Here is a 54,666-nt window from a genome sequence, read left to right on the forward strand (position 1 = left end):
CAGCAGCGACGCGACCGCCATGAGAGCGGGGAGAGCTTTGCGGTACATGCGCGCCACTCCACCGCAGCCGGATGACGCGCACCCGCCCTGGACGGGACGCCCCCGGAGCCGCCACCCGAAGATCACATGAACGCCCCGGGCCTGCTGACAAGGGCCTGTCAAACAGCGGCCACCCACCTTGTCGGGCAGGTCGGGCGGGCGCACAGTCAAGGCACATCACCGCCCAGGAGGATGGATGAACGGAAGACCTGCCCCCCACCGTCACGCCACGACCGCGGTAAGACGTCTCTTATCCGCTGGTCTGGCCGTGTTCGCCGCCGCCTTCCTCGTCGCGACCCCCGCCGGGGCCCTGGCGGGGCCGACGGCCAAGGAGCTCGTGTCGAGCCTCGACCTCGACTGCTTCAAGACCACGACGTACCAGCCGCCGGCCGTCGCGCTGACGCTGAAGCACATCAACCCGGTGCTCGCCAACCAGCCGCCCGTGCAGGTCACGCTCGGCCCGCGCGAGCAGCTCTGCGTGCCGGTGGCCAAGAACAACGTCATCCCGCCGTCTCCCGCGCTCGACTTCGTCAGGTTCGTCGACCTGTCCTGCTACCGGGTGACCGGCCCGCAGATCAACCTGCCCCTGTCGCTGCGCCACCTCAACCCCGTCCTGCAGGGCCTGCCGGGCCTCAGCGTCACGCTGAGCTCGCCCCAGCAGCTGTGTGTGCCGGTCAGCAAGAACGGCGTCGTCCCGCCGCCGGACGTCCTGAACGTCGTCTCGCACATCGACCTGCTGTGCTACGCGCACACGCCGAACCCGTCGATGAACAAGGCGCTGAACCTCACCCAGCTCAACCCCGTCCTGGTCAACCAGATCCCGCCCAGGACCGTGCAGGTGGGCGCCGCCCGTCAGCTCTGCGTCCCGGTGCAGAAGGGCGGTGACCAGATCCCGGCGGACGTGTTCGCCCTCGTCCGCTGGGTCGACCTGGAGAAGTTCGACGTCTCCAGCCCGGCGACCCCCATCGTGTCGCTGACGCTGAAGCACCTGAACCCGGTGCTGGCGAACCTGCCCGCCGAGGAGCTGCGGCTCACCGGCCCCTCGCAGCTCGCCGTGCCCGTCTCCAAGAACGGCGCGGTGCCGCCGGCCTGACGCACCCGGCCGGGCCGCGACCACCGGCCCGGCCGCCTTCCGCCCCGATCCCGGACAAAGGATTCCCCAGCATCGGATCGTCCGGGAGTGGCGTCCGCCTGGCAGCGGTATGACCTGTTTCCGACAGGTCGTGGAGCATTCGGGGGAACCGGTGGGGATGTCCTGGCGGGCGGTGGTGACGGTGCTCGCCGCCGTGGCGCTGACCGGCGGTTGCGGCGGCGGCAGCGGTCCGGACGGTTCGGGGGCGGGCGAGGCCGGGCCCAGCGCGCCCAAGCAGGCCCGGCCCGTCATCACGCCGGACACCCCGATCGTCCCCGACGACGCCGACGAAGCCGGCGACCTCCCCGACCCCACCATGCAGGTGGGTATGGACTGCCAGAAGGTCTTCCAGAAACAGGACTTCGCCGGGCCGGCGGCGCAGAAGATCAACCAGGTGGCCGCCGACCCCCGCAGCTCCGACAGCGAGAAGGCGGTGGCCAACGCCTGCGGCTCGGTGATCAACGCGAACACCGGGAACTGGGACAAGTCGGTCGAGCAGGCCGATGTCGCGAACAACCTCCGGGCGAAGATGCCGGCACAGATGCGCCGCCCGATGTTCGCCATGCTCGACCAGGCGGAACTGGAGAGCGCCGCCGCGCTGGGCGAACGCGACAGGGTCCGGCGAGTCATCGCCCGCATCCAGCGGGAGGGCGGCCAGGTCCCGGACGGCTACCTCAGGAACGCGTGCGCGGTGGTGTCCGGCACCGAAACGCTCCCGGAGTGCGCGACGATCACTGCCTCGCCCGGCCCCTCGCAGCCCTCGCCCGGCACCTCGTCCGGGTCTTCGTCCGGGCCCTCGCAACCGTCGGAGCCCGCCGGGCCTGCGCCGGGCGAGCCGTCCTCCGAAGCGCCCGGCACCGAGCCGCCCGGCGAGCCCCCGGACACCGGCGGCGGCACCGGGCCGCCCGGCGACCAGCCCGCGCCACCGCCGGAGGAGACCGGCCCGGCGCCGGCCCCGTCGTGAACGCCCCACCGCCCGCCGCCGAACCCCCGGACGACGGCGGCGGCGGCGCCGGTCAGGACGTGTCCCGCCTGTGGCAGGTTCTCGCCCACGTCGTGACGCCGACCACCTTCATCGCCGCCATCATGGTGTACTTCGGGGCGGTCCGTACCAACACCATGTACGCCCGCCTCGGCGTGGACCAGAGCATGCTGGGCCTGTCCCTGCAGGACTACGCGCTGCGCAGCGTCACGCTGGCGGCAGAGCCGCTGATCCTCGTGCTGGTGGTGGCCCTGGTCGCGCCGCCCGCGCACGCGTGGCTGACCCGCTCCGCCGAACGGCATCCTCCCTTCGCCAAGTGGGCGGTCAGGGTCATGGCCGTCCTCGGAGTGGCCGGCGCCGCGGTGGGCATCGGGAGCCTGGCCGGATGGAGACTGCTGCCGCCCTACGCGAGCCTGGGCGAATGGAGATCGCTGCCGCCCTACGCGGGAGTGGCCGGATGGAGGCCGCTGCCGGCCTACGCCATGCCCCTCTGCCTGGGCCTGGGCGTGTTCCTGCTGGTCTACGGCTCCTCCCTGCGGCAACGGCTCGACCCGCGCCACAGGCCCTCCGCCACCGACCAACTCGTCCGGCGCACGCTGTGCATGGCGCTGTTGCTGTTCCTGCTGCTGTGGGGGATCACCCTCTTCGCGCAGTCACGCGGAGAGCGGGAGGCCGACCGGATGCTGGCCGGCATGCGGAGTCTGCCGAGCACGGTGGTCTACGCGGCCCGCCGCCTGAACCTGGAGGGGCCGGGCATCACGGAGACCGCGCTGCCCGACCCCGGCGCGATGTATCGCTTCCGCTACACCGGCCTGCGCCTGCTGATCAACTCCAACCAGCGGTACTTCCTCCTGCCCGCCTGCTGGATGTCCGATCCGTCGGCGCGGGCGATCGCCCTGCCCGCCGACGACTCGCTGCGCCTGGAGTTCGGCGTGTTCCGGCTGCCCCCCGACTGCCCGCCCTGACCCGCCGTTGCGCCCCGCCCCCGGCGGGCGCGGTTGCGGTTCGCCGGGCCGCGGGTTTCACTGATCTCGTGCCTCGATTACGGCCACGTTGGCAGTACCTCCTGTTCGCCCTGGCCTGGCTGGCCGGCGGCCTCCTCTGCGCCTTCATCGGCGGTACGGCCGCGGAGAACGGCCTCTCCTGGCTGGACCACGCGATGCCGTACCCCGGTGGTGTGTGCCTGGGGTTGGGGCTTGTCATGCTCGGACGGGCGGGGCTCGTCGGCCGGCTCCGCAAGAGCATGTGGCGGGTCGCGCCGCCGGAGCTCGACCAGCCGAAGGGGCGGACCGCGGGAGCAGGGAAGGCGCGGAACCGGTCCCGGCGCTGAAGCCGTCCGGCTGACGGCCGCCACGCCCGCACGGCGTTCGGGCTACGACAGGGAGGCGACGAGCTCGGCGAACTCCTCCGGCGTCACGATCCGCACGCCCAGGCTCTCGGCCTTGGCCCGCTTGGAACCGGCCTTCTCCCCGGCCACCAGCAGCGACGTCTTGGCCGAGACGCTGGAGGACGCCTTGCCACCGGCCCGCTCGATCAGCTCGTTCATCTGGGTGCGGCTCAACGCCTCCAGCGTGCCGCTCATCGCGCCGGTCACCACGACCGACATCCCGGCCAGCGGCAGCCCGGACCCGCCGCCGGTCTGCGGGGCGCCGGGCTCGGCGGGGGGCGTCCAGCCCGGCTCGGCCATGTTCACGCCCGCCTGGACCAGCTTGTCGATCAGCGGCCCGAGCTCGATCAGCTCGGCCACCACGACCGGCGCCTTCTCCGGGCCGATGCCCTCGACCGCCTGGATCGCCTCGGCGTCGGCGGCCCGGATGGCCTCCATCGAACCGAAGTGGCGGGCGATGCGGCGGCTCATCGACCGGCCGGTGCCGCGGACGCCGAGCGCCGCGAACACCCGGCTCAGCGGCCGGCTCTTGACCTGCTGGAAGGCGGCCAACAGGTTGTCGGTGCTGGTCTCGCCCATGCGCTCCAGGCTGAGCAGCTGCTCGCGGGTCAGGAAGAACAGGTCGGCGAAGTCGGCGATCAGACCGGCGTCCAGCAGCTGCTTGATGCGGTTCTCGGCCAGGCCCTCGATGTCGAGCTGGTCGCGTCCGGCGGCGTAGATGATGGACGCGATCGCCTGGCAGGCCCGCCCCCGTACACACCGCCACCGTTCCTGCGACCTGTCGAGGGCGTCGCCGCAGGACGGGCAGACCTGCGGGATCGGGATCGGCCGCTCCTCGCCGGTGCGCAGGTGCACCACCGGCGACTCCACGCGCGGGATCACGTCGCCCGCCTTGTAGACGACCACGCTGTCGCCCAGCATCAGGCCGCGCCGGGTGATGTCGGCGACGTTGTGCAGGGTGGCGTAGGTGACGATGCTGCCGTCGAGCTCGACCGGCTCCAGCACGGCGCGCGGGGCGATGACGCCGGTGCGGCCGGTGTTCCACTCCACGCCGACCAGCTTGGTGATCTTCTCGGTCGCGGGCAGCTTGTAGGCGATGGCCCAGCGCGGCGCGCGCGAGCTGAACCCGGCCTCGGCCTGGTCGGCGGCCAGGTCACACTTGATCACGATGCCGTCGATGCCGAACGGCAGCCCGGCTCGGGCGGCGGCGATCTCGCCGACGCGCTCCTGCACCCGCTCCAGCGTGTCGGTGACGATCCCGGCGACCGGGGTGGCGGCCGTGGTCTGCACGCCCTGCCCGGCCACCCATTCCATGACCTGGCTGTGCGGCAGCTCGCGCAGCCGCGTCGCCAGCTCGGAGTCGTCGCCGGGCGCGGGCAGCGCGCCGTAGCCGAAGAACGTCAGCTCGCACACGTACGGCCGGTCCTGGGCGCGCAGCGTGCCGGCGGCGGCGCTGCGCGGGTTGGCGAACGTGGTGCCGTCGTGCGCCGAGCGCTTGGCGCACGCCTCCTCGAACTGCGACGTCGTCATCATGACCTCGCCGCGCAGCTCCACCGTGACCGGCTCGGCCAGCCGCTCGGGCAGGCCGACGATGGTGCCGACGGCGTGCGAGACGTCCTCGCCCGCGGTGCCGTCGCCCCGGGTGACGAGCTGGGCCAGCCGGCCGCCGCGGTAGCGGGCCGAGATGGCCAGGCCGTCGAGCTTGGGCTCGACGCTCCACGCGGTGACCGGACGGCCGAGCCTGCGCTCGACCGAGGCGGCCCAGTCGGCGAGCTGCTCGGCGCCGAACACGTTGTCCAGGCTGAGCATCGGCACGGTGTGCGGCACGTCCCCCACGACCGCGCCGCCCGCGACCTTGCCCGTCGGCGAGGTCGGCAGCACCTGCTCGGGATGGGCCTCCTCGTACGCCTGGATGCCGCGCACCAGCCGGTCGTAGGCGTCGTCGTCGAGGGTGGAGGTGCCGTCGGCGTAGTAGGCGGCGGCGGAGTCCACGGCGAGCTGCACGGCCTCGGCGTAGGCCGTGTCATCAGCGAGGACGGTGAAAGGGGGCGTCTCGGTCATGCCATAACAATGCCGGTAGCCACCGACAATCCGAGCCCCTGGCGGTCGACGGGCGCGTGACGGTTCCTCCTCCCCGTCGGGGGCTTCTCCCGCACATGACCTCAGCCGTCAAGTGGCTTTGCGGTAGTTCACGGTAGCGGTCCATGATTGGTCCGAGTCGGGCGCGTGCACGAAGGAGGCCCGCCGGCTCGTCGGAGGGCCGAGCAGGGGCTCGGAGTTCGACGACGGTGCCTGGGGTGACCCCTGACCCCGGACACATCAAGCGGCATGAACGGGAAGCCATGGCAGCGGAGTTCGCGATCGGCGAGTACATCCTGGTGCAAGACGGGAGGACCTTCGACATCTTCCATTGCCTGACTGAGGCCAGGCGATACCACGTGGCGTTCCTCGGCGTGGACGCGAAACCACACGGTGACGGCTTCAAGGTCACGATCGGTACCCGGTACAAGGACCGGATCGTCAACGGGGTGCCGCTGAAGATGGATCAGCAACAGTTCGCGCGTTTCCAGGATTTCATGGCCGCGGCCATCGCAGCGCGCGACGGCACGACCGCCCCATAGCCGGTTGCCGGGGCCCCGGATCGTCGGCCACGGGTACGAGCCCCCTATACCCGCGGGCGGGAGCGGAGGAGTTACAGGGTTCTCCTGCCCGTACTCGTGATCAGTGCGTCGAGGGCGGCTCGGCCCTCTTCGGCGCGATGCGGGATCAGCAGAAGAGTATGGGCTCGTTCCAGCCGAGCGTCGATGCCCTCCCACTGGGCGACCGAGGCCGCCAGCGCGTCCGGGTCCGCGTGGAGCCTGCCGCCGGCGCGAGCCAGGCATGCCGAGGCCCAGTGGTTCTCACCGGCTGTCAGGAGCGCGGCCGCGAGCCGGTCCGGAGCGTCGGGCAGCCCGGCGACGACCGCGAGCTCGGCTCCCGCCGCCTGCGCGTACGCCGCGTAACGTCCCATCGAGAACGTGCCGAAAGCCCGCTCCACCAGGGCGGTGGCGTCGCTGAGGTCACCGGATTGCAGCGCGGCCCGGGCATCGACGAACGCGCCGAAGGAAGTCAGCCCGGCATGCGCGTGGTCGACCACCACGCCGGCCCTGTGACGCCAGAGCCGGAAACGGACCGGGTCGTCGAGAAGTCCATGGGCGAGCGCGACGGCCGACACGGAAGGCAGCAGCCATCCGGCCGGCGGCCGGCCGGCTCGTTCCCAGCTCGCCCACATCCGTTCGCCGTAGCGCAGGGCCGCGCCGAGCTCTCCGGTGAGGACGAGCGCGGGGATCAGTCTGCTGGCCGAGATGTAGGGGTGGTCTCCGACGAGGTCGTCGGCCATCATGATCCGACCGGCGGTGATCGCCGCGGGCAGATCTCCCGCGACGATCGCGTCGGTGCAGGCCACGTGCAGGGTGTCCACGATCTCGATGGCCGAACGCGGGTCGTCGCGGTCCATCTCCGACAGCAGTGCCAGCCGCTCCTCGGTGTACCGCCGGGCTTCGCGATGCCGGCCGGCCCGTACGGCGGCGGTCGTCACCGCGTCGAGCCCCGCGCTGACGAGCACGGCGTCGCCCGTCGTCCGTGCGACGGCGAGCGCGCGGGCGGCCAGGGCCGGGTCCGGGTCGAAGGCGCCCGGCCGCCCGGTCCAGGCTGCCGCCGCGGCGAGGGCCGCGGCCACGGTCGGGTCGCCCGGGTCTCCGGCCTCGGCAGCCTCGGCGAGATGACGGCGAAGCCGCTCGCCGGGAATGCCCTCGGGGAAGGAGGCGAGAAACCTCGCCGCTGTCTCCACCGCACGGGCGAGGGCGACCGCGCGGCCGTTCTCGTCGCCCGCGGCGTGGGCCTGCGCCGCCGAGGCGAGCAGCAGGTCGAACACGCATTGCCCGGAGATGTTGTCCAGGGAGCAGTCGGCCGCGTTCCGCAGGTCTTCGGCCGCTTCGGCGGGACCGGGCGCTCGTTCGGCTGCCTGCCGGTAGTGGCTCTGGGCCTCGGCCAGGAATCGGCGGGCGAAGGTGAGGTGACCCAGCGAGCGGGCCAGCCGGTGCGCCGCCCCGCCCCGTCCGGGCGGGGCGGCGGCCAGCGCAGCACGCAGATCGTCCGAGACCTCGTCGAACTCCCGTCGCCAGACCTCGGCGCCGTCCTTCTGGCTGTCTTCGCACGGCGCCGCCGTCCCGGCGCCGTGCTGTCCGGCGGCGATCAGCCGCTCCCGCATCGCCGTCGCGGTACCGGCGGCCCACAGCAGATGGAGTTCCCGAGCGGCGTCGTGCTCACCGGAGTCGCGTAACAACTCCTCGGCGAAGGCTCTGACGGTCTGCAGGAGCCGCCATCGGCTCGCCGTCCCCGGGGCGCGTACGACGAGACTCTTGTCGACGAGCCGCCCCAGCACATGGCTCACGGCGCCGGGTGGGCGGCCGGGGGTGAGCGCCGTCGCGGCGGCCAGGTCGAAGCCGCCGCAGAACATCGACAGTCGCCGGAACAGTGCCTGCTCCTCCTCGTCGAGCAGGTCGTGACTCCATTCGAGCACCGCGCGCAGGGACCGATGCCGCCGGTCGGCGGCCCGTCCTCCGGTGAGCAGCCTCAGCGTGTCGTCGAGCGCGACGAGCAGCCCGGCAAGCCCCAGAGAGGCGCTGCGGGCCGCGGCGAGCTCGATGGCCAGGGGAATGCCGTCGAGCCGGGCGCAGATCTGCGTCAGCTGGGCCGGGTCGGCGTCGAACTCGGGATCGGCCGCGGTGGCACGGTCGAGGAAGAGCGCCTCAGCGTCGGAGGCCAGAGGCAGCGGGCCGATCGGCACGGTTCGTTCGCCGGGCACGCCGAGGCGCTCGCGGCTCGTCACGAGGATCCGGGTGCCCGGACAGGCTGCCAGCATTCGCTCCGCGAAGCCGGCAGCAGTGTCCAACACGTGCTCGCAGTTGTCGAGGACGAGCAGCGCCCGATCGCGGCGAAGCCGTTCGATGACGGCATCCTCCAACGGCTGCTGGGCCCGCTCACCGACCCCGAGCACCTTGGCCGCCGCCTGCGTGACGAAACCGTCCCGGACGGGAACCAGATCCACGAACGCCCCGCCGGCCGGGTAGGAGGAGCAGACCTCTGCCGCGAGGCGGCTCTTGCCCGCGCCGCCGGTACCCAACAGGGTGACCAGTCGGGAGGCGCCGAACGCCGCCAGGACCGCCTCGTGTTCCCGTTCGCGCCCGACGAACGAGGTCATCGGGGTGGGAACCCCGGGCTGCGGGCCATCCGGGACGTCGCGGTCCACACCGGCCTGCACCGCCTGCTGCGCCAGCTCCTGCCGGTCGGCCACGCCGTACTTGCGCAGCAGCGAGGCGACGTGGCTCTCGACCGTGCGGACGGAGATGCGCAACCTGTTCGCGATCTGCGCGTTCGACAGCCGCGCCGCCACCGCCGCCAGCACCTCGGCCTCGCGCTGGGACACCTTTGCGATCATTCGGACATCATCACGTACGTGTGGACGTCACGGAGGTCTCAGTGGCGAATCAGTGGAGACCACGGATGCCGGACAGCCGCCACGTGCAGCATTCTGATCATGCAACCGACGAACACGAACACGAGGGGAACGACATGGACAAGGTCATCTCGCAGGACGGCACCGCGATCGCCTACGACCGGATCGGGCAGGGCCCGGCGGTGATCCTGATCGGCGCCGGCCCCAACGACCGATCCGCGACCGCGCCCCTGGCCGAGCTGCTGGCCAAGGACCTGACCGTCTACAACTACGACCGGCGCGGCCGTGGCGACAGCGGTGACACCGCCCCCTACGCGGTGGACCGCGAGTTCGAGGACATCGAGGCCGTCATCGCCGCGGCGGGCGGGTCGGCGCACCTGTACGGCACCTCCGGCGGTGGCATCATCGCCCTGGAGGCCGCCGCCCGCGGGCTCGCCGTCGACAGGCTGGCGGTGTGGGAGGTTCCCTACATCCTGCCCGGCACCCGTACGCCGGTGCCGGCCGACTACCGCGAGCAGCTCGTGGCGCTGCTGGCCGAGGACCGCAGGGGCGACATGTGCGAGCTGTTCCTCACCGCCGCGGTCGGCATCCCGGCCGAGTTCGTCGCCCCGATGCGCGACTTCCCGGGCTGGCCGGCGATGGAGGCCGTGGCCCACACGCTCGTCTACGACGCCACCATCACCGGCGACTTCTCCCTGCCCGCCGATCGGCTGACCGGCGTTACGGCCCCCACCCTGGTGATCGACGGTGAGACGATCCCGTGGATCAGCAGCACGGCGCAGGCCGTGGCCGACCTGCTGCCGGACGTCCGGCGGGCCACCCTCACCGGTCAGCCGCACAACGTGGCCCCCGAGGCCATCGCCCCCACGCTCGCCGCGTTCTTCACCGAGGCCACAGCGTGAGCACCATCGTCTCGCAGCTGTTCGTGTCGCTGGACGGTGTCGTGGAAGCCCCCGAGCAGTGGCACTTTCCCTACTACGACGAGGAGATGGCCGCGGCCGTCTCCGGCCAGCTCGACGAAGCCGACATCCTCCTGCTCGGACGCAGGACCTACGAGGTGTTCGCCGCCTCCTGGCCCGGCAGAGGCAGCGAGGCGCCGTTCGCCGACCGGATCAACTCGATGCCCAAGCTGGTGGCCTCGACCACGCTGACCTCCCCGGCCTGGCAGAACACCACCGTCATCCCCGGCCCGGTCTCCGGCGAACTCGCCGCCCTCAAGCAGGGGCCGGACCGGCACGTCACCATCAGCGGCAGCTTGACCCTGGTGCGATCGCTGCTCCGCGACAACCTGCTCGACGAACTGCATCTCCTCATCCACCCGGTCGTCCTCGGCCGCGGGGAGCGGCTCTTCGCCGACGGCGGTCCGACCCCGATGCGACTGGTCCACTCGGCCACCTTCGCCACCGGCGTCCTGCACCTGATCTATCACCCTGGCCCCTGACGGGCGGCGGCAGAAGATCGGCGGATTGATACGGTTTCGAGGCGTCCGTGACGGCCTGGACCGCGAGGAGCGATCACAGGCCGTCAAGAACGAGGACCAGGAGGAGTGGGGCCAGGGCGGCGATGGCGCCCGAGACCGCCGCGGGGGCGTGCGGCTCCGCGGCGAAGCAGGCGGTGTCCACCAGTACGGCCGCCGGCCGGCTGGTCGCCCGGACCGGCGCGGGCCAGGTGAAAGCGGACCATGGCGACGTAGCCGGCGCCACACGTGACGCGGGTGGTTGCCCAGACGCCTCAGGAGCCGTCCCGGGCGAGGCGTTGCGATACGACCGCGCGATCCACGCCCAGCCGGGCAAGCAGTTCTGCTGCCGGGTCGGGACGATCCAGTTCGAGTAGTGCGCGCATTAGGTGACTGGTGTCGATGTCGCGGGTCTTGGCCTTCGTGGCCTTGACGGCCTTCGTCAGGACCGCCTGGGCGGTGGACGTCATCGGCGGGTACTTGCGGGAGGGCGCGCCTGGTGCTGTGACCGGAAAGGTTCACCGGGTTCGTGGGTGGCTGTCCTCTCCGGGCGGGCACGGCAGGCTTGTGCCAACGACATGTCCCTGATTACTCGAAATCGACGCTGAAGACGATGACCACGCACAGGAGTACCGCCAGCCCAAGGACAGCGAGAATCGCCAGCATGATGGCGGTGATCACCAATCTGCCCTTCCATGGCTTCAATGTCACCGCCACATGATCCCATGAGACGAGTTCGCCTTGATGATCACATCATGCGCGGCGCCCTCGTCGGCCTGCACTCACGAACCCGGTGAACCTTCCGGTCACAGCACTAGATCGGCGGCGAGGCCTCCGAGGTCGATGCCGATGGCCTGTAGGGCTTCACGGTCCAGCGCCTCCAGGGCCGCGTAGGCAGTGTCCAGATCGACCTGAAGGGCACGTGCGGAGGCTGAGCCGGTCTCGTGGAGCAGACCGAGCAGCAGGTGCTCGGTCCCCATGCCTGGCATGCGCGGACTGCCGGGACATGCCCAGCGCGTCACCGATCTGCTCCCACGCCCATCCCCGTCACCGGGCGTGGGCGATGGCTGTGGTCTCCACTTGTTCGGCCGGTTGATACAGCACTCCCACCGCTCGCAGGCCGAGGGCCGGGTCGTGAGCTTGGATGCGCTACGCCAGGTCATCGAACGACATGTCTGTCAGTTTGCCTTGACACGCTGATCCTGTCAAGCCAAACTGACAGCGCCCAGCCTGTCAGGTGAGCCTGACAGGCTGGGCGGCATCTGCGTATTCCTGGAGGCACGTCATGTTCAAAAAGATCGGCTTGCTGTGCGGTGTGGTCGCCGGACCGCTGTTCATCTTCGTTCTCCTTGTCCAAGGAGCCGTCCGCGACGGCTACGACCCGATCCACCATGCGGGCAGCTCCCTGGAACTGGGCAGCAGCCTCGGCTGGATCCAGCAGGTCAATTTCATCCTGGCCGGAGGGCTCGCGATCGTCTTCGCGTTAGCCGTGCCCGGCGCGCTACGAGAGCACGGCCGAAAGTCTGCCTGGGGGCCGCTGCTCATCGCCCTGTGGGGTGTGGGACTCATCGGGGCGGGCGTCTTTCTGGACGATCCGGTCAGCGGCTACCCGGTAGGGACCCCAGCACTCACCGTGCCTCCCACCACCCACGGCGACCTGCACGGCAAGCTGTCCCTCGTCGGGTTCCTGGCGCTGACCGTCGCCCACTTCGTGTTCGCCCGGCGCTTTGCCGGCTGGGGCCAACGCCGACGGGCACTGTATTCGGTACTCAGCGGAATCCTGTTTCCCATCGGGTTCGTCCTGTTCGTATCGGCCTTTCTCCAGGTGAACGGGCTGGCTGAGATCGGCGGCCTGCTGCAGCGCCTGACAGTGGGCATCGGCTGGCTCTGGCTGACGCTGCTGGCGGTCCACCTCATCCGGATGCCCAACGGTCTCCAGCGCGCCAGAGGAGAGCGGGCCGCACGTCAGTGACGGCACGGCGCTGCCGCAACAGCGGCTCGACAAGGTTCTGTCGTACTCGGGTTTTGGGACTGTCCGGCCGGATTTGAACGTTGAGCCTGCCGTCGTAGGTCAGGCGGGGTTGCGAAGGGTGCGTGGGTGGGGGTGTCCCACGGTGCGACATGTCGAGCGCGGGCCCGCCGCGCCCACGCCGCGCTGCGCCCGATCCCGTCGCGGCCCTACATGGCCCGTCGGTAGGAATCGCGCCACACGGCCCAAACGAGCAGTGTCGCCGCAGGTCACCGTGCGCGACGGCGTCACCTGCGGAGGAGGATGCCAAGCCGCCTGGGAGCTCCAGGTTAGGCATCGTCCCCTTTGGGGTGTGCGGCGCAATTCCTACCAGCACCCCAGCCGCCGCCGGAGTTCACCGTGGGGAGCGGGGTGGACTACAGGCCATCGCTGAGGCCGGCGGCCAGGCCGACCCGCTGCTCCTGGGCTTTGGCCAGGTTGGAGGAGCAGACGCCGATCTCGGGCAGCCCCGGCGTCACAGGCCGATGGCCGCCCCGGCGGACAGAGAGCCGATGCTCAATCGAGCGTGCAGATTCAGCCGGACCTCCCCGTGGGGACGCACTTGTTGCCAGAGATGATCGCGCTCATGTCCTCCATGCGACACGGTCTGGCCTCATCGCGAATTGTGGCTACATGCGGCGGATCATAGCGTCGTCGGGTGCCGATGATTGTGTTGTGTCTTGTTCAGTTCATGCTCGTGCTCGATGACACCGTCGTGAACGTGGCCCTGCCGAGTATCCGTGATGAGCTGGGCTTCAGCGCGTCCGCCTTGCCCTGGGTCGTCAACGCCTACTTCCTGGCCTTCGGCGGGCTGCTGCTGCTGTGCGGCCGGCTGGCTGATCTGCTGGGCCGTCGCCGCGTCTTCCTCATCGGGGTGGCGCTGTTCGGGGTGGCCAGCCTGGCCTGCGGGCTCGCGCAGGAGCCGTGGCAGCTCGTGATCGGGCGGTTCGTGCAGGGCGTGGGTTCTGCGATGGCCGGCCCTGCAGCGATGTCGATGATCACGTTGCTGTATCCGGGGCCGGAGGAGCGGGCCAGGGCGCTGGGCATCTGGGGCGGTATCGCGGCCCTGGGCGGGACCTCGGGCCTGGTGCTGTCCGGGGCGCTGACCGATCTGGTGTCCTGGCGTGGGATCTTCCTGATCAACCTGCCCATCGTCGCCGTGGCCCTGGCGCTGCTTCCCCGGCTGGTCCCCGAGTCCCGCGCGCCCGGCCGGCGCCGCCTCGACGTTCCCGGCGCGGTCCTGGTCACCGGCGCCGCGGTGTCGCTGGTGTACGGGTTGCTGCGGGCCGGAGAGACGGGCTGGGGCGATCCGATCGTCATCGGTGCCGTCGTGCTGTCCGCGGCCTCGGCGGCGGCGTTCCTGGTGGCCGAGTCGCGGGCGGCGGCACCGCTGGTGCCCGCATCGTTCCTGGCCTCGCGGACGCGGGCGGTGGCCAACGGCGCGACCCTGCTGTTCTCGATGGCGATGTACGCGATGTCGTTCCTGCTGATGATCCAAGTACAGACCGTTCTGGGCTACAGCCCGCTCCTGGCCGGCATCGCCTACCTGCCCTACGGCGCCGGCATCCTGGCGGGCATGTGGCTGTCCTCCCGCATCTCGTTCAGGATCGGGGCACGCTGGGCGCTCCTGCTGGCGTTCCTGGTCAACATCGCCGGCCTGCTGCTGCTGGCCGGCGTGGCGGTGGGCGACTCCTACGTCGCCCACGTCCTGCCCGGGATGCTCATACTGAGCGTGGGCAACGGGCTGAGCCTGCCCGTCATGGCGGTGGCCGCGGTCGACGGCACCACCGAGGAGGACGCCGGTCTCGGCTCGGCCCTGTTCACCTCTGTCCAGCAGATCGGCGGCGCCATCGGGGTGGCCGCGCTGGCCGTCATGGGCTACTCAGGCGGGCTTACGGCGGGCGCGGTCTGCATGGCGCTCGGCGCTGTGATCATCGTCGTGCTGCTGCCGTCGCGGGCCAGCGGCCCGCAGGACCAGCAGCGCGTGGTGACTTCGACGGTTTGAAGCGGGACCAACAGAAGGCCGGGTTTGGGACCACATGATGATGAATGAGTGAAGCCAGGTTTAGTACCACTTCAAACGGTGGTGTCACCACGGTGTTGAGAACGCTGTGGCGGCTCTCCCGTTACGTGTCGGCCGCGCTGGCCACAATCCGCGATTATGCCAGACCATATCGCCTTGAGGACATAATCTGGACCACATGATCGAAGCCGTCGAATCCATGATCGAGGCCGTCGAATCCGCCGTCCCGACCACGGTAGGCGTGATCGTGGTCGGGCACTTCCCGCTGTCATCGGGACAGTGGATCTCCCCGCACAGCCACACGCACCACCAGCTGGCCTGGACGCGGAGCGGCGTCCTCAGCATCGCCGTGGACGACGCGTACTGGGTCCTGCCGCCCACCCGGGCCCTGTGGTTGCCGGCGGGAGTCGTTCACCGGACCGGCGCGACCCGCGACGCGCTGCTGTGCAGCCTCTACCTCGATCCAGTGCGGTGCACTCTGGATTGGACGGAGCCCACTGCGGTCGGCGTCGACGGGCTGCTGGCCCATCTGATCGCCTATCTCGCCCGTGAGGACCTCGCCGATGACGCGCGATTGCGGGCCGAGGCGGTAGTGCTGGACCTGTTGCACCCTTTGCCGGCCCTGCCCATCGATGTTCCGCTTCCCGTGGACGAACGCGTGCGCGCCGTGGCCGACACCCTGCTCGCCGACCCCTCCGACTCCCGGAGCCTTGAAGGCCATGCACGCTCCATCGGAGTGAGCCGACGCACCCTGACGCGGCTGTTCGTCCGTGACACGGGGTTGAGCTTCGACCGCTGGCGCACTCACATGCGACTGCGGGCCGCCCTGCCTCTCCTCGCCGAAGGCCGGCCGGTGTCGCAGGTAGCGCACACGGTGGGGTATGCGACTCCAAGCGCTTTCCTCGCGGCGTTCCGCCGGACCGTCGGTACCTCGCCCGGGCGCTACCTCAACGGAGAGGCCGTTCTCGATGTTTGATCCAGAACCGAGATGATCTCACGCCCTTCTCTCGCGTGAAGATCCGCACCAGCGCCATGGCTTTCTGCCGCGACGACATCGCGCGGATTCGCCGCGATCGCCCCCGCAGTGCGGCAGTCGTCTCGTACGAGATATCCTCGGGCGCGCAAATGGCGCAGAGCGGCGTCAATATAGACCGTGTTCCAGAGAACGACACAAATTAAAACGACACCCAGCGCGCCCAGGTGGTCCTCCACGCCTTCCCGGTACCGCTGGAACACCTCGCGGCGGCGGCCGTGAAATATCTTCTCGGCCAGTGCGTGGCGCCCTTCCTGGAGGTTGCGCATGCCTTTGATGCCACGCCGATAAGGTTCGCTGTCGATGATCGACAGGATGTGGAGGGTTTTGAAGAGGCGGCCGTAGGTCGCGATCGCCTCACTTGGAGCGGTGGCGTGCCCGTCCCGCTGCAGTGCTCTGACCACATCAGGCGAGCTGACTTTGCTGGGTGTAGACGTAGCGATCAACCGCAGGATCTCCTCCTGGTGCCGCCGCACCTTGCCCAGGTCCAACTTCCCCGTGGCGAAGGTGTTCAACGGGCCGTAGTCGGCCCCGTTGTCGGTACGCCAGAGGCGGTTACCTGTCCGCGAAAGCCTTGCCGGCACTGATGGAAGCCGGCAGATCGGACCACCATGATCGGGCCATTGGTTAAGGAAGTACTTGACTATCGGTGTGCGCCGACCAATAGTTAAGGATATGCCTAACTATGGCGGATCACTGGACCGGGTGTTCCAGGCGCTGGCGGATGGAACGCGCCGGGCGATGGTGGAGCGCCTGATCCGCGGGCCGGTGCCGGTCAGCGAACTGGCCAGGCCACTGGAGATGTCGCTACCGGGGGTCATGCAGCACATCCAGGTGCTGGAAGCCTGCGGGCTGGTCAGATCCGAGAAGATCGGCCGCGTCCGCACCTGCCGCATCGAGCCGGACGTACTGCGGATGGCCGAGGAATGGCTTGCCGAGCAGCGCACGTCCTGGGAACGGCGCCTGGACCGGCTCGGCGACTACCTGCTCGATGATCCTGGCACACCGGAGCAAGGGAGCTTGTGATGATCGACCGTTCTGTCACGCACGCCACGTTCACCCTGGAACGCCTCTACCCGGTCACGGCGGCCCGGGCGTTCGCGGCATGGGCCAACCCGAAGGCGAAGGCCCGCTGGTTCTCCACCCCCGATGCGGACCATGAAATGGACTTCCGGGTCGGGGGCCGGGAGGTCAACCGCAGCCACCCGGACAGCGGCCTGTCGATGACGTTCGAGTCGTTGTACTGCGACATCGTCCGAGACGAGCGCATCATCTACACCTCCACGCTGCACGTGGGAGACGACCTGGCGACGGCGTCGCTGACGACCGTGGCGTTCTGCCCGGCCGACGGAGGCACGCGGCTGGTCCTCACCGAGCAGGGCGCCTTCCTCGATGGTCGGGATGAGCCTTCCTGGCGGGAGCAGGGCACCGGCGACTGGCTTGACGCGCTGGGCGTCGAGCTGGGTGCGGGTGGGCATGGGTGAGCCTGCGGGCGACCGCCTTGAGGTGGCGGGCGCTGCTGTTGCTGGGTACGGCGCTCTTCATGACCATCCTGGACCTGACCGGCCTGTTTGTCGTGATCGAACGGCGGTCCAAGGCGACGCTGGTGCCGTTCGGGGTCCTGCGGTCACGTTCCCTGACTGTCGTCGGTGCTCTGGTCTGCCAGCGGGTTGTGACCAGGATCGGCGTGCGTCCGGTCGCGACCGTCGGGCGGGCGTGGGCACCGCCACCGTCTGTGCGCAGATCGCGGCGTTCACCGGTGTCGCCGAACGGCACTCCGGTCTGCCCCTCGGACTCGCCGATACCTGCTTCGCGGTCGGCGCCGCCCTCGGCGTAGCCATCGCCGGCAGCGTTGTCGCCGCGCATGCACCCACGCCTGGGATCGCCGCGCCGCAGACGCTGGTTCCCGGGCATCAGGCCGCGTTCGGCATGGTCGCCTCGTCGCGGCACTGGACGTGGTCATCGCTCTGGCCATGCTCGGCAAGCGATCGGCACCGGTCGCCAAGGAGACCGCGGCGCCTCCCCGCTGACCGAATCGTGACCGACCGCATTCCCGCCTGACCCATTGAGGAGCTTCCATGTCCGACTGTGACCCGGTCGCCGAGATCGGCCCCTTCAGCGACTCCGGCGCCGATGTGATCCCCTGGCCGGTCGCACGGCGTGAGCTGGAGCAGGCGCGACTGTTCTGGCTGTCCACCGTCCGCCCCGACGGCCGACCTCACGTGACACCGCTACTGGCCGTCTGGACCGGCGGCGCCCTGTACTTCGCTACCGGCGACCAAGAGCGCAAGACGCGTAACCTCCGCACCAACGACCACTGCGTCATGACGACCGGCACGAACGTCCTGGACGGGATCGACATCACCATAGAGGGGCGTGCCGAGCTGGTGTGCGACCCGGCTGAACGCAGCACCACCGCCGACGCCTACGAAAGCAAGTACGGTGACCTCCTGACCAGCTCGGACGGCACCTGGCATGGCCTCGGTGACACCATCCGCTCCGGCAAGGTTCTGCTGTACCGCATCGATCCGGAGGTCGGATTCGCTTTCGGCAAGGGCGAGACGTACAGCCAGATCCGCTACCGCTTCCAGTGCTGACCGTTGATTTCGCGGCCGCGTGTCAGGCGGCCGTGCACCGGCCACCGTCGCAGGAGGAGGATGTCGGGCTCGCTCTCGCGACTCCAGCACGACGTGCACAGACCGCTCCGGCGGACCTGGCGGTTGGTCCAGAAGGCGAGTTCGACCCCGGACCGATGGGCCCCTCGGCCATCGTCCGGCAGGTGCCACCACGCGGGCGCGGCCAGCACGGTGGCCCAGGTGCGGCCCCGGTGCCCGGTGCGGAGGTCGCGGCGAGGTTGAGGCGGACTCCCATGTCGAGGTTCACCTCACCGTAGGGCCGGACGTGGGGCCAGAACAGCGGGGTAAGGCCGCGCCGGTCGGCGGGCGTGAGGAGGTCCACCCACTCCGGTTCGCCGAGGATGTCCTGACGCATCAGGGTGTTCACGTGATCCGCAGGCACAGCAGGAACATCTCCTGCTCGTCGCGCCGTTGGAGGCCGCCATCACGTTCAGGCCCTGCTCGATCTCCCGCTGAAGGTCCCGCAGCCGCAGGTAGCGGGCCATTATGTGGAATCTGATTTGTCAAGCGTGGCACTCGAAGTTCGATGAGCTGTCGATCGGCTGGAACACCATCGACCCAACGGCTGCGATGACCGGCTGGGAGTGGTTCGAGCTGACTCCGGCGTGGTCCAGCGCCGACGAACGGCTTGAGCCGTGCGTCGGCCAGGAACTGGGCGAGGTTGCTCTCCTTGAGTGGCAGCCATCAGGTCGTGACACGGCGGCCGGCACCCTCGCGGTGGAGTTCGTCTTCGATGCGGGTCGCTTCCACATCGCCAACGCTCTTGATGAGAACAGCGTCGAGGTCGGCGACGCCCATCCAGAAGGGGTGCGGCACCCATTGGGCTCTGGCACGTAGCCCGATCAGGTCGGCCTTCGGTTGATCTCGATGACTGGCGGCAGGGGCGCCTGGGCCGGGGCGCTGATCTGCCGGGGAGTGGCCCCAGCGGGGGTGGAAACGTCGGCGAGCTGGCCGAGCAGCCGGTTCAGGGCAGCTTGGCCGTCGTCGACTGCGGCCCGTCCGTCGTCGGTGAGCGGGACAGCGGCGAGCATGCGCTGCAAGTTGTCCTCGGCCTCCAGCAGCAGCGCTCTGGAGGAGTCCTTCGGGGTGTCAGCCACAACGCCGGCGCCGGCTTGGACGGACCGGAGGGGGCGCGCCACGAGGTTCAGGTCTCTTCGACGCTCAGAGAAGGATGGCGGCCTGCTGGCCGCCATGCCAGCCGCCGATCCAGTGGTGTGACGGCGGCTGATCAGGGCGAGGCCAGCGCCTCTGTCGGGGCCAGGTGGCTGGCACGGATGGCGGGGTAGAGCCCAGCCAGGCCGCCGATCAGCAGGGTTGCGGCAAGACCGCCTACCAGTGCCCAGATGGGGATCACCATCGGCAGGGCCTGGATGGCCGCGTACACACCGGTCACCGCGATGCCCAGGGACAGGCCGCCGATACCGCCGAGACCGGACAGCAGCAGCGCCTCGGCCAGGAACTGGACGCGGATCTGCCCCTGCGTGGCGCCCAGTGACCGGCGCAGCCCGATCTCGGCCTTGCGTTCCAGGACCGCGATGACCATGGTGTTGGCCACGCCCACACCCCCGACGACCAGGGCGACCGCGCCGAGGCCGAGCAGCAGGCCGGTCAGGGCCCGGTCCGTCGCCTGGCGGGCGGCGAGCGCGTCGGATGGCCTGGACACGTTCACCTCGCCGGGCACCTGAGGCTTGGCGGTGGCGGCCAGCACGGCGCGCACCGCTTCCACGGCCGAGTCCTCGGTGCGGGTGTAGATCGTGGTCGGATGCCCATCGAACGACAGGTACCGTGCGGCAGCGGGCCAGCCGATCATCGCGGAGGAGTCCAACTCCGGCGCGAGCGGTGCCGCGTCCAGCATCCCGATGACGGTGAACCAGTGTCCACTCAGGTACACCTGCCGTCCCAGCTCTGTGACGCCCAGTCGTTCAGCCGCTGTCGAGCCCAGCACGACGGCTGGGTACCGGGCCGTCGCGCCGTTGAGCCAGGTGCCTCGCGCCACAGCCGCCCCGACGAGATCGGGGACGGTCAGCTCTGTGGCGACGACGGCGATGCCGCCGCTCTCGGCCGCAGGGATCCGATCGTTGCGGTAAACGTGCGCGTCGGGCAGCAGCGCGGTAGCGGCGGCACCTGTCACCGGGCGGATCCTGCGGATCATGGCCGCCGCCTCCTGCGGCAGCTGCGCCTGCTTGCCGAACACGGTCTGGCCCGGCGCGACCGTGAGCAGGTTGGTGCCGAGCCTGGCCAGGGTCCTGTCCAGCTCGGCTCGGCTGGAAGCGGAGATCCCGACGACCGACACCATCGCGGCGATCCCAATGGCGACGCCGAGGGCCGACAGGAGGGCGCGCAGCGGCCGGGTGCGCAGCCCGGCCCCGCCCACCCTGATCACGTCCCTGGCCGACAGCGCCGTCATGGCAGCATCCGCCCGTCCCGCATGCGCACCTGCCTGGGCAGGGCGTGCGCGATCTCCAAGTCGTGTGTGATCACCACGATCGTGGTCCCTGACGCGTTCAGCTCTCGTAGCAGCGCGAGCACGCCCGCGCCCGCCGCCGAGTCGAGGTTGCCCGTCGGCTCGTCGGCCAGCAGCAAGACAGGCCTGCGCACAGCCGCCCGTGCGATGGCCACGCGCTGCCGCTCACCGCCGGACAGCTCGTGCGGCCGGTGCCGTACGCGACGGCCGAGCCCCACCTGGTCGAGCGCCTCCAGCGCCCGGGCGCGCCGCCGCCCGAGCGGCACCCCTGCATACAGCAGTCCGTCGGCCACGTTGTCCAGCGCCGACGCGCCTGTGGTCAGGTGGAACTGCTGGAACACGAACCCGATCCTGGTGGCCCGCAACTCCGACAGGGCGCGGTCCGGCAGCGTGTCCACGTCCTGGCCGTCGAGGCGCACCCGGCCGCTGGTGGGCCGGTCCAAGGTGCCGAGGATGTGCAACATGGTGGACTTTCCCGACCCGGACGGGCCGACGATGGCCAGCAGCTCGCCCTTCTCGACCTCCAGCGAGACGTCATCCAGCGCGATGACGCCACCGGGGTAGGCCTTGGTGACGCCCTCGAGCCGCGCGATCATGTCGGCATCCCCACCTTCAGGCCGACGGTGAGCCCCTGGCCCGACACCTCGACACGCCCACCGGCGAAGAGCCCGGTCCGGACCGGAACGACCCGGCCGTCCGCGAGTTCGACGCCGTACCCGCCCTCGGACAGCGCCAGGAGCGCCGCGACCGGCACCGTGAGAACGTCCTTGCGCACCTCGGAGACGAGCCTCACATCGACCGCCGCCCGGTCGTAGCCGACGGCCCCGATCGCCACGGTCAGCTCCACCTTCGTGGTCGTGCCTCGCTGATCGGAATTGACCACGAACTGTGCCGTGGCGACCTTCCCCTGCACCTGCTCGCCGGCCGGTGTCCTGACCGCCGCCGCAGCGCCGATCTTGGCCAGCCGGTACTCCGTCTCGTCCAGCCGTACGGTGACCAAGTGCGCGGTCCCGGTGACAGTGAGAAGTGGAGAGCCTGGACGGACGAGCGTCCCGGGCGCTGCCGTCTGGTCGTTGACGCGTACGGCGTCCGGCTGGAAGACGACCCGACCGAGCTCGACCACGCCGGTCTGTTTGACGCCGAGGTCCTTCTGCCACTTGCGTACGGCCCGCGCGCTCTCCCCGCTGAATACGTCGTCGATGGTGAAACCGCGATAGCCGAGTTCGCGCAGGTTCTCTTCCAACTGCCGGACATCGGCCCCTCGCACGCCGGACCGCAGTGTCCGGTAGGCGGGCACCTTGCCGTACAAGAGCACGGTGGGGACCTGGTCGACCTTGAACAGCACGCCACCGCGCCGGACCGTCGAGCCGATGGCGGGGAGCGCGGTGACCGTGCCGGGAGCGGCCGCGGCTAGCGGGCGCTCCCGGCCGTAGCCCACGATCCCCGTGGCCGTCGTGGTGTCGGCCAGGTCCTGCTTGGTGACCTCGGCGAGAGCGGCGGGCACGGCGTCGCGGGCGACCGGTTCGTCTCCACGCCCGCCGAACACGATTACCGCGGTGGTGGCGCAGACCGCCGCGAGGATCAGCGACCCGGCCGCGAGCCGGCCGGTCATGCCGCGCGGCACTTTTCCATGGCGGCCTTGAACTTCGGGTCGTCAGGGTCGGCTCCGAGGGCGCCGACGTCCAGCTTGAGCCTTCCGCTGGAGTCGGGGTCGGGGAACGTGGGGTACCCGTTCTCGCGCATGCACCTGGCCTGCTTGCGCGCGCTGTCGAGATCTTGCGGATTCGGCTTGCCTCCCTGACCGCCGGGCAGGAGGTGACCGCACTTGGCCATCGCGGCGTCCATCTTCTTCTTCTCGGCGATGTCGCTGCTGACCTCGAAGCGGCCGTTGGTCGGGTCCTTGATGTCGACGCCCTCACCTCGCATGCACCGCGCGAAGGCCAGCTCGCCGTCGCCGGCGGCCGAAGGGCTCGCGGCCGCGCTCGCCGTGGCGCCGCTCGCGGTGGCGACCCTGGTCTCAGGTTGGGCGCCGCAGGCGGTAAGGACGAGGCCCATGGCGAGGAACCTGATCAGCGTCTTCGTCTTCATGGCCCGGAGTTCATCGCAGAGCCGATTACCGTGGCGTTAGCGCGAACGTTAACGGTGGCGATACACCCAACCGGATAGAACTCCTGAGCGTGCGTGTTCTGATCGTCGAGGACGAACCGGTGCTGGCCGACGGCATCGCCGAGTGGCTGCGTCGCGACGCGCTGGCCGTTGACGTGGTCAACGACGGCGGCTCGGCGCTCGAGCGGCTCGGAGTGAACGACTACGACGTGGTCATCCTTGACCGTGATCTGCCCGCCGTCCATGGCGACGACGTGTGCCGATCGATCGTGGAATCGGCCACACGAACCCGCGTTCTCATGCTGACCGCTGCTGCGGCCGTACGGGATCGGGTGGCCGGCCTCCAACTCGGCGCCGACGACTACCTGCCCAAGCCGTTTGCGCTGGCCGAGTTGTCGGCCAGAGTGCAGGCGCTGCTGCGGCGCACCGGGCCCGCCACGCCTCCGGTCCTCAGCCGCCGTGGCATCCGGATGGATCTGGCCAGGCGAGAGGTTTACCGCGATGGGCGTTACGTCGCGCTGTCGCGCAAGGAGTTCGCCGTTCTCGCCGAGTTGCTGCGCGCCGACGGGGCGGTGGTGTCGGCCGAGGACCTGCTGGAGCGGGCCTGGGATGAACACATCGACCCGTTCACCGGCGTCGTGCGGGTGACCATTCTGAAGCTGCGCCGCAAGCTGGAGGTTCCCGTGATCGACACCGTTCCCGGAGCCGGGTACCGGATCGCATGAACAAGCTCACGATCAGGGCCAGGCTGACCCTGGTGTACGCGGCGTTCTTCCTGGTGGGCGGAGTGGTGCTGCTCGGCGTGACGACCCTGCTGGTGTCCCAGCAGGTGCCGTCGGCCGTCAGTGGCAAGCACATCCTGTCGTCCACGCCGTCTGGACCGCCGATGGACGAGGGACGGCAGATGCTGAGCGAACGGATCCGTACGGCGACCACCACCTCGCTGATATCGCAGGGCGCGATCGGGTTGCTGCTGGTCGGCGCAGCCTCGGTGGGGTTCGGCTGGCTGGTGGCGGGCCGCGCGCTGCAGCCCCTGCACCGCGTCACCGAGACCGCGCGGCGGCTGGCCGTGGGCGCGGGGCGGGGACTGCACGAACGGATCGTCATGAACGGCCCGCAAGACGAGGTACGCGATCTGGCCGACGCCTTCAACCTGATGGTGGAGCAACTGGACGCGGCCTTCGACGGACAGCGCAGGCTGGTGGCCAACGCCTCTCACGAGTTGCGCACCCCGCTGGCCATGAACAGGACGCTGGTGGAGCTCGCGGTCAGCAGGCCGGGTGCCTCGGAGGACTGCATCCAGCTCGGCACGTCGTTGCAGACCGTCAACGAACGGCACGAACGGCTGATCGACGGCCTGCTCACGCTGGCCGACTCCGAGCACGGCATCACCGAGCGCACCCCCGTCGATCTGGCCGACATCGCCGGCCACGTGTGCGACCAGCGCGGCGTGCCCTGCGACGGCGCGGCCGCTGCGGTCACCAGAGGCGATCCGATCCTGCTTGAACGGCTGGTACAGAACCTGGTCGAGAACGCCGTCGAGCACAACGTGCCCTCCGGGCTCGTCTCCGTGACCACGAGGACCATCGGCGAGGACGCGGTGCTGACTGTGGCCAACTCGGGGCCTGTTGTGCCGCACTACGAGATCGAGTCGCTGTTCCAGCCGTTCCGGCGGCTCAACCGCGAGCGTACCGGCGGTGGGAGAGGGTTCGGCCTCGGCCTGTCCATCGTGCGCTCCATCGCCCGCGGTCACGGCGGCTCGGTAACGGCCGTCCCTCGACACGGCGGCGGCCTGGTGGTGACCGTACGGTTGCCCGGCCCAGGCACCGCCTCGCCGCGAGAGGCCGTGTGACGCACACGGCCGGCTATCTGCTGGCGGAGCTACCCAATTGCCTGACCTGCGGGAACATCGCAGATGGCGGCCGGTGAGGTCAACCTTAACGGCACCCCGGCGCCGGCGCCGGCCCCGCCCTCCTCCCAACCGGCGGAGCACCGTCAGGGCGAGCAGGACCGGGCGGGCGGCTCCATCCCGCCGAGGCGCCTGCTGCCGCACCCTGTTCAACTGGGGTCAGGTGACCGATCGCGCCACCAGAGCCATGGCCTGCCGCATGGCGTTCCGTACCTCGCCGGGTCCGTCGCCGCGCTGCAGCGCGGTCAGTGCGGATGCGCTGACCGCGCCCACCATTGCGCCGACCAGGGCGGAGGCGGTGATCGTGTCGAGTCTGTCGGGGAATGCCCGCTGCAGAGCCTGGGCCAGTTCGGCCTGCGCCGTGAGGTATCGCTGAAGCAGCCGGGCCTGTAGCGCCGGCACCGAGGCCGCCAGCCGTGCCCGCAGTGCGGCGAGCCCGCTGGGGAGGTCGCTGTCCCAGGTATCGGCGATCATCTGGTCCATCGCCCGCACCAGCACCTCAGGCAGCCCTTCCCCGGCGCGGCGCTCGGCGATCGCCTGCAGCGCCAGATCGACGCGCACGTCGGCATTGGCCAGAAGCACATCCTCCTTGGTCTGGAAGTGGAGGAAGAAGGTGCGGGGGGAGACCTCCGCGGTGTCGGCGATCTCGGCCACCGTCACCTGGTCGTAGCCCTTGTCCTCGAACAGGCGCACCGCCGCCTCGATCAGTGCCTGCCGGGTGCGCTGCTTCTTGCGCTCTCGCAGTCCGTGCTTCTCCACCACGCAGGGCAGTCTATGACATCTTCTGAATTAATGCATACTGTGAATTAGTGCATAGACTGTAGTCAGTGGAGGGAGATCATTCATGGGAAGTCTGGACGGACGCGTCGTCCTCATCACCGGAGCGGGGCGCGGCATCGGGCGGGAAGAGGCGCTGTTCTTCGCCGCCGAAGGCGCCAAGGTCGTGGTCAACGACCCCGGCGTCGCCATCGACGGCACGGGCGGCGACGCAGGCGTAGCCGCGAAGGTCGTCGCAGAGATCATCGCGCGCGGCGGACAGGCCGTGGCCAACACCGACAGCGTCACCGACTGGGACGGCGCCCGCCGCATGGTGGAGACGGCTCTGGAGTCCTTCGGCGACCTGCACGTCGTGGTCAACAACGCGACCATCGAACGGAACATGGGCCTGACCGACCTGTCGGAGGAGGACTTCGACGACGTCGCGGCCGTCAAGCTGAAGGGCACCTTCGCGGTGACGCACTGGGCGGCCCGTCACTGGCGCGACCGGTATCAGGCAGGGGTCCACGCCGACCGCGCCGTGGTCAACACCTCCTCCGGTTCCGGGCTGCTCAACCCCCTGCCCGCGCAGGTCTCTTATGCGGCAGGCAACGCCGGGGTCGCGGCGCTGACCACCGTGGCCGCCCTCGAACTCGGCCGGTACGGCGTGCGGGTCAACTGCATCTCGCCCTCGATGGCCCGGACCCGCCTCACTCTCGCCGTTCCCGGCATGAGCGAGGAACCGCCGGCGGGCCGGTTCGATCCACTGCACCCGGCCGCCTGCGCACCTGTCGCCGCCTACCTGGCCGGCGCGGCCTGCCCGCTCACCGGCCAGCTGCTGTCGGTACGGGGCGGAACGGTCACGGTCAATCATGGCTGGTCCCTCGGCGCCCACATCCACAAAGACGGGCTGTGGAGCGTGGCGGAACTGGCCGAGAAGGTGAAGGAACTGCCGATGGACGACCCGTTCGACAAGCTCGCCCAGGCCCTGACCGGCGCACTCGGCACCATCGGACGCGATCAACTCCAGGAGATGATCAACGCCCTGCTTGACCAGGGAGTCCACTCCGACGCGGCCTCCGCATGACGCGATGAACCACGTCCCGGACCGCGCGGTCCGTGGACGGGTGCCTGCATGGCCCAGCCGAGCTTCGTGGCCGGACGCCGTTTCGACGCCAGCGCAGGCCGGTCGGCTGACTGTGGGCGCGCGGGACGTTCAGCGGGCGAGGGTGATCTCGGCCAGTTCGCGGAAGTCGCGGCGGCGGCCGTCGAGGTCCGCCGCGGCGAACGCGGTCTCGCCGAGGCGCTCGCGCGCCTGTCCGGCGATGCGGGCGGCGTCCGGCAGCGAGCGGTCCGGCGTGCCGCGCACCGCCTCGCTGGCCGCGATCAGCCGGACGGCCTGCTCGTCCTGGCCCTCGCGCAGCGCGACGTCGGCGATCCCGACCAGCGCCTCGGCGATGGTCGGCGGGAACATGTTCTCCACGGCCGCGTCGAACGCCCTGCGCCGGTACGCGCGGGCCTGCTCGACGTCGTCGGCGAGGTAACCGTACAGGTCCATGATCGTGGAGCGGACCGAGCCGACCATCTCGTCGTTGGACAGCACCGCCTGGACGGTGGCCAGGTGCTCGCGCACCCGGTCCGCCTCGCCGCGCCAGCGCGCCAGCTTCGCCTGCCCGAGCGCCAGCTCGGCGAGGGAGTCGGGCCAGACGATCCCGTCGGCGTGCCGCTGGGCCTCGGCCATGGCGGCGGCGCTGGCCCGCTCGTCGCCGAGCAGCCAGTGCAGCTGGGCCAGCCGGGCCCACACGCCCACGACGTCCTCGGTCGCGCCCACCTCGGTCTGCGCCACGGCGCCCTCTTCGTAGTACTCGCAGGCACGGGCGAACTCGCCGCGCATGGCGAGCCGATCGGCCAGGAAGGTCAGCGCCAGGGAGATGCCCATGCGGTCGCCCAGCGCGCGGAACTCGGCGAGCGCGGTCTCGGCGTCGAGATCGACGTCGGTCTCGTCGCCGCCGAGCGTGAGCCGGAACCGGCCGCCGGCCAGCCTGCCCTGCGCCCGCACCCAGGGGTCGGCGTCGGCGATCAGCGGCTCGAACGCGGGCAGGAACGCCGCCGGGCCCTGCAGCGTGCGCTCCAGCAGCGCGGCGAACCCGAGCAGCGGCTTGCGGGACCCGCTGCGCAGGGCCAGCCGGTGGGCCTCCTGGATCCACTCCCGCGCCTGGAACTGGTCGCCGCCCACACCGGACGTCACGAACATGGTCACCATGAGGTACGCCATCGCCCGCACCTCGTCGGGCACCTCGCCCTCCAGCCCGGACGCGGCGATGCTCAGCTCGGCGCCCTCGGCCCGGTGGCCGCTGAGGAACCAGTAGTAGCCGGCCGCCCCGACCAGCCGCATCGCCTCGTACGCCCACCCCTCGGCGATCGCCCCGCGCAGGGCCGTGATGATGTTGTCGTGCTCGGCGTCGAGCACGGCCAGCCACTCCAGCTGCTCGGCCCGGCGCAGGTGCGGGTCGGCGGTCTCGGCCAGCTCGGTGAAGTGGGCCAGGTGCGCCCGCCGCGCCGCCTCGGACTCCCCGGACTCGGCCAGCCGCTGGGCCGCGTACTCCCTGATGGTGTTGAGCATCCGGTAGCGCGGGGCGCCCTCGTCGTCGGCCAGCAGCAGCGACTTCTCGGTCAGCGCGGTGAGCACGTCGAAGACCAGCTCACCGGCGGACGCCTCGTCGCCGCACACGCGTTCGGCCGCCTCCAGGCTCGCCCCGCCGGAGAACACCGACAACCGGCGCAGCACGCCGCGCTCGGCCTCGCTCAGCAGGTCCCAGCTCCAGTCGACGACCGCGCGCAGCGTCCGGTGCCGGGCAAGCGCCGTACGGCTGCCGCTGGTCAGCAGGCGGAACCGGTCGTCGAGACGGCGGGCGAGCTGGTCGACCGACATCGTGCGCAGCCGGGCCGCGGCCAGCTCGATCGCCAGCGGGTTGCCGTCGAGCGCCCGGCAGATCCGCGCCATGGCCGCGAGGGTGGGGGCGTCTGAGCCGATGTCCTTGCGCACCAGGTCCGCGCGGTCGCGCAGCAGCCGCACCGCGGGCGAGGACCCGCTCTCGGCCGGCGAGGAGCCCTCGGCGGGCAGCGTGAGCGGCTCGACCTGCCACAACACCTCGCCGGTGATGCCGAGCGGCTCGCGGCTCGTCGCCAGGACGCGCAGGCCGCGGCACTCGCCCAGCAGCCGGTCCGCGAACGACGCGGCGGCCTCGATGACGTGCTCGCAGTTGTCCAGGATGAGCAGGATCGAGCGGTCGCGGATGGCGGTGATGAGCCGGTCCATCGGATCGCCGCCGCGCCCGCCGCCGAGCATGCCCTGGTCGCGCAGGCCGATCGTGGTCAGGGCGGCCTGCGCCAGCTCGCCGCCGGCCCGGACCGGGGCCAGCTCGACCAGCCAGGCGCCGTCGGGCAGCTCGGGGAGCATCGTACGGGCGGTCTCGGTGGCCAGCCGCGTCTTGCCGCAGCCGCCCGCCCCCGTCAGGGTGACCAGGCGGTACCTGGTGGCCAGGTCGGCGACCGCGGAGACGTCGTCGTGCCGGCCGACGAAGCTCGTCAGCTCGGCACGCAGGTTGGTCCTGCGGTTGTCCGTCCGCTCCCCCACCTCGCCGCGCAGCAGCGCGGTGTGCAGCTCCGACAGCTCGGCCGACGGGTCGGCGCCCAGCTCGTCGGCCAGCCGCTCGCGGGTGCGCTGGTAGAGGGTCAGCGCCTCGTTCCCGCGGCCCGCCTCGGCCAGCGCCCGCATCAGCGCCGCCACGAACCCCTCGCGCAGCGGGTACGCGGCCACCAGCCCGGTCAGCTCGGTGACCAGCTCCGCGCCCCGGCCGAGCCGCAGGTCGGCGTCGATGCGGTCGCCGAGCGCGGCGACGTGGAGGTCGTCGAGCCGGGTGACCACGGCGTCGAAGGCGTCGCTGTCCTGCATCGCGATGTCCGCCATGGGGGCGCCGCGCCACAGTTCCAGGGCACTGCGCAGCAGGTCGGCGCGGGCGGCGGGCGCGGCGGCGCGGGCCTGGACGATCAGCTGCTCGAAGCGGCACACGTCCACCGCCTCGCGCGGCACGGCCAGCCGGTAGCCGCCGGAGTCGGCCTCGATCACGCCGTCGGGCAGCACCCTGCGCAGCCTGGACACCAGCGCCTGCAGGGCGTTGACCTCGTCGGCGGGCGGCCGCTCCCCCCAGATCCAGTCGATCAGCCGCGCGCGCGTGACGATCCGGCCGGGCTCCAGGGCGAGGGCGGCGAGCAGCGCGCGCAGCCGGACACCGGGAACCTCGACCACGGCCCCTTGGGCGTTCCGGACCTCGAAGGGCCCCAGCAATCCGACTCGCACACCGCAATTGTGCCGGAACCAGGACAACGCCCGGCCCATCCCCGCCCGTCCACCCCCTGGAACCGGTCCCCCGGGGTCAGCCGTCGGCCTTGCGGCTGAGGTGTTCCCAGGCGCGGTACTCCGCGGTGCGGGCCTCGTCCATCTGCTGGACGAGGTCGTACGAGCGGCTGCCGACGATCAGCCGGCGCGGTGGCTCGGGCAGGTCCACGAGCTCCATGACGACGGGCGCGGCGTTGCTCGGCGGCGGGCCGGCGTCCTCGCCCCACATGGCGGCCAGCTCGGCCCGCAGCTCGTCGTAGACCGGATCGGGCTCGGTGACCGTGGTGCCCAGCGTGAACAGGCCGGTGTCGTAGCCGCCCATCTGCAGGTTGGTGACCTTGACGCCGAACGGCGCGAGCTCCATGGCCAGCGCCTGGGTGACCGAGTCGAGCGCCGACTTGCCCGCCGCGTACAGGCCGACCGAGGCCATGCCGCCGCCCGCGCCCATCGAGGTGACCTGGAGGATGTGCCCCGACCCCTGGGCCCGCAGGTACGGCGTCACCGCCTGGGTGACCCAGATCGCGCCGAACAGGTTCACGTCGAAGTGCGCCCTGATCTGCTCCTCCGTGGCCTCCTCCAGCATGCCGAAGAGCATGCCGCCGGCGTTGTTGACCACGACGTCGAGCCTGCCGAACGCGGCCGCCGCCTTGTCCACGCCCTCCCGCACCGCGGCGCGGTCGGAGACGTCGAGCGGCAGCCGGACGAGCGAGCCCGGGTGCCGGGCCTCCAGCTCGGCCAGTGGGCCGACGTCGCGGGCGGCGGCCACGACGCGGTCGCCCCGGTCCAGAGCCGCTTCGGTGAACGCCCGGCCCAGCCCTCGGGACGCACCAGTGACGAACCAAACGCGCATGCGCTCTCGCCTCCTTCTCCGTTCAAGACGAGACGGTCCGTCTCGTCACATGTCCGTCAGTGTGCCAGTAAGGACCCGTGACTTGTCAAGACGGACCGTCTCGTCTCGTTGATGGGCTATGATGGGCGGCGTGAAACAGCCCGATCCCGCGCGCCGCAGCGAGCGCTCCCGGCAGGCGATCCTCCAGGCCGCCAGGGAACTGGTGTCCGAGGTGGGTTACGCCAAGGTCTCCGTCGAGGCGATCGCCGCGCGGGCCGGCGTCGGCAAGCAGACGATCTACCGGTGGTGGCGGTCCAAGGGCGCCGTGGTCTTCGACTCCTTCCTCGCGCTGAGCGAAGGCGGCCACGGCGACGAGGGCGTGACGCTGCCCGACACGGGCGACATCGAGGCCGACCTGAAAACCGTCATGCGGGCGACCGTGGCGGAGTTCGCCGACCCCGGCTTCGAGGCGCCGATCCGGGCGCTCAATCTGGAGATCGTCGCCGACCCCGAACTGGCCGCCCAGTACCGCGAGAAGCTGGCCGGCCCGGTCGACGAGGCCAAGAAGGCCCGCCTGCGCAGCGCCCAGCTGGCCGGCCAGCTCGCCCCCGACGCCGACCTCGACCTCGCGCTCGAACTGCTCTACGCCCCCCTCTACCAGCGCTGGCTCCTGCGCTCCGGCCCGCTCACCCCGCAGTACGCCGACGCGCTGGTCGACCTGGCGCTCAAGGCGCTGCGCCCCTGAGCCGCGGCCGGGTCCCCGGGTCTCACAGGACCCGCAGCAGGTCGGCCAGCGCCTGGAGCACGGCGTCGCGCCGTTCCTCGTGCAGCCAGCCGTGCCCGGCGTCGTCCAGCACCCGGTGCTCGCCGCGCGGGAAGGAGGCGGCCAGCTCGGCGTGCAGGGCGAGCTTGCCGGCGTTGATCTCCCGCAGCACGTCCTCCGGCCAGAGCTGGGACTGGGTGGCGTCCGCCCCCATGGCCGACAGCACGATCACCGGCACGTCGGGCGCCGGCGGCGCGGCCCTGAACTCCGCGGAGACCTCGTCGTAGAGGTTGCGGCCCTCCAGCCAGCCGGCGCGCCAGGCGGTCAGGTGGTGGTCGACCAGGGCCTCGCGCACGCCGTCCGGCCAGGCGGCCAGCAGCCGCTCGACGGCCGGACGGGCGGCGTCGAGCTGCTCCGGCGTCGGCTCGGGAAGCGCCTGCTCGCGCATCTGATCGAGCATCTCGCGCGCCTGCCGGGGCGCGCGGGCGGCCATGTCCTCGTGGAAGGGGTCGAGCAGCAGCAGCGCCGCGACGTCGCCGGGGAAACGGCGGGCGTAGTGGCGCGCGTACGCGCCGCCCAGGGAGTGACCGGCCAGCACGTACGGGCCGCGCACCCCCGCCGCCTCCAGCGCCGCGCGCAGCTCGTCGGTCACCTCGGCCGCGGTGCGGGGCAGCTCGACCGGCTCGCTCCAGCCGGTGCCCGCCCGGTCGTAGATGACGCTGGTCGTCAGCTCGGCTGCGCGGTCGTGCACGTTGAGGTAGTCCAGGCCGACGGCTCCGGCGCCGGGCAGGAACACCACGGGCGGGCCGCCGGCGCCCGAACGGTGCAGCATGATCCGGCGACCGCCGACGTCGTGCAGGCGGCCCAGCGGAGGGGCGTCCAGGGCGTGGTGGGTCATGATTCATCCTTTCTCAGGTTTGAGAAAGGTAGCAGGTGTGAGATCGTACGTCCATGGACACGGTGGACCTGCTTCTGCACCCCGTACGGCTGCGCATCGTGCACGCCATGGCGGGCGGCCGCACGCTCACCACCTCCGACCTGTGCGACCTGCTGCCCGACGTCTCCAAGGCCACCGTCTACCGGCACGTCGGCCTGCTGGCCGAGGGCGGCCTGCTCGACGTGGAGGGCGAGCAGCGCGTACGCGGGGCCGTCGAGCGGCGCTACCGGCTGCGCCCGGCGCGGGCGGCCATCGACGCCGGCACCGCCGCCGCGGCCTCGCGGGACGACCACCGCCGCGCGTTCGCCGTGGCCATGGCGGCCCTGCTGGCCGAGTTCGGCGCCTACCTCGACCGCGACCAGGCCGATCCGGCCGCCGACCTGGTCGGCTACCGGCAGCACGCCATCTGGCTCAGCCCGGACGAACGCGCCGCGCTGATCGCCGACCTGCGCGCCGCGCTGCTGCCCAGGATCGCCAACCCGCCCACGCCCGAGCGCACCCGCCACCTGATCAGCCCGATCCTGTTCCCGGCCGAGGAGCCGTCCGCCTGAGCCCCGTTCCCCCGGACGAGTTCAGCGGTAGCCGGTCAGGCCGTCCGCCAGTTCTTCCTCGTCGCCGTCCCGATGCGCGGACAGGGCCTGCTGCAGGGCGAAGGACGCGCGGATGACGGCGATGCGGGCGGCCATCGCGCCGTCCGACCAGCCTCCCAGCGTCAGCACCCGATCCAGGAAAGGCGTGCCGTAACCGGCCCCGACGGCCGCGAGGTCCTCGGCGGGATCGCCGATCGTCACCTCATCCCAGTCGATCACCCCGCTGAGCACCGGCAGCCCGCCGTCGTGCTCCCACAGGACGTTCTCCGCGCCGAGGTCACCGTGCACCACGGCGTCGGCGATGTCGGGAAGGCCGTCGAGCGCCGCGAGCTCCCGCTCGGCCCGCTGACGTCCGCGCCCGGACATGAGCCCGAACAGCTCGGCGCGGACGCCCGCCGTGAACTCCCGCCATCGATCCCGCGGCGCCGGCAGCGCCGCCCGCACGTCGTCCGCCGCGCCGATCCTGGCCAGTTCGCGCAGCAGCGCGACGTACTGCGCCGCCGCGGCCGCGGCCACCCGGGGATCTTCGAGGTCTCCCGCCTCCAGCGGGGCTCCGGGAACGCGGCTGAGGACCAGGAACGGCGGCTCGTCCGTGCCGGGAGCGCCGGCCTCCGGCAACGGCCGAGGCGTGCGGAAGCCGAGATCGAACCCGGCGAGCAGGCGCAGGACGGCGGCCCGCTGCGGCAGCCGGGCGGCCGCGGCCCCCGTGCGCGGCAGGCACACGACCCGATCCGCGCCGATCACCACCTGGTGGAACTGCCCTTGGCGAACGGTGAGGTGCTCCGGTTCGACGCCCGGCAGCAGCCGGCTCAGCAGAGCACGATTCATCTGCGGGACCTGCATGAGGTGCGAACCGTCCTTTCCGCGGCACGGGCGCGGTGCCCGCCGACCCCGGTCACAGTACTAGCGGGGCGGCGGCAGGGCTGTGAAGCGTTCGTGGGCGGCCTGGTCGCCCAGCCGGTCGAGGGCGGCCAGCCAGCACGCCCCGGCCGTGGCGTCGCGGGCGGTCGTCACCCGCCGCCCGGCCAGCCGGGCCAGGACGGCTGCGCGCACCGGGCCGTCCGCGGTCAGCACGCCGCCCGCCAGCACCAGCGGCCCGTCGCCGGACAGCCGGGCGGCCGTCGCGGTCAGCCGCCGGGCGGCCTCGGCGACGATGCCCGCCGCGCACTCGTCCCCGGCGGCGGCCGCCCGCGACACCAGCGGCGCGGCGGCGGCCACGAGCATCCGGTCGGCCTGGGCCAGCCGGACGATCCGGTCCGCCCGCCGCCGCGGCTCGCCCGTCACCCCGAAGTGCGCGCCCACCAGCTCCACCAGCGGCCCGTACGGCAGTCCGGGGCCCGGAGCGCGGCCCTGGGGACGGCCGTGGTCCGAGGGATCGCCGGGCCGGTCCAGGGCGCGGACGGTCGCGCGCACCCCCGCCCGGCCGATCCAGAACCCGCCGCCTTCGTCGCCCAGCAGCCACCCGAGCCCGTCGGCCACCGCGGTCACCGTCCGGCCGGAGAAGCGGGCCGCCGCGGCGCCCGTCCCGGCCAGCAGCAGCGTGCCGGACGGCGCGGCGGTCCCGGCCGCGTAGGCGATCTCCACGTCGCCGACCATGCGCGGCGGCGTGGCGATGCCGCACTCGGCCCAGGTCCGGCCCAGCGTCGCGGCGAAGGCGTCGTCGCCGCCCGCCACGCCGGCCACCGAGGCGGCCACCAGCGAGGGGTCCAGGCCGTGGAGCGCGCGGCGCAGGGCCTGCCCGATCGCCAGGCGGGCCGCCGCGGGCCCGTGCGCGGCCGGGTTGCCGGGACCGGCGGTGCCGTGCCCGAGCCTGGTGCCGTCCGCCGCGTGCACGGCGGCGCGGGTGGTGGTGCCGCCGGCGTCCACCCCGGCGAAGAGCGTCACCGGACCAGCCGCGCCGCGCCGGGCGCCAGCGTGAGGGTGCCGCCGCACGCCTGGTAGGAGCCGGTCGCCGGGTCGAACGCCTGCGTGATCCCGTCGAGCGTGACCTTCACCGGCCGGTCGAAGCGGGCGTTGCAGACCAGCCGCCGCTCGCCGTAGTGGCCGACCAGGACGTCGCCGGCGTGCTCGGCCGACGTCCACCCGGTCAGCTCGGCCGCCACCGGGCGCAGCCAGCGGGTGTTGAGGTCGCGCACGACGCCGTAGCGGTCAGTCGGCACGCCGTCGCCGCCGATGAGCGCCGGTTGGAAGCCCTCGCCGCGCGCCGGGTCGGGCGTCCAGTAGGTGAAGTACTGGATGCCGGTGTACCCGTAGGCCAGGGCGGTGTTGACCTGCCAGGCCAGCTCCGCGGCCGACGGCTCGCGGTGGCCGTCGTAGGCCAGCGTCTGGACGTACATCCAGGCCGGCAGCCCGGCCCGGCGGGCGTGCTCGCGCACGGTGGCCAGGTCGGCGAGGTAGCCCTCGTCGAACCCGCCGGTCAGGAACGGGTACCGGTCGAACGACAGCACGTCCGGCCGGACGACCCGGGCGAACTCCCCCACGTACGCGTCGTAGGGGCCGGTGGCGTGGCTGGGCAGCAGGTTGGCGTAGGCGAACGCGCCGGCCGCCCGCGCGGCGGCGACCCCGGCCCCCAGCCGCGGGAACTGCCCGGCCACCGGCTCGTCCATGAGGCTGAGGCCGCGGAAGGAGCGGAACGGGCGGTAGTCCTCGACGACCTGGGCGATCAGCGGCGCCGGGTCCACGTCCAGGTCGCGCATGAGCACGTCCACCCGCGGGTCGGAGGCGACCAGCATGCCGAGCCCGGCCTCCTCGGCGCGGGCCAGGGCGTGCCGCAGGATGACCCGGTCGTTCAGGTAGTTGCCGGTGATGACCAGGTCGATCCCGGCCTCGGCGATCTCCCGGTAGCGGGCGGCCGTCGTCTCGTGGGGCGGGGGCGGCCAGAAGGCGGCGATCGTCAGGCTCACAGCGCGCCCGTCCTGATCCGGCCGGCGTAGCGGGCCACCAGGGCGTCGTTGTGCGCGTCGGAGCCGGGGATGTTGGCCGACAGGTAGACCGGCGGGACCGTGCCGTCCGCCTGGAGCTCGCCGATCGCCTCGGCCACCATGAGCTGCACGATCAGCGCCGAGGTGATCGAGGAGATGCCGCAGACCGGGCCGTGCTCGGTCGGCAGGACGGCGTCGCCGTACGGGGCCAGGTTGTCGATCACGATGTCGGCCAGCTCGAACAGCCGCTCCCCCGACGGATGCCGCGAGGTGATGGCGGTCGAGTGGGCCAGCGAGGTGATCGCGACGAGCGGCAGGCCGCGCTCCTTGACCAGCCGGGCCATCTCCACGGTCGAGCCGTTGCCGCCGGAGTTGGAGGCGATCACGAACGCGTCGGAGTCCTCCACCGTGTGCAGGGCCAGCACCTGGTGGGCGGTGCGGGGGTCGCGCTCGGCCAGCGGGTCGAACGCGCCGGGATCGGCCGAGCCCAGCACCACCGGGTCGCGCAGGGTGAGCCGGTTGGTCGGGATGAGCCCGCCCGCGCGCCCCGCCACCTCCAGCGCCGCCGCCTCCGAGTGTCCCGTGCCGTAGGCGTGCAGGACGCCTCCGGCGCGCACGGTCGCCGCGACCAGCGAGCCCGCGCGCCTGATGGCGGGCAGCTGCTCGTCCATCAGCCGGTCCAGCCGCGAGCGCGTCTCGTCGGCGAAGGCCATCACAAGATCCATCAAACTGTCCTCAACGGTTCATGCCGGCGGTGAGCCCGGCGACGATCTGGCGCGTGGCCAGGACGAAGAGCACGACCAGGGGGATCGTCGTCATCACCAGGCCGGCGAAGAGCGTGCCCCAGTCGTTCTGGAACTGGCCGAAGAAGTGGGTGAGGCCGACCGGCAGGGTCAGCTTGCTCTCGTCCCGCATCAGGACCAGGGGGTAGAAGAAGTCATTCCAGATCGGCACGAACTGGAAGACCACCACGGTCGCCAGCGCGGGCCGTACCAGTGGCAGCATCACGTGCCAGAAGGTGGCGAACGGGCCCGCGCCGTCCAGGGCGGCGGCCTCGTCGAGCTCGTGCGGGAGCTGGCGGAAGAACGCGGTCAGCACGAACACGTTGAACGGCACCGACCCGGCCGCGTAGACCAGCACCAGCCCGGCCAGCGAGTCCACCAGGCCCATGCTCTCCAGCAGGTAGAACAGCGGCAGCACACCCAGGTGGGCGGGCAGCGTCATACCCGAGACGAAGTAGGCGGCGAACAGCCCGCGCCCCCGGAACTCCCGGCGCCCCAGCGGGTACGCCGCCAGCAACGACACCACCGCGCCCAGCAGCACCGAGCAGACCACGACGATCGCCGAGTTCACCACGTACGTGGAGAAGGAGGCGTCGGTCCAGGCTTTGGCGTAGTTGCCGAGCCCGCTGGGCCAGCCGAGCGGCTGGTCGAAGATCTCGCTGGTCGGCCGGAGCGAGCTGAGCAGCATGACCAGCAGCGGCGACATGGACAGGACGGCGTAGCCCCACAGCAGGCCCCGGATCGCCACGGCCTTCACGACTTCCTCCTCAGGACCCGTTCGAGCAGCAGCGTCGAGCCGAAGATGAAGGTGAACATGAAGACCGCCAGCGCCGAGGACGTGCCCAGCGCGTTGACGTCGCCCGAGGCGAAGGCGGTCCGGTAGAACAGCAGGCCGAGCACGTCGGTCGCGCCCGCGGGGGCGCCGTTGGAGCCGCCCAGGGCGTAGACCAGGGCGAAGGTGCCCATGCTGCCGATGAAGCTGAGGATGGTCACGGTGGCCATGGCCGGCTTGAGCAGCGGCAGCGTGACGCGCCAGAACACCTGCCAGGAGCCGGCGCCGTCGGTCCTGGCGGCCTCGGCGTACTCCTGCGGGATGCCGCCGAGCGCGGCGCTGAACAGCAGCATCGGGAAGCCCACCCACTGCCAGCTGGTGATCAGGATGACGGTCGGCAGCGCGGTGGCCGGGTCGCCCAGCCACGGCATCGCCAGGCCCATCGGCTTGAGCAGCGCGTTGACCGGGCCGAAGGCCGGGCTGAGCAGCAGGGTCCACAGGTAGCCGATGACCAGCGGGTTGACCAGGTACGGCAGCGCGAACATGGTCTGCAGGGCCCGCTTGCCGCGCCGTACGCGGAACAGCGCCAGCGCGAAGGCCAGGCCCAGCGTGTTCTGCACCAGCATGGTGCCGGCGAAGAGCAGGAAGTTGTGCCCGAGCGCCGGCAGCAGCTGGTCCAGGAAGGCGCCGGACAGCAGGTTCGCATAGTTGTCCAGCCCGGCGGGCTGGTCGCGCAGGGTGCCCTTCCAGGAGAAGAAGCTGTAGGTCAGCCCGGTGAACAGCGGATAGACCACGAACGCCGAGTACAGGAGGAAGGCGGGGATCAGGAACAGGTACGACGATCCCCGCCGTGCGGCTAGAGCCATGTGGCCACGCTCTTGTCGAGCTGCTCGGCGGCCTCCTCGGCGCTGATGCGGCCCAGCAGCATCTCCTGCAACGCCTTGGAGAACACGGTGGCCGAGGTCGGGTTGCCGTAGGCGAACTCGTTCATGAAGTAGGTGCCGCCGCGCTGGGCGAAGGTGGCGGAGACCTCGTTGAGCAGCGGGTCCTTGGGGGTGACGCCGGGCACGGCGGAGAAGATGCGCAAGGTGTCGGTGTAGAGCTGGCCGTAGTCCTTGGAGGCGAGCCACGCGGCGAACTTCAGCGCCTCGGCCTTGTGCCTGGTCTTGACGTTGACGCCGTACGAGCCGTCGGTGAAGCCGGGCATGACGCCCTCCCCCTCGGGCGTGGGCGGGGTGAAGACGCCCAGGTCGACGCCCTTGGCGTGCTCGCCGAAGAAGTTCAGCTCCCACAGACCGCCGGGGAACATGGCCGCCTTGCCGGAGGAGAACAGGATCTGCGCGTCGGTGTAGGAGACGCCGGCCACGTCGTCGGGGAAGTACGGCTTGAGCTTGTTGAGCTGGTCGATGCCCTCGACGAAGCGCGGGTCGGCGAACTTCTTGCGCTTGGCCTTGACGTCGGCGATGAACGCGTCGCCGCCCCAGTGGGCGGTGCCGAAGATGCCGGCCACGATCGGCAGCATCCAGTCGTCCTTGCCGCCGAAGGCGAACGGCACGATGCCCTTGGCCTTGAGCTTGTCGGCCGCGGAGATCATGTCGGCGTACGTCTTCGGCGGGGTGAGGCCGTTGTCGGCGAAGATCTTCTTGTTGTAGATCACCTGGAGGGTCTGGACGGCGAACGGCACGCCGTAGACCTTGCCGTCCTTGTCGCCCTTGGCGTAGCGCAGGACCTTCTCGTCGTAGGCGGCCAGGCCGGGCACGTCCTTGGTGTCGAGCGGGAGCAGCCGTCCGGCCTCGACCAGCGGCTGGAGGTTGGCGCCGGCGCGCAGCCAGGCCAGATCGGGGCCGCTGTCGCCGGCCAGGCCGGTGGACAGGATGGTGTCGTACTCGGTGGCCGTGGTGAACGAGCGGGCGTCGACGTCGATGCCGGGGTGGAGCTTCTCGTACTCGGCGAACATCTTGTCGTAGTTCGCCTCGGGGCCCCAGCCCCAGACCGAGAGGGTGATCTTGCCGGAATCGGCACTCGTCGTGGCGGAAGGGGCACAGGCGGTGACCGCCATCGCCAAGGCGATAGCGGCGGCGGCGAGACGCATGGGGACTCCTAGCGTGGGGGCAGGCGGTGCTTGCCGACCGCGTCGGTGGCCGCGGTGAGCAGTTGGTTGCTGGTCTCGTGGGTGCGCTGGACGACGCCGATGTAGAGGCAGTCCAGGACGAGCATCTGGGTGTGGCGGGCGGCCACGCCGCCGGCGCGGAAGGGGGTGTCCTGTGCGGCGGTGGTCAGCACGATGTCGGCCACCTCGGCCAGCGGGCTGCGCGGGAAGTTGGTGACCGCGACGGTGGTGGCGCCGCGTCGCTTGGCGATGGTCAGGGGCTCGACCACTTCGGCCGTGGTGCCCGAGTGGGAGATCCCGAGCGCGACGTCGTCGCGGTCGCGGGCGTTGGCGCTGCAGACGGCGCTGTGCACGTCGGTCCACAACGCCCCGGGGCGGCCGATGGCGTGCAGGCGCAGGTGCAGGTCCATGGCCACGCCCGCGCTGCCGGCGACGGCGAAGAAGTCGATGAACCGGGCCCGTACCAGGGCATCGACCGCCCGGTCCACGGCCTGAAGGTCGAGCTGGGCCGCCGTCTCCTCCATGGCGCGCAGGTCGCTGGCCAGCAGGCTGCGCAGCACCAGGCTTGCGGGGTCGTCCGGGGAGAAGGCGATCAGGCCCTGCTCGCGCGGGGCGGCGTCGTTGCGGCCCAGTTCGGCGGCGAGCGCCAGCCTGAGCTCGGGGTAGCCGGCCAGGCCGAGCTGCCGGCAGAAGCGGGTGACGGTGGTGAGCGAGGTGCCGCACCGCTCCGCCAGCTCGCCGATGGTCGAGGCGGCCACGGTGGCGGGCTCGGCGAGGATCGTCTCGGCGATGCGCCGGTGGGTGGCCGTGAGGGTGGGCTCGATCCCCCGGATTCTGGCCAGGATCGGTGACATGGGAGGAACCCTCCCGCTTCCCGCAAGCTATGTCAATAGTTCACATTCGACATCCAATGTTAGAAAATTTCCCTCTTGTGTGACTCGATGGAACTATGTCACTTTCGTGGCCATGCGCAACCTCCTCATGGCGCTGGTGCTCGGCAGCACCAGCCTGCTGCCCGCCCGCGCCGACGCCGTGGACATCCAGTTACTGGCCTTCAACGACTTCCACTCCGGCTTCCCAACCAGCTTCGCCATGACGCCGTCCGGGCCGGTCGAGGCGGGCGGGGCCGAGTACCTGGCCGCCCACATGGACCGGCTCCAGCGCGACAACCCCGACGGCACGCTGCGGCTCTCGGCCGGCGACAACTACTCCTCCAGCACCATGAACGCCACCGCCCTGCACGACGAGCCGGGCGTCCAGGCGCTCAACCTGATGCGCCTGGACGCCTCCAGCGTCGGCAACCACGAGTTCGACGAGGGCATCGCCGAGTTCCGCCGGATGGAGAACGGCGGCTGCCACCCGATCGACGGGTGCGCGCTGCCCGGCTTCAAGGGCGCCGCGTTCCCCTACCTGGGCGCCAACATCGTCGACACCACCACCGGCAAGCCCGCGCTGACGCCCTACATCGTCAAGGAGGTCAAAGGCGTCAAGGTCGGCATCATCGGCGTCGACTACAAGAACGCCCTCAACGAGGCCCCCGGCCCCACCAAGCCGCTGGAAGGCCGCGACGAGGCCGAGGCGGTCAACGCCTACACGGCCGAGCTCAAGGCCAAGGGCGTGCGGACGATCGTCGTCCTGATCCACCAGGGCGGCGGGCAGACCGGCGGCGGCCTGCCCAACGAGTGCAACAACCTGGCCGGGCCGATCAAGGACATCGTGCAGCGGTTCGACCCCGAGGTCGACGCCGTGATCTCCGGGCACACGCACAACCCGTACAACTGCGTGGTCAACGGCATCCCGGTCACGCAGACCTCCGCCCACACGCGCGAGCTCACCAAGGTCGTCCTGACCGTCGACCGGGCGACCGGCAACCCGACCTCCGCCAAGGCCGAGAACATCACCGTCACCCACGACATCAAGCCCGACGCCCGGATCGCCGCCCTGCGCCGCCGCACCGACGAGCAGGCGCAGAAGCTGCTCGACCGGCCGGTCGGCCTGCTCGCCCGCGACCTGACCGCCCAGCGCAACGCCGCCGGCGAGTCCACCGTCGGCCACGCCCTGGCCGACGCCCGCCTGTTCGCCACCTCCGCCGCCGAGAACGGCGGCGCCCAGATCGCCGTCCAGCCGCCCTACGGCGGCGGCATCGGCGGCGACCTGATCGTCAACCCCACCGGCAACGAGATGTCGAACCTGGTGACGCACGGCAAGGCGCTGCGCGTGCAGCCGTTCGGCAACATGCTCGTCACCATGACGCTCACCGGCGCCCAGCTCGAACGGCTGCTGGAACAGCAGTGGTGCGGCCAGAGCACCGCGCGCGTGCTCGGCGTCTCGCAGGGACTCACCTACACCTACGACAACGCCAAACCCGCCTGCGACCGCGTCGACCCGGCCGGCATCAAGCTCAACGGCGCCGTCGTCGACCCCGCCGCGAAGTACCGCCTGACCGCCAACTCCTTCGTCGCGACCGGCGGCGACGGCTTCTCGGTGCTGACCGAGGGCACCGAGCGGGTGGAGAAGGTCCGCGACATCGAGGCGTTCGAGTCCTACATCCGGGCCAGGAGCCCGCTGCCCGCCCCGGCCCTGAACCGGGTCACCCGGGTGAACTAACCGCCTCCGTCCCGCCCGCCGCGAATCTCACGGGCCGACCGATGACATCTGCATCTGTTCGCCGCCGTCCTGCGGGTGCAGGCTGAGTCCCCCGACATCTCCGAGGAAGGCGGCGACGACCCCTCATGACCCTGCCGCTCACCCTGGTCCGGACCCGGCGGCCGGGCCGCGCCGCCGTCCGGCCGGGCGGCCTACCCTGGTCAGCCGGGGAACGTCGACGGGTGGTGGGCAGGGTGGCGGGCAGGGCGGAGTTCTGGCGGTCCGGCCGGGTCGTCCGGGTGGCGCCGGTCGTCGCCGTCGTGTGCAGCGCCCTGCTGCCGCTGCTGCAGGTGACGCTGTCGTTCGGCTACGCGGGCAACGACAGCCGCACCGGGCTGTGGAGTCTGGCCGCGACCGCGGTCTACCTCCCCCTGCACCTGCGCCACGTCTGGTACGCCGCCCACGCCCGCCGTCCGCCGGCCGGTCGCTGGACGTTCGCGGTCATGGCCGTCGTCGTGCTCGGCGTGACGCCCCTGGCCGGGAACATGTGGCCGCGGGCGTACGCGGGGCTCGTGGTGTCGGCCGTGCTGGTGCTGCCGGCGCCGTGGTCGTACCTGGCCTGCGTGACCCTGGTGGCGGCGGCCGCGCCGGTGGCGCTGCTGCTGGGCCTGCCGTGGCAGGTGGCGTCGTGGCCGGCGTTCTCGGTGTTGTGCGGCGGCGGGGCGTTGCTGCTGCTCGTCTGGCTCGCCGCGGCGCTGACCCGGCTGCAGGCGGCCAGGGAGGCGCTGGCCCAGCAGGCGGTCGCGCAGGAGCGGCGGCGCATCGACGACGACCTGCGCCGCACGCTCGGCGGCGCGCTGGAGTCGATCGCCGCCCGCGGCGATCGCGCGGCGGCGGCCCTGACCACTGGAAACACCCCCGGCCCCGCCCCCGGGCTGGCGGCGGAGCTCGCCCAGCTCGCCGACGACTCGCGCCGCACGCTGGCCGAGGCCCGACGGCGGGTGCGCGGCTACCGGCAGCCGTCGCTGCGGGCCGAGCTGGAGACGGCCGCCACGCTGCTGTCGGCGGCGGGCGTGCCGACCCGCCTGGAACTGCCCAGGCAGGGCGTCCCCGAGACGATCCCGCCCGGGCCGCGCGCGGCCCTGCGCGCCACCGTCACCCGCCTGCTGCGCGCCGAGGGCGTGCGCGCCTGCACGATCGCCGCCACCGTCGCGGGCGGCCGGGTGCTGCTGGAGGTCCGCGCCGACGACGCCACCGAGACGATCGAGGTGCCGGCATGAGCGCGCAGATCCCGCCGGCCTGGGTGCTGCGGCATCCGCACCGCCCGTTCGTCGCGCTGCACGTCCCGCTGGCCGCGCAGGTGCCGGTCTACATCGGCATGGGCATGGAGGGGCCGCCCGGGGACCCCGTCCTGGCGGGCCTGGGCGTCCTGGTGGCCCTCGCGCTCCAGCTCCGCCACAGCCTGGCCGCCTCCCGCGGCGTGCGTCCGGCGGGCTGGCCCTGGACCCTGGCGGCGCTCCTGCTGCTGGCGAACCTGCCCCTGTGGTGGCTCGCCACGCAGTGGGAGGGCGTGACCGTCTTCGCCCTGGCCTCGATCGTCATGCTGCTGCGCGGCCCCGTGCGGGCGGTGGCCGCCGTCGCGCAGGTCCTGCACCCCGCCGCGCTGGAGGTGGCGCAGATGTTGCACGACGGCGACACGGTCCCGCACGCCCTCCTGCTGGCCGTCTACCCCGTGCTCGGCGTGGCCGTGTTCGGCGGGGCGCTGGTCGCCGGGGCCCGCCTGGTGCTGCTGCTGGAGGAGCTGGAGGCCACCCGGGCCGAGCTGGCCGCGGCCGCGGTCGGCGAGGAACGCGTCCGGGTCTCGCGCGACCTGCACGACCTGCTCGGCCAGAGCCTGTCGGCCATCTCCCTCAAGGGCGACCTGGCCCTGCGGCTGCTCGTCAAGGACGCCGGCGCGGCCCGTGCCGAGATCGAGAGCCTGACCGGAGTCGCCCGCGACGCCCTCAGGGACGTCCGCGCGATCACCCGCGACGAGCTGGCCGTGTCGCTGCGCACCGAGATCGACGGCGCGGCGGCCCTGCTCGGCGCGGCCGGGATCGGCACCCGGCTCGACGTGGCCGCGCTGCCGCCGCTGTCCGGCCCGGCCCACGACGCGCTGGCGTGGGCCATCCGCGAGGGCGCCACCAACCTGCTGCGGCACAGCGAGGCCACGACCTGCACGATCACCGTGGCCCGCGGCAACGGCAGGGTACGGTTGGAGATCGTCAACGACGGCGTGCGCGGCGTCGGGGGCCCGGGGTCGGGGCTCGCCGGGGTGACCGAACGCGCCCGCGCGGCGTCCGGCTCGTCGTCCACCGCCGTCCACGACGGCCGTTTCCGGTTGTCGGTCGAGGTTCCCGAGGAAGGCCCGTGATCCGCGTACTGATCGCCGAGGACATGCACATGATCCGCTCGGCCCTGGTCGCCCTGCTCTCGCTGGAGGACGACATGGAGGTCGTGGCCGAGATCGAGCGCGGCGACGAGGTGCTGTCCGCCGCCCTCCGGGTACGCCCGGACGTCGCGGTGCTCGACATCGACATGCCCGGTCTGGACGGCCTGTCGGCCGCCGAGCAGCTGTCGCAGCGGCTGCCGGACTGCCGCACGCTCGTGCTCACCGGGCTCAGCCAGCCGGGGAACCTGCTGCGCGCGCTGAAGGTGCACGCGCGGGGGTTCATCGTCAAGGACGCCCCCGCCCAGACCCTGACCGACGGCATCCGGCGCATCGCCCGCGGCGAACGGGTGATCGATCCCGAGCTGGTCGCCGCCGCCCTGGAGACCGGCAGCAGCCCGCTCACCGCCCGGGAGACCGAGGTGCTGCGCGCCGCCGCGTCCGGCATCCGCACCGCGCAGATCGCCACCCAGCTCTCGTTGTCGCAGGCCACCGTGCGCAACTACCTGTCGAACGCGATCAGCAAGGTCGGCGGGCGCAACCGCATCGACGCCATCCGCATCTCCCGCGACGCGGGCTGGCTCTGAGCCGCCGGGGTCTTCGGCCACGGCCTCAGAGCGCGTACTCCTTGAGCGGGACCGTGTCGTCGACGTCGTCCGGCATGGGCTCGTCCGGCGCGCCGAAGAACCAGCGGGCCGCGGCCCGGCCGTGCCGCTGGTTGCGCTCGACGTAGTCGCGCATCCGGTGCTCGTAGGCGGCCAGGCCCGTGGCGTGGCCGGGCGCCTCGGCCAGCTCCCCGGCCAGCACGTACGCGCCGATCAGGGCCTGTGAGGTGCCGCGGCCGGAGGTCGGCGCCGCGCAGTAGGCCGCGTCGCCCAGCAGCGTGACCCGGCCGTTCGTCCAGGTGTCCATCACGACCTGGCCGGAGGAGTCGAAGAAGAACTCCTCGGCCTCCCGCATGGCCGCCAGCAGCCTGGGCACCTGCCAGCCCGCTCCCGCGTAGTGCTCGGCCACCAGGCGTTCCTGCTGGGCGCGGTCGCGCCGGTCGTAGACCAGGTCGTCGGCGGCGAACGACAGGCCGACCCGCAGCTCGGTGTTGCCGTGGGCGGTGAAGGCCAGGGCGCTGCGGCCGGGGGTGTTGTGCATCAGGCCCGCGTCCCGCAGGTCCAGGATGTTGCCGGTGGTGAACAGCGCGCCGTAGATGCCGAGATTGCGCACGTAGCGCGACTCGGGGCCGAAGGCGAGCGCGCGCACCTTGGAGTGCATCCCGTCGGCGCCGACCACCAGGTCGAACGTGCGCGGCGCGGCCTTCTCGAACCGCACCCGCACCTCCGCCGCGTCCTGGTCGAGCGCGGTGACGGTGTCGTCGAACAGGTACTCGACGGTGTCGCGGGTGGCCTCGTAGAGGACCTTCGTGACGTCGGACTTGAGCACCTCCAGCTCGCCGGAGATCGCGTCGGCGGGCAGCACGGCCAGCGCGTCGCCGGCCTCGTCGACCAGGGTCATGGAGGTCATCGTGGTCGCGTGCCGGCGCATCTCGGCCAGCAGGCCCATGCGGTCCAGCACGTCCAGGGCCGAGCCGCGGAAGTCGATGGCCGCGCCGCCGCCGCGCGGGGCCGGGGCGCGCTCGACGACGGTGACCTGGTGGCCGTGACGGTGCAGCCAGTAGGCGAGGGCGGGGCCGGCGACGCTGCCGCCGGAGATCAGGATGCGCATTGCCATGTCCTCTTTCGTCGGTGAACGCTCCACACCGTACGCAGATTTGGGCAAACGCGCAAGATGCTCGTCTAAGGCGTGCGTGCTAGGCTTCGGTCATGGGAAATCGCGAAGACCTGCTGGCCGGGGCGCGGCGCTGCCTGGAGGAGAAGGGCTGGGGGCGCACCACCGTCCGCGACATCGCCACGGCCTCGGGCGTGAGCATGGCGGCCATCGGCTACCACTTCGGCTCGCGGGAGGCGCTGCTCAACGCGGCCCTGGTCGAGGCCATGGGCGAATGGGGGGAGAAGGTCGGCGCGGCGCTGGCCGCCCTCGACGACCCCGGCAGGTCACCCGCCGAGAGCTTCGAGGCGCTGTGGGAGCAGCTGATCGGCTCGATCAACGAGCACCGCACGTTGTGGCTGGCCAACCTGGAGGCGCTGGTCCAGGCGGAGCACTCGCCGGAGCTGCGCGAGCAGCTCGTGGCCGGTCAGCGCGAGGGGCGGCGGGGCATGGCCGCGCAGCTCACCGGGGTGCCGGAGGAGGAGATCGGCGACGGCGAGGTGCGCGCCGTCGGCTCGGTGCAGCTCGCGCTGCTGCTCGGGGTGATGACCCAGTGGCTCAACGACCCGCACGCCGCGCCCTCGGCCGCCGACGTGATCGAGGGGCTGCGGGCCGTCACCACCCGGTTCGGGCTGGTCAGATGAGCGAGGCGACGATCACCCGGGTGGCCTCGGCGATCAGCGCCTCCCCGGGCGGCGTGCCGTAACCGGGGCGATCGGTCATGACGGCCACCACCAGCGGCGCCGCGCCCGGCGGCCACACCACGGCGATGTCGTTGGCCCGGCCGTGGTCGCCGGTCCCGGTCTTGTGCGCCAGCTTCCACCCCTTGGGCAGGCCGGCCCTGACGCGCGCCGCGCCGGTGGCCGTCCGCGGCAGCCAGCCTTCGAGCAGCACGCGCTTGGCCGGGGGCAGCACGCCGCCGAGCAGGATCTCCCGGTAGTCGGCGGCGATCGCGCGCGACGGCTCGTAGGACAGTCGGCGCTCCCTGCTTCCCCCCGGCCGGTCGATCTCCCCGCCACCACCCTGGGCGTCCCGCCCAGGTCAAGCCGCCTTTGCCAACCTTTGAATGACCGTTTAATATCCTGAACGTGCCATCAGGAGAGCGGACGTTCGTCGAGGAGAACCGGCGGGCCCAGATCATCGACTGCGCCGTCGAGGCTCTGGCGACGCTCGGATACCAGCAGGCGTCGATGGCGAAGATCGCCAAGCTCGCCGGCATCACGCCGGGCCTCATCGCCTACTACTTCGGCAGCAAGGACGAGCTGATCGAGGCGGTCGTCGGGCACGCGGTCAAGCTCGCCACCGACCTGATGGTGCCGCGCATCCTGGCGCAGACCACCGCCACCGACGGGCTGCGCGTCTACTTCGAGACCAACCTCGAATTCATGCGGGTGCACCGCAAACCCCTGCTGGCGCTGGTCGAGATCATCACCCACGACCACGACGGGCCCTACGCGGGACAGCAGGGCACCGCCATCGACGACATCGAGAAGCTGCTGGCGTGGGGCCAGCAGACCGGCGAGTTCCGGGAGTTCCAGCTGCGGCCGATGGCGATCGCGATCCGCGGCGCCATCGACGCCGTGCCGAGCTACGTGCTGAAGGACCCCGACTACGACCTCAGCGCCCTCGCCGCCGAACTGGCCACCATCTTCACCCTCGCCACCAGGAGGACCCCATGACGCCGGCGCTCGAGATCAGCGGGCTGACCAAGAGATTCGGTGACAAGGTCGCCGTCGACGCGATCCACCTCACCGTCCCCCAGGGGTCGTTCTTCGGGCTCGTCGGCCAGAACGGCGCCGGCAAGACCACCACCCTGTCCATGGCCGTCGGCCTGCTGCGCCCCGACGCCGGCGGCGCCACGATCTTCGGCCAGGACGTCTGGTCGGCTCCGGAGCAGGCCAAGGCCCTGGTCGGGGTGCTGCCCGACGGCATGGCCATGCCCGAGCGGCTGACCGGCCGCGAAGTGCTCACCTACCTCGGCCTGCTGCGCGGCCTGCCCAAGGACGAGGTGGCCCGGCGCGCCGACGAGCTGCTGGCCGTGCTGGAACTGGACGGCGCCGGCACCACGCTGGTCATCGAGTACTCCACCGGCATGCGCAAGAAGATCGGGCTGGCCACCGCGCTGCTGCACGCGCCCCGGCTGCTCGTGCTGGACGAGCCGTTCGAGGCGGTCGACCCGGTCTCGGCCGCCACGATCAAGCGGATCCTGCGCGGGTTCGTCGCGAACGGCGGCTCGATCGTGCTCTCCAGCCACGTCATGGCCCTGGTGGAGCAGCTCTGCGACCGGGTCGCGGTGATCGACAAGGGCACGGTGGCCGCGGCCGGCACCCTCGACGAGGTACGCGGCGGCCGCTCGCTGGAGGACACCTTCGTCGCCCTCGTCGGCAACGACGACACCGGCGTGAAGGAGCTGTCGTGGCTGTCACACTGACCCCGCCCAACACCCTGGCCACCATGGCCCGGATGAAGGTCGCGCTCCTGCGCCACGCCTTCCGGGGCACCCGGGCCCAGACCGCGGGCACCGGCGCCGCGCTGGGCGCGCTGCTCGCCGCCGGGACGATCTACCTGGCCTTCGCCGGCCCCGAGCTGCTGGCCGCCGCCTACGCGGTGTGGCTGCTGGGCTGGATGCTCGGCCCCGTCTTCATGGGCGGCGGCGACGAGACGCTGCGGCCGGAGTACTTCACGATGCTCGGCCTGCCGCCGCGCCGCCTGGCGTCCGGGCTGCTGGTGGCGGCCTTCGTCGGCGTCGCGCCGCTGGTCAGCCTGACCGCGCTGCTCGGCCTGCCGATCGCGGGCGCGCGGCTCGGGCCGGTCAACGCCCTGGTGGCCGTGCCCGCGATGGTGTTGCAGCTGGCCGTGTTCGTGCTGCTGTCGAAGCTCGCGGTGGCGCTGGTCGGGCAGGCGCTGCGCTCCCGGGCGGGCGCGATCGCCTCCGGCGTGCTCAACGGCGCGATCCTGGCGGCGCTCGGCCAGATCTGGATCTTCTTCGTGGCCTTCGGCCAGACCGGCATGCCGTCGTTCGTCCGGTATCTGCCCTCCGGGTGGGGGCTGCTGGCCGTCCAGGGCGAGTGGTGGGCGCTGGCGGCCCTGGCGCTCCTGGCCGTGCTGCTGCTCGGCGCGTGGGCGGTGCTGCTGGGGCGGCGCGCGGGGGCGACGCAGCGGTCCGGGCGCTCCCGGCGGCCGATGACGGCCGCCACCGCCAACCGCGCGATCGTCGCCAAGGAGCTGCGCACCTGGTCACGTGACCTGGTGCGCAACCACCAGCTCACGTTCGCGCTGTCGTACGCCGTCTGCTTCGCGGCCGTCCCGCTGGTCGTCGGCTGGAACGGCATGCTGCCCTACGCGGGCCCGATCTTCGTCGTGATGGCCGCGGCCATGGCCGCCAACCAGTACGGCGCCGACGGCACCGCGCTCTGGCTGACCCTGATGACCCCCGGCGCGAGCGACGTGCGCGGCCGGCAGCTGGCGTGGCTGACGGCGCAGACGCCGGTGGCGGCCGTGCTGACCGTGGCGTTCACCGCGATCACCGGCGGTCCGTGGCCGCTGGTCCTGGCCCTGCTGGCGGCCCTGCTGGGCGGCGCGGCCGGGCTGGTGCCGCTGATCTCGGTGTACGGGCTGGTGCCCGGCACCGATCCGCACCGCCGCGCCGGCAACCCGCTGCGCACCAGCGACGACGACAGCGGCCTGACCGGGCTGGCCTACCTGACCCTCGCCCTGGTGGCCCTCACCGGGCTGCCCGCGGCGCTGGTCGCCCTCCGGTACGGCTGGTTCGGGGTCGCCGTCGGCGTCCTGACGGGGGCGTTGTGCGTCTGGGGCCTCGGCCTGCTCGCCGAACGCCGCCTGCGCGCGCAGGGCCCCGAGCTGCTGGACCTGATGCGCACCGGCCGCAGGCAGCGGCCCGCCGTGGCCTCCCGCTTCGACCGGCTGTCCACGACGCAGCGCATGGTCACCTGGTGGTGCTTCGGCCTCGGCGCGATCCCGCTGGTGCCGCAGGGCATCCTCGCGGCCGTCTTCGTCTCCAACGACATGCTGCGCCACTCCTGGTTCCTGGCCACGTACATGCCGGCCGGGCTGCGCTATCCGGTCGCCGCCGGGTTCGTCCTGCTCGGCCTGGCGATGTACGGCCTGGGCCTGTGGATGATCAGGCCGCGCCCGTCCCAGTAGGTTTTGACACCCCCTACGGCTAACCGCTATCTATTGGCTAACCGTTAGGGGGTGAGGCCGTGCAGGACGCGGTGCTGGCGATGCTCGCCAAGGAGCCGTCGCACGGCTACGACCTGCGCGCCCGCCTGCGGCACAGCCTCGGCCCGCTCGGCGAGTCGATGAACCCCGGCCAGATCTACGTGACCCTGGCCAGGCTGGAGAAGGCCGGGCTCGTCGCCTGCGAACGGGCCGACGGCCTCCCCGAACGGCCCGACCGCAAGGTCTACGCGCTGACCCCCGACGGCCAGCGCCGGGTGGCCGCCTGGCTCGCCGAGGTCGGCTGGCCGAAACCGGACCTGGCCGAGTTCCATCTCAAACTCGCCGCCGCGGCCGCGGCCCGGCTGGCCGACCCGGTCGAGCTGGTCGCGGCGCAGCGCCGCGAGCTGCTGCGCCGCCTGCGCGAGGTCCAGCGGGCGGCGCTGGACGAACCGTCCGGATCACCCGCCGGCCTGCTGCTGGAAGGGGTCGTGCTGCGGTTGCGGGCCGACCTGCGCTGGCTGGACGCCTGCGAGCGCACCTGGTCCGGAACCGAAGACGAAGACGAGGGCGCATGAACGTGTTACGGGCCCGCGGCCTGGTGAAGACGCACGGCCAGGGGCAGAGCCGGGTCCGCGCGGTGGACGAGGTCGACCTGGAGATCCCCCAGGGGCAGACGCTGGCGGTGACCGGCCCGAGCGGCTGCGGGAAGTCCACCCTGCTCCACCTGCTGGGCGGCCTGGAACGGCCCACCGGCGGAGAGGTGTGGCTGGCCGGCCGGCGCGTCGACACGCTGAGCGAGCGGGCCCTGGCCCGCCTGCGACGCCGGTCGGTCGGGTTCGTCTTCCAGGCGTTCCACCTGGTGGAGGAGCTGTCGGCGGCCGAGAACGTCGAGCTGCCCGCGCTGCTGGCCGGCCGCTCGCGCCGCCAGGCCAGGCGGCGCGCGGACGCGCTGCTGGACCGGGTCGGGCTCGCCGCCCGCGCCCGGCACCTGCCCTCGCAGCTGTCCGGCGGCCAGCGCCAGCGCGTCGCCGTCGCCCGCGCGCTGGTCAACGAGCCGCTGGTGGTGCTGGCCGACGAGCCCACCGGCAACCTCGACACCGCCGCCACCCTCGACGTGCTGAGGATCTTCGGCGAGCTGCGTGCCGCCGGGCAGACCCTCGTGATCGTCACGCACGACGAGCGGGTGGCGGCCACCGCCGACCGGCTGGTCTCGATGCGCGACGGCATGTTCGTCGACGACACCCACCTGGCCGCCGCCCGCCCGCGGGGGCTGGGCGGCCTGATCGGGCTGGAGGACTGACCGCCATGGGCACCGTCGTGCTCGTCACCCGGCTGGTGCTGGCCGACGTGCGGCGGCACCGCGTCCAGGCCGCGATGCTGCTGCTCGCGGTGACCGTGGCCACCGCGACGATGGCCCTGGGCCTGTCCCTGGGCGACGCCAGCCGCTCCCTGTACGAGCAGACCCGCGCGGCCACCGCCGGGCCGGACGTGGTGGCGTTGTCCGGCGGCTCGGGCCGCGCGGCGACCTCCGCCCTGGCCTCGCTGGCGGAGGCCCCCGAGGTGGTCGCCCACCACGGCCCCTACCGCATCGTCTACGCCGACCTCACCGCGCGCGGCTCGACGTCGTCCCAGGTGGTGGTGCACGGCTTCGCCGAGCGGCCCGGCCCGGTCAACCGGCCGCTGGTGACCTCGGGCCGGTGGGTGCGCCCCGGCGGCGCCGTCCTCGAACGCGGCTTTGCCACCGCCCTTGGCGTCGGCGTCGGCGACCGGGTCACCATCGCCGGCCGGCCGTACCCCGTCGTCGGGATCGCCGTCACCGCGGCCACCTCCGTCTACCCCTGGGCGGCGCAGATCGGGCCGGGCGGCGGTCCCAGCGACTACGCCGGCCTGGCCTGGCTGACCAGCTCGGACGCCCGGGCGCTGGCCTCCGCCCGGCGCCTGCCGGTCACCACGGCCATCGACCTCAGGCTGCGCGACCCCGCCGCCACCGAGGCGTTCCTCGACGCGCACCGCGACCCGGACCTGCGGGTCAACCTCCACTCCTGGCAGTTCACGGCCGAGCAGGACACCGTCATCCTCAAGGACAGCCAGCCGATCCTGGTGGTCGGGAGCTGGCTGCTCAGCTTCCTGGCCGTCACCGGGGTCGCGGCGCTGGCCGCCGGGCGCGCCGCCGCTCAGACACGCCGGGCCGGGCTGCTCAAGGCCGTCGGCGCCACCCCCGGGCTGATCGCCACCGTCCTGCTCACCGAGTACCTGGCGCTCGCGCTGGCCGGCGACGCGCTGGGGCTGACGATCGCCCGTCTGACCGCGCCCGCCCTGGCCGGCCCCACGGCCAGCCGGATCGGCGACGCGGCCGAGCTCGGCGGCTCCGTCGTGGTCGCCGCGACCGCCCTGGCCGTGGCGGTCGCGGTGCTGTCCACGCTGCGTCCCACGCTGCGCGCCATGCGCACGGCCACCGTCACGGCGCTGTCCGCGACCGCGCGCCCGCCCCGGCACCGGCCCCTGATCACCGCCCTGTCGGCCCTGCTGCCCACGCCGCTCCTGCTCGGGCTGCGGCTGACCGCCCGCCGGCCCGGCCGGGCGGTGCTCCAGGCGTGCTCCACCGCCACCACGGTGATCGCGACGGTCGCCCTGCTGACCCTCCACGTCCAGCCGGAGCGCGGCTACGGCCTGGACGGCTCCTCCGTGCTGCCCAACCTGCGCGGCGAGCAGGACCGCCGGCTGATGCTCGCCGTGACCGCCCTGTTGATCGTCTTGGCCGTCGTGAACACCGTCACGCTCACCTGGACCACCGCCATGGAGGCGCGCGCCACCATGGCCGTCGCCCGCGCGCTCGGCGCCACCCCCGGGCAGGTCGCCGCGGGCCTGTCCAGCGCCCAGCTGCTGCCCAGCCTGCCCGGCGCCGTCGCCGGCGTCCCCCTGGGCCTCGGCCTGCTCTCGCTCTTCGCGGCCGGGAACTCGGCGCAGGCCCCCTTCTCGTGGCTGGCCGCCGCCGTGCTGGCCACCCTCCTGGCGACCGCGGCGTTCGTCGCCCTGCCCGCCCGGCTGGCGGCCCGCCGGCCCGTGGCCCAGGCACTCAGCGCCGAGACCGCGTGACCGGCCGCGCGGGAACCCGGTGGACGGCTTCCGTGATCTCCGGCTAGGGTGTGGCGCGTGTCCGGTCCCGAGGCGTCAAGACGCTAGCCACCGATCGTCGGTGGCTTCTCGTGATGTCCTGCGGCCGCGCCGTCCCTGAGACCGCGCGCCCTTCCGGCATCCGATCACCTTCGTACGGACCGGTTCCTCCCGGCTGTTCCGCCACCGTCGTGGCGTCGAACCCGGGTCTTCCCTCCTCGCGGTAGCGCCCGCGCCCGCTGTGCCGCCGGCGCGCCGCGTTCCTTCGTGCTGCCTTTTGGAGTACCGCTCGTGCCTTTCGCCATCTACGTTCTCGGGCTGGCCGTGTTCGCCCAGGGAACGTCGGAGTTCATGCTGTCCGGGCTGGTTCCGGCCATCGCCGCCGACCTGGGAGTGTCCGTCCCGGCCGCGGGCGCGCTGACGTCCGCGTTCGCCGCGGGCATGGTCGTCGGGGCGCCGCTCATGGCGCTGCTCAGCCTGCGCTGGCCACGCCGGCAGGCGCTGCTCGTCTTCCTCGTCGCCTTCGTGCTCGTGCACGTGGCGGGCGCGCTCACCACCGACTTCGCCGTGCTGCTGGTCACCCGCGTCCTCGGGGCGCTGGCCAACGCCGGTTTCCTCGCCGTGGGCCTGGCGACGGCGGCCGGCATGGCCGCCCCCGACGCCAAGGGCCGGGCCACGTCCGTCCTGCTCGGTGGGATCACGCTGGCGTGCGTCGCCGGGGTGCCCGCGGGCGCCGTGCTCGGCCAGGCGTTCGGCTGGCGGTCGGCGTTCTGGGCGGTTGCGCTGGTGTCGCTGCCGGCCGTCGTCGCGGTCGTGCGGTCGGTGCCGGCCGGCGGGCAGGAGAGCGCCCGTCCGCGCGCCCGGCACGAGCTGCGGGCGTTGCGCGAGCCGCGCCTGCTGGTCGCGCTGGCGCTGGGCGCGCTGGTCAACGCCGCCACCTTCGGCACCTTCACCTACCTGTCGCCGCTGCTCACCGAGGTGAGCGGCGTCTCCGAGGGATGGGTGCCGGTGCTGCTCGCGCTGTTCGGGCTGGGGTCGTTCGCCGGGGTGACCGCCGCGGGCCGGTT

The 54,666-nt window shown here is 72.0% G+C and carries 57 protein-coding genes (2 of these 57 only partly in view); 32 read left to right on the forward strand and 25 right to left on the reverse strand.

Annotated elements, in window-relative coordinates:
* On the reverse strand, window positions 1-48 hold the 5' end (the start) of the coding sequence (locus AB0J46_RS24705) for a phosphodiester glycosidase family protein (protein ID WP_364335778.1). The gene continues 1,506 nt to the left of window position 1, outside the view; 48 of the gene's 1,554 nt are visible here — the first part of the coding sequence; its start codon is at window positions 46-48; its stop codon lies off the left edge, out of view.
* Window positions 49-235: 187 nt separating this feature from the next.
* Between AB0J46_RS24705 and AB0J46_RS24710 the strand changes: the two genes are divergently transcribed.
* From AB0J46_RS24710 to AB0J46_RS24725, 4 genes are all read left to right on the forward strand, one after another.
* Window positions 236-1,132, forward strand: coding sequence for a hypothetical protein (locus AB0J46_RS24710; protein WP_364335780.1), 897 nt, complete (start codon window positions 236-238; stop codon window positions 1,130-1,132).
* A 109-nt stretch (window positions 1,133-1,241) separates the two neighbouring features.
* Window positions 1,242-2,135: a hypothetical protein gene (locus tag AB0J46_RS24715; RefSeq protein WP_364335782.1), complete on the forward strand. Its 894-nt coding sequence runs from the start codon at window positions 1,242-1,244 to the stop codon at window positions 2,133-2,135.
* Entirely contained in the window at window positions 2,132-3,118 is a 987-nt protein-coding gene (locus AB0J46_RS24720) for a hypothetical protein (RefSeq protein WP_364335784.1), read from the forward strand. Before AB0J46_RS24715 ends, AB0J46_RS24720 begins: the two co-directional genes overlap by 4 nt.
* A 68-nt stretch (window positions 3,119-3,186) precedes the next feature.
* Complete coding sequence (locus AB0J46_RS24725; protein WP_364335786.1) at window positions 3,187-3,483, forward strand: hypothetical protein; 297 nt, start codon at window positions 3,187-3,189, stop codon at window positions 3,481-3,483.
* 42 nt (window positions 3,484-3,525) lie between these two features.
* On the opposite strand, the gene ligA is transcribed toward AB0J46_RS24725, so the two are convergent.
* Window positions 3,526-5,601, reverse strand: a complete 2,076-nt coding sequence (ligA, locus tag AB0J46_RS24730) for an NAD-dependent DNA ligase LigA (RefSeq protein ID WP_364335788.1) — start codon at window positions 5,599-5,601, stop codon at window positions 3,526-3,528.
* A 236-nt stretch (window positions 5,602-5,837) separates the two neighbouring features.
* Between ligA and AB0J46_RS24735 the strand changes: the two genes are divergently transcribed.
* Window positions 5,838-6,161 (forward strand): hypothetical protein, encoded by a 324-nt coding sequence (locus tag AB0J46_RS24735; RefSeq protein WP_364335790.1) that lies wholly within the window; start codon window positions 5,838-5,840, stop codon window positions 6,159-6,161.
* 71 nt (window positions 6,162-6,232) lie between these two features.
* Here the strand turns inward: AB0J46_RS24735 and AB0J46_RS24740 are convergent, their stop codons facing one another.
* Window positions 6,233-9,019 (reverse strand): LuxR C-terminal-related transcriptional regulator, encoded by a 2,787-nt coding sequence (locus tag AB0J46_RS24740; protein WP_364335792.1) that lies wholly within the window; start codon window positions 9,017-9,019, stop codon window positions 6,233-6,235.
* 134 nt (window positions 9,020-9,153) lie between these two features.
* On the opposite strand from AB0J46_RS24740, the gene AB0J46_RS24745 reads away from it, so the two are divergent.
* Together AB0J46_RS24745 and AB0J46_RS24750 are read left to right on the forward strand one after the other, a co-directional pair.
* A complete protein-coding gene (locus AB0J46_RS24745; RefSeq protein WP_364335794.1) occupies window positions 9,154-9,939 on the forward strand; it encodes an alpha/beta hydrolase in 786 nt (261 codons plus the stop codon).
* On the forward strand, window positions 9,936-10,478 hold the full coding sequence (locus AB0J46_RS24750) for a dihydrofolate reductase family protein (RefSeq protein WP_364335796.1): 543 nt from the start codon (window positions 9,936-9,938) through the stop codon (window positions 10,476-10,478). The genes AB0J46_RS24745 and AB0J46_RS24750 overlap by 4 nt, the downstream gene beginning before the upstream one ends.
* 290 nt (window positions 10,479-10,768) lie before the next feature.
* On the opposite strand, the gene AB0J46_RS24755 is transcribed toward AB0J46_RS24750, so the two are convergent.
* Window positions 10,769-10,963 (reverse strand): Clp protease N-terminal domain-containing protein, encoded by a 195-nt coding sequence (locus AB0J46_RS24755; RefSeq protein ID WP_364335798.1) that lies wholly within the window; start codon window positions 10,961-10,963, stop codon window positions 10,769-10,771.
* Window positions 10,964-11,299: 336 nt separating this feature from the next.
* Window positions 11,300-11,473: a Clp protease N-terminal domain-containing protein gene (locus AB0J46_RS24760; RefSeq protein ID WP_364335800.1), complete on the reverse strand. Its 174-nt coding sequence runs from the start codon at window positions 11,471-11,473 to the stop codon at window positions 11,300-11,302.
* A gap of 305 nt (window positions 11,474-11,778) precedes the next feature.
* Between AB0J46_RS24760 and AB0J46_RS24765 the strand changes: the two genes are divergently transcribed.
* From AB0J46_RS24765 to AB0J46_RS24775, 3 genes are all read left to right on the forward strand, one after another.
* The gene (locus tag AB0J46_RS24765) at window positions 11,779-12,465 is read left to right on the forward strand and encodes a DUF998 domain-containing protein (RefSeq protein ID WP_364335802.1); all 687 of its coding nucleotides are present in this window, start codon (window positions 11,779-11,781) and stop codon (window positions 12,463-12,465) included.
* A gap of 700 nt (window positions 12,466-13,165) precedes the next feature.
* On the forward strand, window positions 13,166-14,506 hold the full coding sequence (locus tag AB0J46_RS24770) for a DHA2 family efflux MFS transporter permease subunit (RefSeq protein ID WP_364336163.1): 1,341 nt from the start codon (window positions 13,166-13,168) through the stop codon (window positions 14,504-14,506).
* A gap of 196 nt (window positions 14,507-14,702) precedes the next feature.
* A complete protein-coding gene (locus AB0J46_RS24775; RefSeq protein WP_364335804.1) occupies window positions 14,703-15,500 on the forward strand; it encodes a helix-turn-helix transcriptional regulator in 798 nt (265 codons plus the stop codon).
* On the opposite strand, the gene AB0J46_RS24780 is transcribed toward AB0J46_RS24775, so the two are convergent.
* Window positions 15,467-16,141 (reverse strand): Tn3 family transposase, encoded by a 675-nt coding sequence (locus tag AB0J46_RS24780; RefSeq protein WP_364335806.1) that lies wholly within the window; start codon window positions 16,139-16,141, stop codon window positions 15,467-15,469. The two genes, AB0J46_RS24775 and AB0J46_RS24780, sit on opposite strands and share 34 nt — an antisense overlap.
* Window positions 16,142-16,232: 91 nt before the next feature.
* Between AB0J46_RS24780 and AB0J46_RS24785 the strand changes: the two genes are divergently transcribed.
* The 5 genes from AB0J46_RS24785 (at window position 16,233) to AB0J46_RS24805 (ending at window position 19,030) form a co-directional block, all read left to right on the forward strand.
* The gene (locus AB0J46_RS24785; RefSeq protein WP_364335808.1) at window positions 16,233-16,583 is read left to right on the forward strand and encodes a metalloregulator ArsR/SmtB family transcription factor; all 351 of its coding nucleotides are present in this window, start codon (window positions 16,233-16,235) and stop codon (window positions 16,581-16,583) included.
* Window positions 16,583-17,041, forward strand: coding sequence for an SRPBCC family protein (locus AB0J46_RS24790; protein ID WP_364335810.1), 459 nt, complete (start codon window positions 16,583-16,585; stop codon window positions 17,039-17,041). The genes AB0J46_RS24785 and AB0J46_RS24790 overlap by 1 nt, the downstream gene beginning before the upstream one ends.
* Before the next feature lie 232 nt (window positions 17,042-17,273).
* Window positions 17,274-17,618 carry a hypothetical protein gene (locus AB0J46_RS24795; protein ID WP_364335812.1) on the forward strand — a complete coding sequence of 115 codons (345 nt, stop codon included), beginning with the start codon at window positions 17,274-17,276 and terminating at the stop codon, window positions 17,616-17,618.
* Between the two features lie 17 nt (window positions 17,619-17,635).
* Window positions 17,636-18,154: a pyridoxamine 5'-phosphate oxidase family protein gene (locus AB0J46_RS24800; protein WP_364335814.1), complete on the forward strand. Its 519-nt coding sequence runs from the start codon at window positions 17,636-17,638 to the stop codon at window positions 18,152-18,154.
* Window positions 18,155-18,679: 525 nt separating this feature from the next.
* Entirely contained in the window at window positions 18,680-19,030 is a 351-nt protein-coding gene (locus AB0J46_RS24805) for a hypothetical protein (protein WP_364335816.1), read from the forward strand.
* Window positions 19,031-19,035: 5 nt separating this feature from the next.
* On the opposite strand, the gene AB0J46_RS24810 is transcribed toward AB0J46_RS24805, so the two are convergent.
* From AB0J46_RS24810 to AB0J46_RS24830, 5 genes are all read right to left on the reverse strand, one after another.
* Window positions 19,036-19,290 carry a hypothetical protein gene (locus AB0J46_RS24810; RefSeq protein ID WP_364335818.1) on the reverse strand — a complete coding sequence of 85 codons (255 nt, stop codon included), beginning with the start codon at window positions 19,288-19,290 and terminating at the stop codon, window positions 19,036-19,038.
* A 131-nt stretch (window positions 19,291-19,421) separates the two neighbouring features.
* Window positions 19,422-20,600, reverse strand: a complete 1,179-nt coding sequence (locus AB0J46_RS24815; RefSeq protein WP_364335820.1) for an ABC transporter permease — start codon at window positions 20,598-20,600, stop codon at window positions 19,422-19,424.
* Window positions 20,597-21,253, reverse strand: a complete 657-nt coding sequence (locus tag AB0J46_RS24820) for an ABC transporter ATP-binding protein (protein ID WP_364335822.1) — start codon at window positions 21,251-21,253, stop codon at window positions 20,597-20,599. Before AB0J46_RS24820 ends, AB0J46_RS24815 begins: the two co-directional genes overlap by 4 nt.
* A complete protein-coding gene (locus tag AB0J46_RS24825; RefSeq protein ID WP_364335824.1) occupies window positions 21,250-22,269 on the reverse strand; it encodes a peptidoglycan-binding protein in 1,020 nt (339 codons plus the stop codon). Before AB0J46_RS24825 ends, AB0J46_RS24820 begins: the two co-directional genes overlap by 4 nt.
* Complete coding sequence (locus AB0J46_RS24830) at window positions 22,266-22,745, reverse strand: hypothetical protein (protein WP_364335826.1); 480 nt, start codon at window positions 22,743-22,745, stop codon at window positions 22,266-22,268. The genes AB0J46_RS24825 and AB0J46_RS24830 overlap by 4 nt, the downstream gene beginning before the upstream one ends.
* An 89-nt stretch (window positions 22,746-22,834) precedes the next feature.
* On the opposite strand from AB0J46_RS24830, the gene AB0J46_RS24835 reads away from it, so the two are divergent.
* Both AB0J46_RS24835 and AB0J46_RS24840 read left to right on the forward strand, forming a co-directional pair.
* Window positions 22,835-23,488, forward strand: coding sequence for a response regulator transcription factor (locus tag AB0J46_RS24835; protein WP_364104525.1), 654 nt, complete (start codon window positions 22,835-22,837; stop codon window positions 23,486-23,488).
* A complete protein-coding gene (locus tag AB0J46_RS24840; RefSeq protein ID WP_364335828.1) occupies window positions 23,485-24,615 on the forward strand; it encodes a HAMP domain-containing sensor histidine kinase in 1,131 nt (376 codons plus the stop codon). Before AB0J46_RS24835 ends, AB0J46_RS24840 begins: the two co-directional genes overlap by 4 nt.
* 216 nt (window positions 24,616-24,831) lie before the next feature.
* Here AB0J46_RS24840 and AB0J46_RS24845 read toward each other — a convergent pair whose 3' ends face one another.
* Entirely contained in the window at window positions 24,832-25,434 is a 603-nt protein-coding gene (locus AB0J46_RS24845; RefSeq protein ID WP_364335830.1) for a helix-turn-helix domain-containing protein, read from the reverse strand.
* An 82-nt stretch (window positions 25,435-25,516) separates the two neighbouring features.
* On the opposite strand from AB0J46_RS24845, the gene AB0J46_RS24850 reads away from it, so the two are divergent.
* Window positions 25,517-26,515 (forward strand): SDR family NAD(P)-dependent oxidoreductase, encoded by a 999-nt coding sequence (locus tag AB0J46_RS24850; RefSeq protein WP_364335832.1) that lies wholly within the window; start codon window positions 25,517-25,519, stop codon window positions 26,513-26,515.
* A gap of 129 nt (window positions 26,516-26,644) precedes the next feature.
* Here the strand turns inward: AB0J46_RS24850 and AB0J46_RS24855 are convergent, their stop codons facing one another.
* On the reverse strand, window positions 26,645-29,788 hold the full coding sequence (locus tag AB0J46_RS24855; RefSeq protein ID WP_364335834.1) for a BTAD domain-containing putative transcriptional regulator: 3,144 nt from the start codon (window positions 29,786-29,788) through the stop codon (window positions 26,645-26,647).
* Between the two features lie 76 nt (window positions 29,789-29,864).
* Window positions 29,865-30,677 (reverse strand): SDR family NAD(P)-dependent oxidoreductase, encoded by an 813-nt coding sequence (locus tag AB0J46_RS24860; protein WP_364335836.1) that lies wholly within the window; start codon window positions 30,675-30,677, stop codon window positions 29,865-29,867.
* Window positions 30,678-30,798: 121 nt separating this feature from the next.
* Between AB0J46_RS24860 and AB0J46_RS24865 the strand changes: the two genes are divergently transcribed.
* Window positions 30,799-31,401 carry a TetR/AcrR family transcriptional regulator gene (locus AB0J46_RS24865; protein WP_364336165.1) on the forward strand — a complete coding sequence of 201 codons (603 nt, stop codon included), beginning with the start codon at window positions 30,799-30,801 and terminating at the stop codon, window positions 31,399-31,401.
* Window positions 31,402-31,423: 22 nt separating this feature from the next.
* Here AB0J46_RS24865 and AB0J46_RS24870 read toward each other — a convergent pair whose 3' ends face one another.
* Complete coding sequence (locus AB0J46_RS24870) at window positions 31,424-32,317, reverse strand: alpha/beta hydrolase (protein ID WP_364335838.1); 894 nt, start codon at window positions 32,315-32,317, stop codon at window positions 31,424-31,426.
* A 53-nt stretch (window positions 32,318-32,370) separates the two neighbouring features.
* Here AB0J46_RS24870 and AB0J46_RS24875 point away from each other — a divergent pair, with 53 nt between their 5' ends.
* Window positions 32,371-32,907, forward strand: a complete 537-nt coding sequence (locus tag AB0J46_RS24875) for a helix-turn-helix domain-containing protein (protein WP_364335840.1) — start codon at window positions 32,371-32,373, stop codon at window positions 32,905-32,907.
* Window positions 32,908-32,928: 21 nt separating this feature from the next.
* Here the strand turns inward: AB0J46_RS24875 and AB0J46_RS24880 are convergent, their stop codons facing one another.
* Genes AB0J46_RS24880 through AB0J46_RS24915 form a run of 8 tightly spaced genes read right to left on the reverse strand, consistent with a single transcriptional unit; the run spans window position 32,929 to window position 40,385 of the window.
* Complete coding sequence (locus tag AB0J46_RS24880) at window positions 32,929-33,789, reverse strand: aminoglycoside phosphotransferase family protein (protein ID WP_364335842.1); 861 nt, start codon at window positions 33,787-33,789, stop codon at window positions 32,929-32,931.
* A gap of 60 nt (window positions 33,790-33,849) precedes the next feature.
* The gene (locus tag AB0J46_RS24885; RefSeq protein WP_364335844.1) at window positions 33,850-34,830 is read right to left on the reverse strand and encodes a BadF/BadG/BcrA/BcrD ATPase family protein; all 981 of its coding nucleotides are present in this window, start codon (window positions 34,828-34,830) and stop codon (window positions 33,850-33,852) included.
* The gene (locus tag AB0J46_RS24890; protein ID WP_364335846.1) at window positions 34,827-35,849 is read right to left on the reverse strand and encodes a hypothetical protein; all 1,023 of its coding nucleotides are present in this window, start codon (window positions 35,847-35,849) and stop codon (window positions 34,827-34,829) included. The genes AB0J46_RS24885 and AB0J46_RS24890 overlap by 4 nt, the downstream gene beginning before the upstream one ends.
* Entirely contained in the window at window positions 35,846-36,592 is a 747-nt protein-coding gene (locus AB0J46_RS24895) for an SIS domain-containing protein (protein ID WP_364335848.1), read from the reverse strand. The genes AB0J46_RS24890 and AB0J46_RS24895 overlap by 4 nt, the downstream gene beginning before the upstream one ends.
* A 10-nt stretch (window positions 36,593-36,602) precedes the next feature.
* Complete coding sequence (locus AB0J46_RS24900; protein WP_364335849.1) at window positions 36,603-37,406, reverse strand: carbohydrate ABC transporter permease; 804 nt, start codon at window positions 37,404-37,406, stop codon at window positions 36,603-36,605.
* Window positions 37,403-38,287 (reverse strand): sugar ABC transporter permease, encoded by an 885-nt coding sequence (locus AB0J46_RS24905; protein ID WP_358286874.1) that lies wholly within the window; start codon window positions 38,285-38,287, stop codon window positions 37,403-37,405. The genes AB0J46_RS24900 and AB0J46_RS24905 overlap by 4 nt, the downstream gene beginning before the upstream one ends.
* The gene (locus tag AB0J46_RS24910) at window positions 38,278-39,513 is read right to left on the reverse strand and encodes an extracellular solute-binding protein (RefSeq protein WP_364335852.1); all 1,236 of its coding nucleotides are present in this window, start codon (window positions 39,511-39,513) and stop codon (window positions 38,278-38,280) included. The genes AB0J46_RS24905 and AB0J46_RS24910 overlap by 10 nt, the downstream gene beginning before the upstream one ends.
* A gap of 8 nt (window positions 39,514-39,521) precedes the next feature.
* Window positions 39,522-40,385 carry a MurR/RpiR family transcriptional regulator gene (locus AB0J46_RS24915; RefSeq protein ID WP_364335854.1) on the reverse strand — a complete coding sequence of 288 codons (864 nt, stop codon included), beginning with the start codon at window positions 40,383-40,385 and terminating at the stop codon, window positions 39,522-39,524.
* Window positions 40,386-40,497: 112 nt separating this feature from the next.
* Between AB0J46_RS24915 and AB0J46_RS24920 the strand changes: the two genes are divergently transcribed.
* The 4 genes from AB0J46_RS24920 to AB0J46_RS24935 all read left to right on the forward strand — a co-directional run bounded on the left by AB0J46_RS24920 (window position 40,498) and on the right by AB0J46_RS24935 (window position 45,132).
* Window positions 40,498-42,138: a bifunctional metallophosphatase/5'-nucleotidase gene (locus AB0J46_RS24920; RefSeq protein ID WP_364335856.1), complete on the forward strand. Its 1,641-nt coding sequence runs from the start codon at window positions 40,498-40,500 to the stop codon at window positions 42,136-42,138.
* Window positions 42,139-42,263: 125 nt separating this feature from the next.
* A complete protein-coding gene (locus AB0J46_RS24925) occupies window positions 42,264-43,397 on the forward strand; it encodes a hypothetical protein (protein WP_364335858.1) in 1,134 nt (377 codons plus the stop codon).
* Window positions 43,394-44,530: a histidine kinase gene (locus AB0J46_RS24930; RefSeq protein WP_364335860.1), complete on the forward strand. Its 1,137-nt coding sequence runs from the start codon at window positions 43,394-43,396 to the stop codon at window positions 44,528-44,530. The genes AB0J46_RS24925 and AB0J46_RS24930 overlap by 4 nt, the downstream gene beginning before the upstream one ends.
* Window positions 44,527-45,132 (forward strand): response regulator transcription factor, encoded by a 606-nt coding sequence (locus tag AB0J46_RS24935; RefSeq protein WP_352356499.1) that lies wholly within the window; start codon window positions 44,527-44,529, stop codon window positions 45,130-45,132. Before AB0J46_RS24930 ends, AB0J46_RS24935 begins: the two co-directional genes overlap by 4 nt.
* 25 nt (window positions 45,133-45,157) lie before the next feature.
* Here the strand turns inward: AB0J46_RS24935 and AB0J46_RS24940 are convergent, their stop codons facing one another.
* Window positions 45,158-46,261, reverse strand: a complete 1,104-nt coding sequence (locus AB0J46_RS24940) for an FAD-dependent monooxygenase (protein WP_364335862.1) — start codon at window positions 46,259-46,261, stop codon at window positions 45,158-45,160.
* 98 nt (window positions 46,262-46,359) lie between these two features.
* Here AB0J46_RS24940 and AB0J46_RS24945 point away from each other — a divergent pair, with 98 nt between their 5' ends.
* The gene (locus tag AB0J46_RS24945) at window positions 46,360-46,947 is read left to right on the forward strand and encodes a helix-turn-helix domain-containing protein (RefSeq protein ID WP_364335864.1); all 588 of its coding nucleotides are present in this window, start codon (window positions 46,360-46,362) and stop codon (window positions 46,945-46,947) included.
* Here the strand turns inward: AB0J46_RS24945 and AB0J46_RS24950 are convergent.
* Window positions 46,940-47,311 (reverse strand): serine hydrolase, encoded by a 372-nt coding sequence (locus AB0J46_RS24950; RefSeq protein WP_364336167.1) that lies wholly within the window; start codon window positions 47,309-47,311, stop codon window positions 46,940-46,942. The genes AB0J46_RS24945 and AB0J46_RS24950 overlap by 8 nt on opposite strands.
* A gap of 80 nt (window positions 47,312-47,391) precedes the next feature.
* Here AB0J46_RS24950 and AB0J46_RS24955 point away from each other — a divergent pair, with 80 nt between their 5' ends.
* The 7 genes from AB0J46_RS24955 to AB0J46_RS24985 form a co-directional block, all read left to right on the forward strand.
* Entirely contained in the window at window positions 47,392-47,982 is a 591-nt protein-coding gene (locus tag AB0J46_RS24955; protein WP_364335866.1) for a TetR/AcrR family transcriptional regulator, read from the forward strand.
* On the forward strand, window positions 47,979-48,734 hold the full coding sequence (locus AB0J46_RS24960) for an ABC transporter ATP-binding protein (protein WP_364335868.1): 756 nt from the start codon (window positions 47,979-47,981) through the stop codon (window positions 48,732-48,734). The genes AB0J46_RS24955 and AB0J46_RS24960 overlap by 4 nt, the downstream gene beginning before the upstream one ends.
* The gene (locus AB0J46_RS24965; RefSeq protein WP_364335870.1) at window positions 48,719-50,467 is read left to right on the forward strand and encodes a hypothetical protein; all 1,749 of its coding nucleotides are present in this window, start codon (window positions 48,719-48,721) and stop codon (window positions 50,465-50,467) included. Before AB0J46_RS24960 ends, AB0J46_RS24965 begins: the two co-directional genes overlap by 16 nt.
* Before the next feature lie 59 nt (window positions 50,468-50,526).
* On the forward strand, window positions 50,527-51,060 hold the full coding sequence (locus tag AB0J46_RS24970) for a PadR family transcriptional regulator (protein ID WP_364335872.1): 534 nt from the start codon (window positions 50,527-50,529) through the stop codon (window positions 51,058-51,060).
* Window positions 51,057-51,785 (forward strand): ABC transporter ATP-binding protein, encoded by a 729-nt coding sequence (locus AB0J46_RS24975; protein WP_364335874.1) that lies wholly within the window; start codon window positions 51,057-51,059, stop codon window positions 51,783-51,785. Before AB0J46_RS24970 ends, AB0J46_RS24975 begins: the two co-directional genes overlap by 4 nt.
* A gap of 5 nt (window positions 51,786-51,790) precedes the next feature.
* Window positions 51,791-53,581: an FtsX-like permease family protein gene (locus AB0J46_RS24980; RefSeq protein WP_364335875.1), complete on the forward strand. Its 1,791-nt coding sequence runs from the start codon at window positions 51,791-51,793 to the stop codon at window positions 53,579-53,581.
* A 309-nt stretch (window positions 53,582-53,890) separates the two neighbouring features.
* Window positions 53,891-54,666, forward strand: the 5' portion of a protein-coding gene (locus tag AB0J46_RS24985) for a Cmx/CmrA family chloramphenicol efflux MFS transporter (protein WP_364335876.1). Its footprint extends 382 nt past the window's final position; the window shows 776 of its 1,158 coding nt (coding positions 1-776); it begins with the start codon at window positions 53,891-53,893; the stop codon falls past the right edge of the window.

This window comes from Nonomuraea sp. NPDC049758 (genome assembly GCF_040674635.1).
Taxonomy (GTDB): domain Bacteria; phylum Actinomycetota; class Actinomycetes; order Streptosporangiales; family Streptosporangiaceae; genus Nonomuraea.

Bases quoted from the DNA above. Each gene is read 5' to 3' on its own strand.
- AB0J46_RS24875 (WP_364335840.1), top strand. From the start codon at position 32,371: ATGGACACGGTGGACCTGCTTCTGCACCCCGTACGGCTGCGCATCGTG.
- AB0J46_RS24980 (WP_364335875.1), top strand. From the start codon at position 51,791: ATGGGCACCGTCGTGCTCGTCACCCGGCTGGTGCTGGCCGACGTGCGG.
- AB0J46_RS24910 (WP_364335852.1), bottom strand. From the start codon at position 39,513: ATGCGTCTCGCCGCCGCCGCTATCGCCTTGGCGATGGCGGTCACCGCC.
- AB0J46_RS24880 (WP_364335842.1), bottom strand. From the start codon at position 33,789: ATGCAGGTCCCGCAGATGAATCGTGCTCTGCTGAGCCGGCTGCTGCCG.
- AB0J46_RS24710 (WP_364335780.1), top strand. From the start codon at position 236: ATGAACGGAAGACCTGCCCCCCACCGTCACGCCACGACCGCGGTAAGA.
- AB0J46_RS24895 (WP_364335848.1), bottom strand. From the start codon at position 36,592: ATGGATCTTGTGATGGCCTTCGCCGACGAGACGCGCTCGCGGCTGGAC.
- AB0J46_RS24975 (WP_364335874.1), top strand. From the start codon at position 51,057: ATGAACGTGTTACGGGCCCGCGGCCTGGTGAAGACGCACGGCCAGGGG.
- ligA (WP_364335788.1), bottom strand. From the start codon at position 5,601: ATGACCGAGACGCCCCCTTTCACCGTCCTCGCTGATGACACGGCCTAC.
- AB0J46_RS24715 (WP_364335782.1), top strand. From the start codon at position 1,242: ATGACCTGTTTCCGACAGGTCGTGGAGCATTCGGGGGAACCGGTGGGG.
- AB0J46_RS24870 (WP_364335838.1), bottom strand. From the start codon at position 32,317: ATGACCCACCACGCCCTGGACGCCCCTCCGCTGGGCCGCCTGCACGAC.
- AB0J46_RS24945 (WP_364335864.1), top strand. From the start codon at position 46,360: ATGGGAAATCGCGAAGACCTGCTGGCCGGGGCGCGGCGCTGCCTGGAG.
- AB0J46_RS24825 (WP_364335824.1), bottom strand. From the start codon at position 22,269: ATGACCGGCCGGCTCGCGGCCGGGTCGCTGATCCTCGCGGCGGTCTGC.
- AB0J46_RS24800 (WP_364335814.1), top strand. From the start codon at position 17,636: ATGTCCGACTGTGACCCGGTCGCCGAGATCGGCCCCTTCAGCGACTCC.
- AB0J46_RS24840 (WP_364335828.1), top strand. From the start codon at position 23,485: ATGAACAAGCTCACGATCAGGGCCAGGCTGACCCTGGTGTACGCGGCG.
- AB0J46_RS24765 (WP_364335802.1), top strand. From the start codon at position 11,779: ATGTTCAAAAAGATCGGCTTGCTGTGCGGTGTGGTCGCCGGACCGCTG.
- AB0J46_RS24930 (WP_364335860.1), top strand. From the start codon at position 43,394: ATGAGCGCGCAGATCCCGCCGGCCTGGGTGCTGCGGCATCCGCACCGC.
- AB0J46_RS24785 (WP_364335808.1), top strand. From the start codon at position 16,233: ATGCCTAACTATGGCGGATCACTGGACCGGGTGTTCCAGGCGCTGGCG.
- AB0J46_RS24940 (WP_364335862.1), bottom strand. From the start codon at position 46,261: ATGCGCATCCTGATCTCCGGCGGCAGCGTCGCCGGCCCCGCCCTCGCC.
- AB0J46_RS24775 (WP_364335804.1), top strand. From the start codon at position 14,703: ATGATCGAAGCCGTCGAATCCATGATCGAGGCCGTCGAATCCGCCGTC.
- AB0J46_RS24820 (WP_364335822.1), bottom strand. From the start codon at position 21,253: ATGATCGCGCGGCTCGAGGGCGTCACCAAGGCCTACCCCGGTGGCGTC.
- AB0J46_RS24830 (WP_364335826.1), bottom strand. From the start codon at position 22,745: ATGAAGACGAAGACGCTGATCAGGTTCCTCGCCATGGGCCTCGTCCTT.
- AB0J46_RS24745 (WP_364335794.1), top strand. From the start codon at position 9,154: ATGGACAAGGTCATCTCGCAGGACGGCACCGCGATCGCCTACGACCGG.
- AB0J46_RS24770 (WP_364336163.1), top strand. From the start codon at position 13,166: ATGATTGTGTTGTGTCTTGTTCAGTTCATGCTCGTGCTCGATGACACC.
- AB0J46_RS24905 (WP_358286874.1), bottom strand. From the start codon at position 38,287: ATGGCTCTAGCCGCACGGCGGGGATCGTCGTACCTGTTCCTGATCCCC.
- AB0J46_RS24920 (WP_364335856.1), top strand. From the start codon at position 40,498: ATGCGCAACCTCCTCATGGCGCTGGTGCTCGGCAGCACCAGCCTGCTG.
- AB0J46_RS24815 (WP_364335820.1), bottom strand. From the start codon at position 20,600: ATGACGGCGCTGTCGGCCAGGGACGTGATCAGGGTGGGCGGGGCCGGG.
- AB0J46_RS24755 (WP_364335798.1), bottom strand. From the start codon at position 10,963: ATGACGTCCACCGCCCAGGCGGTCCTGACGAAGGCCGTCAAGGCCACG.
- AB0J46_RS24925 (WP_364335858.1), top strand. From the start codon at position 42,264: ATGACCCTGCCGCTCACCCTGGTCCGGACCCGGCGGCCGGGCCGCGCC.
- AB0J46_RS24760 (WP_364335800.1), bottom strand. From the start codon at position 11,473: ATGGGGACCGAGCACCTGCTGCTCGGTCTGCTCCACGAGACCGGCTCA.
- AB0J46_RS24960 (WP_364335868.1), top strand. From the start codon at position 47,979: ATGACGCCGGCGCTCGAGATCAGCGGGCTGACCAAGAGATTCGGTGAC.
- AB0J46_RS24805 (WP_364335816.1), top strand. From the start codon at position 18,680: ATGTGGAATCTGATTTGTCAAGCGTGGCACTCGAAGTTCGATGAGCTG.
- AB0J46_RS24865 (WP_364336165.1), top strand. From the start codon at position 30,799: ATGGGCGGCGTGAAACAGCCCGATCCCGCGCGCCGCAGCGAGCGCTCC.
- AB0J46_RS24790 (WP_364335810.1), top strand. From the start codon at position 16,583: ATGATCGACCGTTCTGTCACGCACGCCACGTTCACCCTGGAACGCCTC.
- AB0J46_RS24915 (WP_364335854.1), bottom strand. From the start codon at position 40,385: ATGTCACCGATCCTGGCCAGAATCCGGGGGATCGAGCCCACCCTCACG.
- AB0J46_RS24850 (WP_364335832.1), top strand. From the start codon at position 25,517: ATGGGAAGTCTGGACGGACGCGTCGTCCTCATCACCGGAGCGGGGCGC.
- AB0J46_RS24860 (WP_364335836.1), bottom strand. From the start codon at position 30,677: ATGCGCGTTTGGTTCGTCACTGGTGCGTCCCGAGGGCTGGGCCGGGCG.
- AB0J46_RS24740 (WP_364335792.1), bottom strand. From the start codon at position 9,019: ATGATCGCAAAGGTGTCCCAGCGCGAGGCCGAGGTGCTGGCGGCGGTG.